Annotated in this window: 56 protein-coding genes and 2 tRNA genes (2 of these 58 running past the window's edge); 22 read left to right on the top strand and 36 right to left on the bottom strand. The window is 54.4% G+C overall.

Going from position 1 to position 55,659, the window contains the following annotated elements; all coding sequences use genetic code 11:
• Both modB and modA read right to left on the bottom strand, forming a co-directional pair.
• Positions 1 to 87, bottom strand: partial view of a molybdate ABC transporter permease subunit gene (modB, locus tag RUE5091_RS11490; protein ID WP_058282047.1) — the 5' end (the start) only. Its footprint begins 606 nt before the window's first position; 87 of the gene's 693 nt are visible here — the first part of the coding sequence; the start codon lies at positions 85 to 87; the stop codon falls past the left edge of the window.
• A gap of 3 nt (positions 88 to 90) precedes the next feature.
• Positions 91 to 870, bottom strand: coding sequence for a molybdate ABC transporter substrate-binding protein (gene modA, locus RUE5091_RS11485; protein ID WP_058282085.1), 780 nt, complete (start codon positions 868 to 870; stop codon positions 91 to 93).
• 219 nt (positions 871 to 1,089) lie between these two features.
• Here modA and RUE5091_RS11480 point away from each other — a divergent pair.
• Positions 1,090 to 1,165, top strand: a tRNA-Val gene (locus RUE5091_RS11480).
• A gap of 571 nt (positions 1,166 to 1,736) precedes the next feature.
• Here RUE5091_RS11480 and RUE5091_RS11475 read toward each other — a convergent pair.
• Positions 1,737 to 2,552 (bottom strand): enoyl-CoA hydratase/isomerase family protein, encoded by an 816-nt coding sequence (locus RUE5091_RS11475; RefSeq protein ID WP_058282046.1) that lies wholly within the window; start codon positions 2,550 to 2,552, stop codon positions 1,737 to 1,739.
• Positions 2,553 to 2,782: 230 nt separating this feature from the next.
• Here RUE5091_RS11475 and RUE5091_RS11470 point away from each other — a divergent pair, with 230 nt between their 5' ends.
• Positions 2,783 to 3,424 (top strand): TetR/AcrR family transcriptional regulator, encoded by a 642-nt coding sequence (locus RUE5091_RS11470; protein WP_058282084.1) that lies wholly within the window; start codon positions 2,783 to 2,785, stop codon positions 3,422 to 3,424.
• 360 nt (positions 3,425 to 3,784) lie between these two features.
• Here the strand turns inward: RUE5091_RS11470 and RUE5091_RS11465 are convergent, their stop codons facing one another.
• The 4 genes from RUE5091_RS11465 to RUE5091_RS11450 all read right to left on the bottom strand — a co-directional run bounded on the left by RUE5091_RS11465 (position 3,785) and on the right by RUE5091_RS11450 (position 9,296).
• Positions 3,785 to 5,668, bottom strand: a complete 1,884-nt coding sequence (locus tag RUE5091_RS11465) for an amidohydrolase family protein (RefSeq protein ID WP_058282045.1) — start codon at positions 5,666 to 5,668, stop codon at positions 3,785 to 3,787.
• A 69-nt stretch (positions 5,669 to 5,737) separates the two neighbouring features.
• Positions 5,738 to 6,916 carry a carbohydrate porin gene (locus RUE5091_RS11460; protein WP_058282044.1) on the bottom strand — a complete coding sequence of 393 codons (1,179 nt, stop codon included), beginning with the start codon at positions 6,914 to 6,916 and terminating at the stop codon, positions 5,738 to 5,740.
• Positions 6,913 to 7,662, bottom strand: coding sequence for a DUF3299 domain-containing protein (locus RUE5091_RS11455; RefSeq protein ID WP_082643629.1), 750 nt, complete (start codon positions 7,660 to 7,662; stop codon positions 6,913 to 6,915). The genes RUE5091_RS11460 and RUE5091_RS11455 overlap by 4 nt, the downstream gene beginning before the upstream one ends.
• Positions 7,663 to 7,736: 74 nt before the next feature.
• A complete protein-coding gene (locus RUE5091_RS11450; protein ID WP_207383731.1) occupies positions 7,737 to 9,296 on the bottom strand; it encodes a metal-dependent hydrolase family protein in 1,560 nt (519 codons plus the stop codon).
• Here RUE5091_RS11450 and RUE5091_RS11445 point away from each other — a divergent pair.
• Both RUE5091_RS11445 and RUE5091_RS11440 read left to right on the top strand, forming a co-directional pair.
• On the top strand, positions 9,286 to 10,290 hold the full coding sequence (locus tag RUE5091_RS11445; protein WP_131726304.1) for an AraC family transcriptional regulator: 1,005 nt from the start codon (positions 9,286 to 9,288) through the stop codon (positions 10,288 to 10,290). The two genes, RUE5091_RS11450 and RUE5091_RS11445, sit on opposite strands and share 11 nt — an antisense overlap.
• 539 nt (positions 10,291 to 10,829) lie before the next feature.
• Positions 10,830 to 11,828, top strand: coding sequence for a LacI family DNA-binding transcriptional regulator (locus tag RUE5091_RS11440; RefSeq protein WP_058282042.1), 999 nt, complete (start codon positions 10,830 to 10,832; stop codon positions 11,826 to 11,828).
• Here the strand turns inward: RUE5091_RS11440 and RUE5091_RS11435 are convergent, their stop codons facing one another.
• Both RUE5091_RS11435 and RUE5091_RS11430 read right to left on the bottom strand, forming a co-directional pair.
• On the bottom strand, positions 11,829 to 12,962 hold the full coding sequence (locus tag RUE5091_RS11435; RefSeq protein WP_058282041.1) for a Gfo/Idh/MocA family protein: 1,134 nt from the start codon (positions 12,960 to 12,962) through the stop codon (positions 11,829 to 11,831).
• Positions 12,963 to 12,999: 37 nt separating this feature from the next.
• Positions 13,000 to 14,103, bottom strand: a complete 1,104-nt coding sequence (locus RUE5091_RS11430; RefSeq protein ID WP_058282040.1) for a Gfo/Idh/MocA family protein — start codon at positions 14,101 to 14,103, stop codon at positions 13,000 to 13,002.
• Positions 14,104 to 14,214: 111 nt separating this feature from the next.
• Here RUE5091_RS11430 and iolC point away from each other — a divergent pair, with 111 nt between their 5' ends.
• The 4 genes from iolC to RUE5091_RS11410 all read left to right on the top strand — a co-directional run bounded on the left by iolC (position 14,215) and on the right by RUE5091_RS11410 (position 17,764).
• Positions 14,215 to 15,195 (top strand): 5-dehydro-2-deoxygluconokinase, encoded by a 981-nt coding sequence (gene iolC / locus RUE5091_RS11425; protein WP_112297168.1) that lies wholly within the window; start codon positions 14,215 to 14,217, stop codon positions 15,193 to 15,195.
• A 9-nt stretch (positions 15,196 to 15,204) separates the two neighbouring features.
• Positions 15,205 to 16,041, top strand: a complete 837-nt coding sequence (locus RUE5091_RS11420) for a 5-deoxy-glucuronate isomerase (protein ID WP_058282039.1) — start codon at positions 15,205 to 15,207, stop codon at positions 16,039 to 16,041.
• Complete coding sequence (locus tag RUE5091_RS11415; RefSeq protein ID WP_058282038.1) at positions 16,038 to 16,877, top strand: class II fructose-bisphosphate aldolase; 840 nt, start codon at positions 16,038 to 16,040, stop codon at positions 16,875 to 16,877. Before RUE5091_RS11420 ends, RUE5091_RS11415 begins: the two co-directional genes overlap by 4 nt.
• A gap of 74 nt (positions 16,878 to 16,951) precedes the next feature.
• Positions 16,952 to 17,764, top strand: a complete 813-nt coding sequence (locus tag RUE5091_RS11410) for a hypothetical protein (RefSeq protein ID WP_131726303.1) — start codon at positions 16,952 to 16,954, stop codon at positions 17,762 to 17,764.
• Positions 17,765 to 17,794: 30 nt separating this feature from the next.
• On the opposite strand, the gene iolB is transcribed toward RUE5091_RS11410, so the two are convergent.
• From iolB to RUE5091_RS11365, 9 genes are all read right to left on the bottom strand, one after another.
• Positions 17,795 to 18,601 (bottom strand): 5-deoxy-glucuronate isomerase, encoded by an 807-nt coding sequence (iolB, locus tag RUE5091_RS11405; protein WP_058282036.1) that lies wholly within the window; start codon positions 18,599 to 18,601, stop codon positions 17,795 to 17,797.
• Positions 18,602 to 18,647: 46 nt separating this feature from the next.
• Positions 18,648 to 19,829 carry a phytanoyl-CoA dioxygenase family protein gene (locus RUE5091_RS11400; protein WP_058282035.1) on the bottom strand — a complete coding sequence of 394 codons (1,182 nt, stop codon included), beginning with the start codon at positions 19,827 to 19,829 and terminating at the stop codon, positions 18,648 to 18,650.
• A gap of 49 nt (positions 19,830 to 19,878) precedes the next feature.
• Positions 19,879 to 20,778 carry a myo-inosose-2 dehydratase gene (iolE, locus tag RUE5091_RS11395; RefSeq protein ID WP_058282034.1) on the bottom strand — a complete coding sequence of 300 codons (900 nt, stop codon included), beginning with the start codon at positions 20,776 to 20,778 and terminating at the stop codon, positions 19,879 to 19,881.
• Complete coding sequence (gene iolD / locus RUE5091_RS11390) at positions 20,775 to 22,607, bottom strand: 3D-(3,5/4)-trihydroxycyclohexane-1,2-dione acylhydrolase (decyclizing) (protein WP_058282081.1); 1,833 nt, start codon at positions 22,605 to 22,607, stop codon at positions 20,775 to 20,777. The genes iolE and iolD overlap by 4 nt, the downstream gene beginning before the upstream one ends.
• Positions 22,608 to 22,696: 89 nt before the next feature.
• On the bottom strand, positions 22,697 to 23,515 hold the full coding sequence (locus RUE5091_RS11385) for an ATP-binding cassette domain-containing protein (RefSeq protein ID WP_058282033.1): 819 nt from the start codon (positions 23,513 to 23,515) through the stop codon (positions 22,697 to 22,699).
• 1 nt (position 23,516) lies between these two features.
• Complete coding sequence (locus RUE5091_RS11380) at positions 23,517 to 24,641, bottom strand: ABC transporter permease (protein WP_058282032.1); 1,125 nt, start codon at positions 24,639 to 24,641, stop codon at positions 23,517 to 23,519.
• 81 nt (positions 24,642 to 24,722) lie between these two features.
• Complete coding sequence (locus tag RUE5091_RS11375) at positions 24,723 to 25,664, bottom strand: sugar ABC transporter substrate-binding protein (protein ID WP_058282031.1); 942 nt, start codon at positions 25,662 to 25,664, stop codon at positions 24,723 to 24,725.
• Positions 25,665 to 25,789: 125 nt separating this feature from the next.
• A complete protein-coding gene (gene iolG / locus RUE5091_RS11370) occupies positions 25,790 to 26,803 on the bottom strand; it encodes an inositol 2-dehydrogenase (RefSeq protein WP_058282080.1) in 1,014 nt (337 codons plus the stop codon).
• 137 nt (positions 26,804 to 26,940) lie between these two features.
• Positions 26,941 to 27,033: transfer RNA gene (locus tag RUE5091_RS11365), tRNA-Arg, on the bottom strand.
• Between the two features lie 562 nt (positions 27,034 to 27,595).
• Between RUE5091_RS11365 and RUE5091_RS11360 the strand changes: the two genes are divergently transcribed.
• From RUE5091_RS11360 to RUE5091_RS11350, 3 genes are all read left to right on the top strand, one after another.
• A complete protein-coding gene (locus RUE5091_RS11360) occupies positions 27,596 to 28,441 on the top strand; it encodes a hypothetical protein (protein ID WP_058282030.1) in 846 nt (281 codons plus the stop codon).
• Positions 28,442 to 29,144: 703 nt separating this feature from the next.
• A complete protein-coding gene (locus tag RUE5091_RS11355; protein ID WP_058282029.1) occupies positions 29,145 to 30,530 on the top strand; it encodes a VPA1269 family protein in 1,386 nt (461 codons plus the stop codon).
• A 102-nt stretch (positions 30,531 to 30,632) separates the two neighbouring features.
• Complete coding sequence (locus RUE5091_RS11350) at positions 30,633 to 32,051, top strand: argonaute/piwi family protein (protein WP_058282028.1); 1,419 nt, start codon at positions 30,633 to 30,635, stop codon at positions 32,049 to 32,051.
• Positions 32,052 to 32,641: 590 nt separating this feature from the next.
• Here RUE5091_RS11350 and RUE5091_RS11345 read toward each other — a convergent pair.
• Positions 32,642 to 33,067, bottom strand: a complete 426-nt coding sequence (locus tag RUE5091_RS11345) for a hypothetical protein (RefSeq protein ID WP_058282027.1) — start codon at positions 33,065 to 33,067, stop codon at positions 32,642 to 32,644.
• Between the two features lie 181 nt (positions 33,068 to 33,248).
• Here RUE5091_RS11345 and RUE5091_RS11340 point away from each other — a divergent pair, with 181 nt between their 5' ends.
• Positions 33,249 to 34,940 (top strand): winged helix-turn-helix domain-containing tetratricopeptide repeat protein, encoded by a 1,692-nt coding sequence (locus RUE5091_RS11340; RefSeq protein ID WP_058282026.1) that lies wholly within the window; start codon positions 33,249 to 33,251, stop codon positions 34,938 to 34,940.
• Between the two features lie 298 nt (positions 34,941 to 35,238).
• A complete protein-coding gene (locus tag RUE5091_RS11335; protein ID WP_058282025.1) occupies positions 35,239 to 35,877 on the top strand; it encodes a class I SAM-dependent DNA methyltransferase in 639 nt (212 codons plus the stop codon).
• A 111-nt stretch (positions 35,878 to 35,988) separates the two neighbouring features.
• Here RUE5091_RS11335 and RUE5091_RS22640 read toward each other — a convergent pair whose 3' ends face one another.
• Positions 35,989 to 36,393, bottom strand: a complete 405-nt coding sequence (locus RUE5091_RS22640; protein WP_082643627.1) for a GFA family protein — start codon at positions 36,391 to 36,393, stop codon at positions 35,989 to 35,991.
• A 207-nt stretch (positions 36,394 to 36,600) separates the two neighbouring features.
• On the opposite strand from RUE5091_RS22640, the gene RUE5091_RS11330 reads away from it, so the two are divergent.
• A complete protein-coding gene (locus tag RUE5091_RS11330; RefSeq protein ID WP_165590772.1) occupies positions 36,601 to 37,395 on the top strand; it encodes a methyltransferase domain-containing protein in 795 nt (264 codons plus the stop codon).
• Positions 37,396 to 37,555: 160 nt separating this feature from the next.
• Here the strand turns inward: RUE5091_RS11330 and RUE5091_RS11325 are convergent, their stop codons facing one another.
• Together RUE5091_RS11325 and RUE5091_RS11320 are read right to left on the bottom strand one after the other, a co-directional pair.
• Positions 37,556 to 38,371 (bottom strand): methyltransferase domain-containing protein, encoded by an 816-nt coding sequence (locus RUE5091_RS11325; RefSeq protein WP_058282023.1) that lies wholly within the window; start codon positions 38,369 to 38,371, stop codon positions 37,556 to 37,558.
• Between the two features lie 132 nt (positions 38,372 to 38,503).
• Positions 38,504 to 39,517, bottom strand: a complete 1,014-nt coding sequence (locus RUE5091_RS11320; RefSeq protein ID WP_058282022.1) for a GlxA family transcriptional regulator — start codon at positions 39,515 to 39,517, stop codon at positions 38,504 to 38,506.
• A 599-nt stretch (positions 39,518 to 40,116) separates the two neighbouring features.
• On the opposite strand from RUE5091_RS11320, the gene RUE5091_RS11315 reads away from it, so the two are divergent.
• The gene (locus tag RUE5091_RS11315) at positions 40,117 to 40,914 is read left to right on the top strand and encodes an alpha/beta fold hydrolase (RefSeq protein ID WP_165590771.1); all 798 of its coding nucleotides are present in this window, start codon (positions 40,117 to 40,119) and stop codon (positions 40,912 to 40,914) included.
• A 147-nt stretch (positions 40,915 to 41,061) separates the two neighbouring features.
• Complete coding sequence (locus RUE5091_RS11310) at positions 41,062 to 41,553, top strand: ester cyclase (protein ID WP_165590770.1); 492 nt, start codon at positions 41,062 to 41,064, stop codon at positions 41,551 to 41,553.
• A gap of 112 nt (positions 41,554 to 41,665) precedes the next feature.
• On the opposite strand, the gene RUE5091_RS11305 is transcribed toward RUE5091_RS11310, so the two are convergent.
• A complete protein-coding gene (locus tag RUE5091_RS11305) occupies positions 41,666 to 42,592 on the bottom strand; it encodes a DMT family transporter (RefSeq protein ID WP_058282019.1) in 927 nt (308 codons plus the stop codon).
• Between the two features lie 125 nt (positions 42,593 to 42,717).
• On the opposite strand from RUE5091_RS11305, the gene RUE5091_RS23755 reads away from it, so the two are divergent.
• Together RUE5091_RS23755 and RUE5091_RS11300 are read left to right on the top strand one after the other, a co-directional pair.
• On the top strand, positions 42,718 to 42,843 hold the full coding sequence (locus RUE5091_RS23755) for a hypothetical protein (protein ID WP_279385379.1): 126 nt from the start codon (positions 42,718 to 42,720) through the stop codon (positions 42,841 to 42,843).
• 50 nt (positions 42,844 to 42,893) lie between these two features.
• Positions 42,894 to 43,937: an IS110 family RNA-guided transposase gene (locus RUE5091_RS11300; protein ID WP_058282018.1), complete on the top strand. Its 1,044-nt coding sequence runs from the start codon at positions 42,894 to 42,896 to the stop codon at positions 43,935 to 43,937.
• Positions 43,938 to 44,255: 318 nt separating this feature from the next.
• Here the strand turns inward: RUE5091_RS11300 and RUE5091_RS11295 are convergent, their stop codons facing one another.
• From RUE5091_RS11295 to RUE5091_RS11285, 3 genes are read right to left on the bottom strand one after another with little or no spacing between them, the layout of a single operon-like run.
• On the bottom strand, positions 44,256 to 45,167 hold the full coding sequence (locus RUE5091_RS11295; RefSeq protein WP_058282017.1) for a PhzF family phenazine biosynthesis protein: 912 nt from the start codon (positions 45,165 to 45,167) through the stop codon (positions 44,256 to 44,258).
• A gap of 55 nt (positions 45,168 to 45,222) precedes the next feature.
• Positions 45,223 to 46,203 (bottom strand): alpha/beta fold hydrolase, encoded by a 981-nt coding sequence (locus tag RUE5091_RS11290; protein WP_058282016.1) that lies wholly within the window; start codon positions 46,201 to 46,203, stop codon positions 45,223 to 45,225.
• Positions 46,204 to 46,263: 60 nt separating this feature from the next.
• Complete coding sequence (locus tag RUE5091_RS11285) at positions 46,264 to 46,890, bottom strand: pyridoxamine 5'-phosphate oxidase family protein (RefSeq protein WP_058282079.1); 627 nt, start codon at positions 46,888 to 46,890, stop codon at positions 46,264 to 46,266.
• A gap of 118 nt (positions 46,891 to 47,008) precedes the next feature.
• Between RUE5091_RS11285 and RUE5091_RS11280 the strand changes: the two genes are divergently transcribed.
• Complete coding sequence (locus RUE5091_RS11280; protein WP_058282015.1) at positions 47,009 to 47,926, top strand: LysR family transcriptional regulator; 918 nt, start codon at positions 47,009 to 47,011, stop codon at positions 47,924 to 47,926.
• A gap of 30 nt (positions 47,927 to 47,956) precedes the next feature.
• Here RUE5091_RS11280 and RUE5091_RS11275 read toward each other — a convergent pair whose 3' ends face one another.
• From RUE5091_RS11275 to RUE5091_RS11260, 4 genes are all read right to left on the bottom strand, one after another.
• Positions 47,957 to 48,526, bottom strand: a complete 570-nt coding sequence (locus RUE5091_RS11275) for a carboxymuconolactone decarboxylase family protein (protein ID WP_058282014.1) — start codon at positions 48,524 to 48,526, stop codon at positions 47,957 to 47,959.
• 137 nt (positions 48,527 to 48,663) lie between these two features.
• On the bottom strand, positions 48,664 to 49,149 hold the full coding sequence (locus RUE5091_RS11270; RefSeq protein WP_058282013.1) for a YHS domain-containing (seleno)protein: 486 nt from the start codon (positions 49,147 to 49,149) through the stop codon (positions 48,664 to 48,666).
• 48 nt (positions 49,150 to 49,197) lie between these two features.
• Positions 49,198 to 50,064: a cysteine hydrolase family protein gene (locus RUE5091_RS11265; RefSeq protein ID WP_058282012.1), complete on the bottom strand. Its 867-nt coding sequence runs from the start codon at positions 50,062 to 50,064 to the stop codon at positions 49,198 to 49,200.
• 161 nt (positions 50,065 to 50,225) lie between these two features.
• Positions 50,226 to 51,236, bottom strand: coding sequence for an AraC family transcriptional regulator (locus RUE5091_RS11260; protein ID WP_058282011.1), 1,011 nt, complete (start codon positions 51,234 to 51,236; stop codon positions 50,226 to 50,228).
• 194 nt (positions 51,237 to 51,430) lie between these two features.
• On the opposite strand from RUE5091_RS11260, the gene RUE5091_RS11255 reads away from it, so the two are divergent.
• From RUE5091_RS11255 to RUE5091_RS11245, 3 genes are all read left to right on the top strand, one after another.
• The gene (locus RUE5091_RS11255) at positions 51,431 to 52,303 is read left to right on the top strand and encodes a bile acid:sodium symporter family protein (protein WP_058282010.1); all 873 of its coding nucleotides are present in this window, start codon (positions 51,431 to 51,433) and stop codon (positions 52,301 to 52,303) included.
• 477 nt (positions 52,304 to 52,780) lie between these two features.
• Complete coding sequence (locus RUE5091_RS11250) at positions 52,781 to 53,353, top strand: carboxymuconolactone decarboxylase family protein (RefSeq protein WP_058282009.1); 573 nt, start codon at positions 52,781 to 52,783, stop codon at positions 53,351 to 53,353.
• A 221-nt stretch (positions 53,354 to 53,574) separates the two neighbouring features.
• Complete coding sequence (locus RUE5091_RS11245; RefSeq protein WP_082643624.1) at positions 53,575 to 53,808, top strand: methyltransferase domain-containing protein; 234 nt, start codon at positions 53,575 to 53,577, stop codon at positions 53,806 to 53,808.
• Positions 53,809 to 53,878: 70 nt separating this feature from the next.
• On the opposite strand, the gene RUE5091_RS11240 is transcribed toward RUE5091_RS11245, so the two are convergent.
• The 6 genes in view from RUE5091_RS11240 to RUE5091_RS11225 are tightly spaced (at most 4 nt apart) and all read right to left on the bottom strand, a layout consistent with a single transcriptional unit that may run on beyond the window.
• A complete protein-coding gene (locus RUE5091_RS11240) occupies positions 53,879 to 54,475 on the bottom strand; it encodes a hypothetical protein (protein ID WP_058282007.1) in 597 nt (198 codons plus the stop codon).
• 4 nt (positions 54,476 to 54,479) lie between these two features.
• A complete protein-coding gene (locus tag RUE5091_RS11235) occupies positions 54,480 to 54,668 on the bottom strand; it encodes a hypothetical protein (protein WP_058282006.1) in 189 nt (62 codons plus the stop codon).
• 2 nt (positions 54,669 to 54,670) lie between these two features.
• On the bottom strand, positions 54,671 to 54,982 hold the full coding sequence (locus RUE5091_RS11230) for a hypothetical protein (protein ID WP_058282005.1): 312 nt from the start codon (positions 54,980 to 54,982) through the stop codon (positions 54,671 to 54,673).
• Positions 54,979 to 55,134: a hypothetical protein gene (locus tag RUE5091_RS23270; protein ID WP_165590769.1), complete on the bottom strand. Its 156-nt coding sequence runs from the start codon at positions 55,132 to 55,134 to the stop codon at positions 54,979 to 54,981. The genes RUE5091_RS11230 and RUE5091_RS23270 overlap by 4 nt, the downstream gene beginning before the upstream one ends.
• Complete coding sequence (locus RUE5091_RS23265) at positions 55,127 to 55,291, bottom strand: hypothetical protein (RefSeq protein WP_165590768.1); 165 nt, start codon at positions 55,289 to 55,291, stop codon at positions 55,127 to 55,129. The genes RUE5091_RS23270 and RUE5091_RS23265 overlap by 8 nt, the downstream gene beginning before the upstream one ends.
• Positions 55,284 to 55,659, bottom strand: the end of a protein-coding gene (locus RUE5091_RS11225) for a hypothetical protein (protein WP_058282004.1). Its footprint extends 683 nt past the window's final position; only the last 376 of its 1,059 coding nucleotides appear in the window; the start codon falls outside the window, past its right edge — the gene reads right to left on this strand; its stop codon occupies positions 55,284 to 55,286. Before RUE5091_RS11225 ends, RUE5091_RS23265 begins: the two co-directional genes overlap by 8 nt.

Below are 55,659 nucleotides of genomic sequence, written 5' to 3'. Positions count from 1 at the left end.
AAAGGGCAATGTCACCAGCGTCGCCCAGAAGGAAACGCGCAACGACAGCTTCAGCGCTTCAATTTCTGCAGGCCCCAACCATCCCATGCGTCAGCTGCCCGGCAGGGCAAAGCCCTGTTCTGTAAAGATGAATTGGGCCGCATCCGATTGTAGGTGATTCAGAAACGCCTGCGCCTCAGGCGGAGCAGAGGTGGTCACGGCAGCGGGGTAGATGATCGGCGGGTGAAGTTCAGACGGAAACGAGGCCACAACCTGCACCCGGTCTTCAACCTTCGCATCTGATCGGTAAACGATCCCTAGCGGTGCCGCCCCCGCCGCCACCAACGCAAGCGCTGCGCGCACATTGTCAGTCTGAGCGATCCGGGTTTGCACACCCTCCCACAGCCCCAGATTCTGCAAGGCCTCCTTGCCGTAAATACCCGCCGGAACCGCATCGACCAGCGCCATGGCCAGATGCCCGCTACCCAGCATTTCTATCAAATCGGTGTCTGGACGCATCTGTCCGATTTGTGCCTGATCTACTCCGCCGACCAGAACCAGCCCATTGCTCAGCAAATCCACCCGCGAAGCGACGTCGATCAGACCCTGATCCTGCAGAACATCCATCCAGTCCACATTGGCCGAGATGAACACACTCGCAGGCGCGCCCAGCTGAATCTGCCGCGCTAACACAGAAGAGGCCGCGTACGACACTGTTACCTGATGCCCGGATTGTTGCTCGAAAGACGGAGCGATCTCATCCAGCGCCGTTTTCAGGCTGGCCGCGGCGAACACCAACACCTCAGCCGCACCGGCCCGGATCGGTGCCAGCGCTACAGTACCCAGCAGCAGGGCCGCGATTGCACACCGGCGGGCAAGGGAAAGGATCATATGCTCTCCCGTCTGGAAGGTTGCAGTCCCTTCGGGGATATCTGAGCCAACAGGGGGCACGCAAGCGTCTTTCCCAAACGCCAAAACCTTAGCCAGCGGAAAATGAACAAGATTACCAGGGCATACGATCCGCAAGGGGCGATTATCCGACATTGAGGCAAAGAAATTGTGCAAGACCCTCTTGCACCCGCGCGCAGCCTTGGCTACATGCAGCGTCACGGGTGATTAGCTCAGTTGGTAGAGCGCTTCGTTTACACCGAAGATGTCGGGAGTTCGAGTCTCTCATCACCCACCATCCTTTCCCCACAATGTATCAAGGTCTTACGCGACTAGCGCCTTTTGCTGTGCTGCGCATAAAACTGTGTCCGCTGCACTTAGACAGAAAAGATGTCTCCAACACAGGAGATATGGGCCATGGCAACAATCGTAAAACGGCCTAGCGGAAAGTGGCAGGCGACGGTTCGGAAGGACGGGCAATCCCGATCCAAGTCCTTTCTAAAGCGTGCAGATGCGACGAAGTGGGCTTGTGAGACGGAGTTGAGCGCCGACAGGGGATTGCTAACCCCAGACCTCAGTGTGAACGCATCCGAGATGACACTTGGTGAAGTGCTGCGAAAATACCGAGATAACATCACGAGCGAGAAACGGTGCGCGGACGCATGTTCAGATTGAATTTCTTTGCTGGAGGCCTTGTGCCTGAAGAAAATTTCAATCTTCGCCGTCCCTACTAAGTTCGGCTCCGATAAGGGTACTGATAGCTGTGAGATTGCGCTAACCTAGAAACTTCGAGAAACAGCGCAAATTAGATCATGGATGGATGGTCCATCCATGATCTATTTGCACCTGATCTGCGGTCGATAGCTACCTTAGGAGCCGGATAGTTCAGCGGCAGTATCAGCAAAAACTCCCTCGAAATCTGTTGCTTCACGCTCTGTTTGACCGCCGTGCTTCAAAAAGGCTGCGATTATCGCCTGGGTTTTGCCTTCTCTGGCCCGTTCCAGGAAGTGGCGAAGCTCTAGCCCTGCGCCCGCGGCTTCATCCCTGACGGAAACTGCAACAATCTCCTTGTACATAACGATGTCTCGCAGTTCCAAATTCCGGATTGCACCAAGAACTGTTTCAAGGAAAGTATCCATCTCTGCCTTGGGCACAAATTTAGTGATGACATTCACCGCCTCTGCTTCTTTGGACGTAAGGTCTGCACCTGTTAGCAGAGCCTGGAGTGCTTTATTTTTCCCCATCCGCCGAGCAAATTGCACTGCACCTTGCCCGCCCGTCGGAATGTTGACGCCGATCTCCGGTTGGGCAAAGGCTGCGTTCTCTGTGCCGTAAGCGAAGTCGCAAGCCATGATGAACTCGTTTCCGCCTCCGCGAGCGATCCCGTCTGCAACAGCAACCGACACTTGCTTCATGGCTTTGATGTTGTTGATCATATGGCTAAATTCAATGATCCCCGCCTGACCGCCAGGAGTGCCGTTGATCGTGTTCAGATCAAGATGAGCAACAAAGAAATGCGGGTTTGCCGACTTGAAGACTACCGCCTTTGTGTCTCGGTCATCTTTAAGCGACAAGATGAATGCGTTCATTTCATTGATGACGTCTACCGTCCAGATATTGGCTGGCGGGTTGTCGATGACCACCGACGCCACACCGCTTTGCGTTTTGATATGCAGCTTGCTCATTTGGAGGCTCCTGAGTGTTCTTCCATAGACTTGTTAAGTTGCCGGCTTCCGCCGCGGCTTCACGGTTGGCGGATCCGGCGGGGTTACACATAGGGGTAATTATACAGTTGTAAAGACTTTTGCTTTACGAATGGGATATATTGATATTCGAAAGTAGAAGGAATATCTGCATAAGCAACTGAAAAGCCGTATCAACTGCGCGAATCTGCTAAACATGGAGTTTTTTTGTGGTGGCATCCCGAGATCGTTTAGCCGATGTAAGTGAGCGAGCGCGCGCGAAGGTCGGCAAGTTCGCCAATCGCCAGGCGGAACTCGCTGACGCCGCTCTGACAACTCTTGCTGAGTTGGGTTATGCTCGGACTTCTTTGCGCGATATTGCGGAAAACACCGAGTTCTCGCATGGTGTGCTGCGTTATTACTTCAGCGACAAGAATGACCTGATCATCCAGTGCATCCGGCAGTACAAATCAGTGTGTGTGCGCCGCTACGACATGGCCACGGAGCAAGCTGAAACACCGCAAGGCCTTGTTGACGCATTTACTGAGAAGCTCACCGAAACTCTATTGAAGGAAACCAAACTACATCGTCTTTGGTACGATCTACGTTCACAGGCACTTTTTGACGATGTTCTTCAGAACGACGTGCAGCAAATCGACCGTGAGTTAGAGGACATGATTTGGCGGATTGTTGAGCGATATGCGTTTCTGAAAAACGGTTCCCCAATCCTCTCATCCCGAGCGATTTACGCTGCTATCGACGGCCTCTTCCAAGAGGCATTAGCGCGTGTTGTTTCCGGTGATGCAAACGGTGTTGCCGAGCTGGAGAAGGAGGTGCGTAAATTGTTACCGGTGATTGTGAGGGCAGGCGAATAAGGCACCACAACTGCAATCTGCCTTAAATGTGACAGTCCAGAGTTATCTGCAAAAACCGTTTGCCGTTCGAAGTTCAATGACGCCCAAGATGCTTCCAACAATACGTGCGCTTTAGGCGCTACCGGAATGATCCGACCAGGTAGATAAGGCGGCGGAAAGGCATGCTGCATTGGCGGGGAAGACCGGCTCGACGATGCCTGCTTTGGCCGTCAACTACTGGTCTCAGCCCAAACCAGACATTGACGACCTAGCTTTGCAATTCCGTAAAGCGGACAAAGCTGCCGTAAGCTGACTGGTTGCTGATGACCGGTCTCAGCCTAAAGCAGACTTTCGTTTTTCGCTGCTCCGATACTCTGCGAATTAGTTTGCTCTGCGTTGTTCCGACTGATTAGGTCTAGATCCTCCCGTTTTTGACATCATAGCCTTCGCATAGTCGCGTTTTGCTTGCGCAGGGTCCTCGAAGCGAGCATGCACGACGCAAAAGAAAAGGGCACCGTCATCTAGACCGTTACGAGGGGTGAACCAATCAAATGGGTCGGTCGGCTCTACCGAAGCAAACTGATTAGTCGGTGTCGTGACAGGTGCGATATTGGCTTCACTATTTGTGATTTCATCGAGCAGTGTTGGACGGGCCGTGCCGGTATCCGGTGTGAGAATACCCATGATCTGCTCGCGACCAGCCGGAACGAAACGCCCGCTCTCTTCGACTGGAAACCGGATCGGCTGTCCGGCAAAAATACCCCGCTGAACTTCACTGTTCTTAACAACAAGTGTTCCGTTAACGAGCACGTACGGAATGCCTTCTGACGGAAGACCTTGCTGACCGAGAGTATAGTTCGCCTTTTCGGCCACAGTCTCCGGATCAAAAATCGTGATGTCCGCGACCATGCCTTCTTGCATACGCCCACGCACCTGCATTGCACGCAGGCCCGTGTCACCTAAACGCTTAGCATGGATGTAGCTTAGCTGAGTAAGTGTGAGCATAAGCGGCACATTCGCTTCACGGGCCAGTCTCAGGACAAGCGCGTGGCTGCCTGCTGACCGAGGATGCCCTGCATAGTCTTCGTAGGGGGCATCCCAACTCATCAAATTGCCCTCGATGTCTAGCCCGGCCATACCGTCGCCCGAGATGCCATAGCCTGCGATGGTGATCCAATCATTCAACCATTGCTCCCTTGGCGGGCTAAATACAATTGCCGTCCGTCCCGGTTCATTCTCAGCGAAGCTCAAAAACTCGTCTTTTGTTACGAAGCGATCGAGCTGGGGATCAAAGATGGTATCTTCGTATTTGTACCCCATCGAACCTTCCCAATTTTCGGGGGCGATGATCGAGGCTCCGTAGTTTCCCGATCCGGCAGTCCAAGGATAGTAGCTGGACCAGACGTTGTAGCCTTGGTCGCGGGCCATCTGGAGCTTTTCCTGATTTTCCCACCACCCATAATCATTGTCGTGATGAATGTGCAGCGGGGCGCCAAGCACCATCGCATTGACCAAGATTTCATTTACACCCGTCTGTGTTTCTGTCGGCGTCGAAGCACTGGGATGAAATCGGTGATGGACGGAGGTCAATCTACCGTAACGCGCCGCAGCCCGCTGCGCTTCGAACATCTCATAGGTTGTAATACCTTCGCGGGCGTAGCCGATGGTCGATCCCACGCCGAGTGCTCCTAGACGTAGTCCCTCATCAAGCTGCGCAGTGATTTCGTTCATCTGCTCACGGTTGCTTGGAACAGAGGACCACCCCTCGACGCCGTCTTCCACGGATTGCGCCCTGAGTGCGAAGAAGTTCCGGAAGTCTATGTCCCCACCTTCAAGCACGAGGCCGTCATGAACCCGCATCCGTGCGAATTCTTGTCCAACGACCGTGCCATAGTTTGCCTGCGTCACGCCTTCGCGAGCACCATACCATTCTTCGATGTTCGCTGCCCCAACCTCAAAGTCCATTTGGGTCGTAACGCCATCACGAAGATTTACTTTGATACCCCACGGGTCCAGCCCATGCTGCTCGAGATCGATAAACCCGGGAGCTACAACGTGCCCTGTCGCGTCGATGGACTCGCTACCGCTAATTTCTTCGTCGGTAATCGCAGTGATCCAGCCGTTGCTTATCCCCACGTTAGCAATCTGATCGAACCCGGTTTCCGGGTCCATTACCCGACCTTTGAGAATGACGACGTCGTAAGTTTGCGCGAAACACAAAGTCGAACAAACAGACAACGTGCCTGCCAGAAACAAGGTACGCATGGATAGATCCTCCCTTTGATCGACAAAACTGAATGTTTCTTTGTTTTCGGCGTCTGCTTTCGACCCACATTAGAAAACGATCCGGGTTCTTAGGCCGAACAGCGTAATGCTATCCTGAGTGGGGTTCAGCAGCGGGTCAGAAATGAACTGCAGTGATGGCGTGATCTGCAGTCCAGGTGAAATTGAAAACCGGTAGAATGCTTCCAGAGTGAATTGATCACCGTCAATGCCTCTTGCTTCAGCCCAATTCAGGCCCAAACCGGCCAGATCGGTATTGCGACCATAGTAACCCAGACCCGCAGAAACCGACCGGTCAAAAAGCGCTGCTGTCCCTTTTGAGGCCCCTGCCCGGAAGAATGGCATCCATTTATTGCCAAAAAACCAAGCCGCTGAGAACGCGGCCCCATAATCTTCGGGGCGACTGCCATCGTCTGCTGCATCTGCATGCCAAAAGGTCAGGTGGATATTGTCGAAGTAAATGCGATCAAAGCCGGAGGTATAACCAAGTTCGAGTGACTTGAAGAGATTGCCATCGCTAAACACATCAAAGTTTGGATCAGACGGGTCGGCGTTTGCGTCTGAGACGCTTGCAACAGCGTAGAAGTTTTCGCTCAGCTTTACCCCACCGGCAATGCCAAGGCCTTGATTGGGTGTGTTAATAGTCGGATTGGTATTAAAAGACAGGTTTTGGAAACCACTGTAAGGGCTGACCAACCCATAAATGTCCAAAAAGTCTGTTACATCAATCTGCCCGACTTGCAGCGTCCACGAACCGTTCTCGGCCCTTTGGGTCCAGAAAAGATTGGTCAGCAGCAGACCATTGTCATTGAAGGCCGTTCCCGTGATTGAAAGGGCTCCGCCATCCAGACCGAGAAACTGCGGAGCAACGTCCGTGTAACTGTGCCGGTCTTCGATCTTGAATGTCAGGGAACCCCGTTCAGTTGCCTGCCAACTACCGTAGAAGCGCGCAATTCCGCTGGCCGCTTCGCCTGTTCCCAGATCAGCATTCGTGGATTGGCCCAATGCCAAGTAATCAATGTTGTACCGAAAACCACTCTCAGCCAGTCGGTCTTTCCACTGAAACCAACCCGGCGCGATGTTGCGTGGAAATTCGGAACGATATTGTGGGTCAGTTAGACCATCTCCAGGTTCTAGATCAGCTTCGACCGAAGAGGGCCCGGACAGACCTTGAGCCGACGCTGCGCCAGCGAAAGCAATGCTCAATGCGGCAACTAGAAACCTTATCATTCAGACGCCTTTGCCCCGCCGGTTTTGCGATTTCCCGCTGCCCGGATGCGATCAGCAGCACGCTGCTTCCATTCCAGCCTGTCTGCCTCGGTTTCCAAAGTTTCGACACGTTCCGTCTCTAGCTGGAAAGTCGCATTCATAGGCATGAGACCGTCCACAACCATCATATTCTGAACAGAAGGATCGATAGTCAGCATACCGGTCAGCCGAACGGGTTCGTGGAAATAGCTGGGCGCCCAGTCCCCATTCAACCGCACACGGATCATCTGGTTGGGTGGAGGTGGAGGCATGTGACTGCACATCCCTCGTTCTGGCACCAAATATGCCACAGGCCGACCGTCCGGATCACTCGGAGCAGGAATGGCAAAGCCCGCGAGTGTGATTGTTTGACCGTCGAATTGCGGATTTCCGTTCGTCCCGGCCTTTCTTCGACGTTCCGTTACGACCGCTCGCTGGTCGAGTAGCCAGTCGACATCAACACCATCTGTAGCCAAGCTGTCCTCCGTCTCGGCCAGAAGCGCTTGCCATTTTTGTCTCTCTTCTTCGCTGCCACTACCCTGCTGTAGCCTGCCGCGTAGTCTTACGGCGTAGAGGACATCGTCGAACTGTTCAGGTTTGAGATCGCGATAGGGGTCTTCAAAGACCTGCACGGATGGATCTGGCAAATCAGCCCAATCGAGATTGGCTCCAGCATCAACCGTTCCAGCAACCCATATCGACGCTATAGCCGCAATCAATAATCTCATCGTTCCATCCTGAATAAATGAAATAGACGCGCTAAAGCTCTGATGACACGCACGTCCATCGTTACATTAGTCTGCTATCGCGACAAATAGGCGTTTCGATTCGGATTGATTGGCCGGAATTCGGGTGCATTTTCGGTCGGCAGCCAGTTCTTATAAACGAGACCATCCTTCATAACGAAGTCGACGTTATCTCGCAGAACCGCGTCAAGATCTTCCAGCGGATTGCCATTCACCAGGATGATGTCAGCGTAAGCGCCTTCTTGGATTACGCCCAGCGGACCGTCCTTATACTTGCTCATCTCACCACTCCAGCTAAGAACTTCGGCTGCATTCGAAGTGGCCGTTTGCAACGTAAGCAGGTTGTTGTTGGCGATTTTGTTGAACCAAATTAGGTTTTCTGCCTGACGGCCAACATCGGGACCAAACATGTCGCCGCCTGTGACGATAAGCACATTATGCTTCAACGCCCATTCAAACATTTGCTTCGCGCCTGCATTCACAGCACGCGCTTTGTTTTTCTGATCAGCAGAAAAGAAGGTGATACTTTCTGGGTCTGCGAAAGCCTCCAACGACATGACCGCTTGAGCCGACAAAGCAACACCCTCATTCGCCATTCGAATTATGGTTTCCTCGGATACAAGAAAGTTGTGTTCGATTGTCCGTACTCCGGCATCGATGGCCCGATTGACTGAGCGGTCATGATACGCATGAACAGTCACATAGCTACCGTAGTCTCGTGCAACTTCGACGATAGCTTCCATTTCCTCAACGGACATTTGCGTCATATGAAGCGGGTCGAACTCACTCGCGACACCGCCCCCGGCCATTACCTTGATCTGAGTAGCACCACCTCGGAAATTGTGCCGCGCCGCGCGCCGCGCCTCGGTCACACCATCCGCGATGTAAGACCAACCGTGTTTTTCGAGGTCATCCACAGTGCCCGGCATGTCATTGAAGAAGCCGATGTCACCATGTCCACCTGTTTGACTGATCACGCCGCCACTAGGGTAGATGCGAGGGCCGGGGATAACACCATTGTTTACACCCTTAGCGATGCCAAGCACATTGCATCCAGTGTCGCGCGTCGTTGTAAAACCCTGATCAAGGTAGTCGATTAAGACAAGAGACGTATAGGCACCCGCAAGCATCTGGTCGTAGTCGGTGCGAGCCCAAGGAATACCGTCGCGCAGGCAAAGGTGCGAATGCATGTCGATCAAGCCAGGCATCAAGGTGCGGCCTTCTCCATCAACCACAAAAGCATCGGGAGCTTCGATTGGGTCCGCAGAAACGGCCTTTATCAGATTGCCTACAATCAGCACCGAACCGTTTTCGACGAGTTCTCCGTCCACGCCGTTGAAGATGTTCACGTTACTAAAGAGAACCTGCCGAGGCGTCTGTTCCTGAGCCTGCGAAAGCGTCGTAAAAGAAAAGGAAGCCGCTACAAAAGCTGCTGCGACAATCGATATTTGCAAGCCGGGCATAAGTACTCCCTTCATATTCATGTTTTTCAAACTGTAATCCGGAAGTTCTTGGCTCGGTTGCCACTTTTCAATTAGGATGTTCGAATGTGATTGTAAAAATGGCCACTGAACAAAACTACTAATCCTCACAAGGGTGACGAGCTTGCCTTTCAACTCCACCTCCCGAGAGCATAGCGAGGGCTTTATTCGCCTCTCCTTAGCTGCTCCGTTTCTGCAATACCTCACCGAACGTAAGATCAATCCGCAACCAGCATTAGATCAGGTCGGCTTGAAAGCCGAACTGTTGACCAATCCATCCGTGTTCGTTCACTCAGAGTTGGTCTACGGCTTGGTAAATGCCTTCTCAGAAGTGTCAGGGGATCGATACCTTGGACTGAATGTAGGGGAGACGTTTGACCTGCAAGAGTGGCCTCCGTTCGCTCAAGCCCTGCGAACCACAAAGACGCTGTTGGAGTTTTTTACCCGCTTTGTTGGGCTCGTACCTCAGGAGTCCAATTCTGTGCGGCACAGCCTTATCATTGAAGCGGACAAAGCGACTTACCGTATCGAGAGGCAACAGGAACCAACTGTTCCGCCCATTCAGGTGACAGGTTTTGGGGCCGCAATCTATGTACGCCTATTGCAGACCGTCGTCGGAGATTCCTGGGACTCTTCGCGCGTGCGGTGGAAAAGTAGATACATCAATGGTTTGCCTGTAGACTACAAAGGGATCGAGGTTGGCCTTGGGGCTGATCCAGGAATGCAAATTAGTTTTCCTGTGGAATGGTTGTTCTTGCGCCATGTCTCTGAGGTCTCTGCCAACCCCACAGCCTCGCCTCGACAAGATGAAGAAGTAACTGTGGTGGCTGCTTTGCGATCTGTCTTGCGCGACAAATTGGATGAAACCGATCTAAGGCCAGAGGTGGTGGCTGGATTGCTGGGAATACAGCAGGAGAGGCTTCTGAAAGCGCTTCAGCAACAAGGCACAACGCTACCCCGCGAGATTAAACGGTTGCGTGTCGATGTCGCCAAGGAGCATCTCAGAGATGATAAGATGACAATTGCGGAGATCGGTCTGATGCTTGGCTATTCTGACAAGTCCCATTTCACTCGCTTTTTCCGAGGTCAAACCGGAATGACACCAACCAAGTTCCGCCTTGGTGCGTAATTAAGTTGCAAATACTTAGACTGGTTATCCACTACTTAACAAGCGCGGGCCGACAAGAATTTGCACCACATTTTTTGGCGCCCCTATCTAAGGATCGCAGTGGGACAATTGCCCCCATAGCCCCTGCGGCGGTGCATGCAGCGCTGCGCCTCCGCTGCAGCAATTCTCTGTTTTAGTTTGATCAGCAATAAACCCGATTACAGAAAGCTGTCATGTGCTATTGAACCGTCGGGAAGATTGTGCAACCTTCAAGCCACTGACAACACTAGACATCTCTCCAAGATAGTGCTGGTTGCGGCAGTGGAAAACAGCACCTTGTTGCACGGGCGGATTAGGATAGAGCGCTTCGTTTACACCGAAGATGTCGGGAGTTCGAGTCTCTCATCACCCACCATTCTCTTTTCATCTCCACAACTGCTACAAGCTTGGTGTAATTTGGCACAGTGGCTTGCAACCGATTGCAAAATGTAGCTGATGAAGAATAATATCCTACCCATGAAATTGTTGATCCGCTTCCCTCTGACCTGTGGGTGCCAGTTATGAGTGTCACCCTGAAAGACGTTGCAGCCCTGGCAGGTGTATCACGCTCGGCCGTGTCGCGGACCTTTACCGAAGGTGCCTCGGTTTCGGCAAAAACCCGCTGCAAGGTCGAAAAGGCCGCGAAAGAGCTGGGCTACAGCCCCAATGCGCTGGCCTCATCCCTGACCACCGGGCGGACCAAGCTGATCGGGCTGATTTCCAACAACTTTCACAACCCGGTATTCCTTGAGGTCTTTGACCAGTTTACCCGCGCCTTGCAGGAACGCGGGTTGCGGCCCCTGATTGTCAACCTGACGGATGAGACCGAACCGGCCAATTCGGTCCGGATGCTGCGGCAGTATTCCGTGGACGCTGCCATCGTCGCCTCATCGACCCTGCCGCCCAGTTTTGCCAAGGCGTTCCACGATGCAGGTGTGCCGGTGGTACATACGTTTGGCCGCTCGGCCACGTCGCCCGAGGTGCACGTGGTCGGCATCGACAACGTGGAATGCGGGCGGATGGCAGCGCGGGAGTTGCTGGCGCGCGGGTATCGGCGCATTGGGTATTTGGGGGGACCGAAAGATGCGACCTCGGCCATGGACCGGTATCGAGGCTTTATGGAAGAGGTCGAAAAACACCCCGAGCTTGAAGTATCCCACTCTTTTGCGGGCGCCTACTCGTTCGAGGCCGGGCGCGCCGAGATGCTGCGGCTGCTGGAGGGTTCTCCCGCCGACGGCTATTTTTGCGGTGACGACATCCTGTCGGTCGGCGCGCTATCGGCCCTGCGCGACCATGGGCTGAAACCGGGCGAGGATATCGGTATCATTGGCCTGAACGACATGGAAATGTCGCGTTGGGAAAACATTGACCTGACCACTATTCACCAGCCGATCAAGCAGATCATCACCTCATCCGTCGATCTGGTCGAAGAGATGCTGAAGGACCCCAAACGCTATCCCGAAGCGCGAATTTTTCCCTGCCGTGTGATCGAGCGGGGCACGCTGAGGCCCCGCCCCTGACTATCGAAACATCGGTGGGCGCGCATCTTTCCACGCGCCGTCTTCTTTGCCGGATGCGACTGCCGCGTGTACGGCGGCAATCGACCGGACCCCGTCGGATGCTCCGGGCAGGCCGTCACGCGTTTCTCCGCGGATTGCATCCGCCAAATCGCAGTAGATATTGGCAACGGCCAGGGGGAACCCTTCGGGGTGCGCAATCGCCACGCGGGACAGGCGCTGCACCTCATCATGCAGGCCGCCTTCGCCTTTTTCGATGATCTGAGTACGTCCGCCAACCGGTGTGTAAATCAATTGGTTGGGCTGCTCTGACGCCCAACGCACGCCGCCGGTTTCGCCAAATACTTGAATGTCGAACCCGTGCTGCCTCCCGATCGCCACAGATGAGGTCCACAGGCGACCAACCGTACCGCCTTCCATCCGGAAATTGACCATCGCGTCGTCCTCAAGTTCCCGGCTGGAAATGGTCGAGGCCATATCGGCGGACAGGGATTTAACCTCATCATCACAGATGAAACTGGCCATATGCAGCGCGTGGATACCGCAATCAGCGAATTGACCAGACACCCCCGCCATCGCCGGATCATACCGCCATCGGACGCGCGGATTGTCGGCATCGGTGGCATCACCGTGGTGACCGTGGCTGAAATTTGTCACCACCAGCCGCACCTTGCCAATGTCACCGGCGCGCACCATCGCGCGGGCTTGCCGCACCATCGGGTAGGCGGAATAGCAATAGTTCACCGCACAGATTTTACCCGAGGCCTCAGCCACGCGAACAATCTCCTCCCCCTCCTCCACGGTCATGGTCATCGGCTTTTCACAGAGCACGTTGAAACCAGCCTCAAGAAACGCCTTGGCGATCTCAAAATGGGTCGAGTTCGGCGTGGCAATTGTCACCAGATCAATCCGGTCATCGCGCCCTTTTTCACCCGCCAGCATTTCCTGCCAATTGCCATAGGCGCGGTCCGCAGCAACACCCAGCCGTTGCGCATATTCCCGACCCACATCGGGGCGGTGATCCAGCGCGCCCGCGACGAGTTCGAACATCCCGTCCGCCAGCGCCCCCAAACGGTGCGCAGGCCCAATCTGGCTGCCTTCGCCACCACCGATCATGCCCCATCTCAGCTTTGCCATGGTTCTTGTCTCTCTTTAGGTATTTACGGTTGCGCGATCAGAAATCGTGAATGTCTTGCCATTGCCGGCGCTTGGACGAAGCCAACGCTGCAGCCAACACCCGGTTGACCTCATGTCCGTCACGGAATGTGGGCCAGATCGGTTGGCCGGTATGGATGGCCTCAAGGAAATCCTTGGCCTCGATGATAATCTGGTCCTGATACCCGGTACCGTGGCCCGGGCCCTGACAAAACGGCTCGTAATCCGGATGTGCCGGGCCGGTCAGGATTTTAGTGAAACCGCGATGCGCCTCGGGGCCTTCGCGGCGATAGAACCACAGAGCGTTCTGGTCTTCCTGATCGAAACGCAACGCGCCCTTAGTGCCCGAAATCTCATACGCATAGCCCATCTTGCGCCCAGTTGAGATGCGGCTCACATAGATATTGCCCATGGCGCCATTTTCGAACCGGCACATGATCTGGGCATGGTCGTCATTGGTGACTTTGCCACCGGGCCGGGTTTCGTGGACGGTTTCAACCTCGGCCATCACCTCGGCAATCGGTCCCATCAAGGCCAACGCCCCGTTGACCATATGCGGTGCAAGATCGCCAATGGTGCCGTTAGCCATACCCGTCGTGCGCCACGTGGCCGGAGCGTCGGGGTCAGCATAAAAATCCTCGGTATGCTCACCCCGGAACCAAGTGACGTCACCCAATTCGCCGTCGGCAATCAGTTTCCGCGCGAATTGAGTAGCAGGCGTGCGAACATAGTTGAACCCGACCATGTTTGTGACACCCGATACCTCGGCCGCCGCAACCATGACCTCTCCATCCGCCATCGACGCGCCCAGGGGTTTTTCGCATAGCACCGGCTTACCCAGGGCAAACGCCGCCTCAGCAATTTGACGGTGGGTTTCCTGCGGCGAGGCGATGACTACGGCCTCGACCGCCGGGTCATTGACCAGCATCTGCCAATCCTCTGTCGCGCGTTTGAACCCATAGGCCGCCCGATAGCGTTCGGCGCTTTCAGGGCTTGAGGCGCAGATCATTTCCAGGCGCGGGCGCAACGCGGTGTTGAATACCGCACCCACCGCTGACATCGCAACGGAATGAGCCTTGCCCATATAGCCGCCACCCACAATTCCAATTCCAATTTCAGGCATCTGCCACGGCTCCGAACATATTATTTGCAACCGGTTGCAAAATGAGTATCGTGTGAATCGATTCAGCGCAAGGTCCAAACTTTGCCGACCCCATTTACCGGAGGACATGACGTGAGCGCTTTGATAGACGGTATCAAAGGAAACCGCTTTGCCGTTTTCGGGCGCGCGGGTATGGACCTGTTCGCAAACCCTATCGGCGTCAAAAGCGAGGATGCCGATACGTTCCACGCCGATCTTGGCGGCTCGTCCGCCAATATTTGCGCCGGTCTGGTCAAGCTGGGCAGTCAGGCGTCGTTGGTCACATCGGTCTCGGACGATGCCATCGCGCGGTTTTGCCTGAAGCGGTTGCAGCACTACGGGGTGGATACGTCCTATATCCGCGTGGTGGGTGGCGAATACCGCATGTCCATGGCGATCTACGAAAGCACGACTGACGATTTCCAGAACGTGATCTATCGCAACGGCGCGGTCGATTTTCAGGTGACGGAAGAGGATGTAAACAAGGTCGATTACAGCGCTTTCTCAGCCGTTCTTTCCGCCGGAACCGTGTTTGCTTCAGAACCGTCGCGCAGTGCCACGTTCCGGGCTTTTGACAATGCGCGCAAGGCAGGCTTGCCAGTGATTTTCGACATCGACTACCGCCCGTATAGCTGGCCTTCGCCCGAGGTTGCTGCCGATGTGCTGTCGCGCGCGGGTGAGGCGAGCGACCTGATCGTTGGCAATGACGAAGAGTTCGGGTTCATGGCGGGCAGTATCGACAAGGGGTTTGCCAAGGCCCGGGAACTTGCCGAAGAACCAGGTCGTGTGGTCATTTACAAAATGGGTGAAAAGGGTGCCGTAACCCTGGCAGACGGGCAGGAGATTCCCACAGGAATCTACCCTGTCGATGCGATTAAACCCGTTGGTGCCGGTGACAGTTTCATGGCCGGCCTTCTAGCCTCGATCGCGGCAGGGCATTCACTGAAAGATGCCGTGATGCGCGGCTCGGCCTGCGCGTCCATCGTGGTATCGCAACCTGGTTGCGCCCCCGCCATGCCCACAACACCCGAGCTAGACACATTCCTGGCCGCCCATCCCGGCCCGACCACATAGGAGACTCCCATGCATATCGCGCCCTATGACAATCAGAACAAACCCATCGTCGATGCCGATGACCCGACGGTGCCGCTGAACTATTTCAACATCGTCAAACTGAAAAAGGGTGAGGCGTTCGAATATCAGGTGCCGGGGTATGAAACCTGCATCGCCCCTGCCACCGGCAGCGTGGATATCGACGTCGAAGGCGTACAGTTCCCCAAGCTTGGCAATCGGGGTGAAGATGTATGGGATGGCGAGCCCGAGGGCGTCTATGTCCCCGTCGGCGCCAAGGCTCAAATGGTTTGCGTCTCGGATGAGGCCGAAGTGTTCATTGCAGGGGCCAAATACGACAAGGTGTTGGAACCGTTCGATGTGCGCGAACATGACCTTGTACAATATGGCAGCGACGACACCAAAACCCATCGCAAGATCAAGCACATCCTCGGCCAGAAACAGCACGACAAGGTGGGTCGCCTGCTGGTCAGTGAGCTGTTCACCGTGGGTCAGGGTGGCTGGTCCGGCTTCCCCAGTCACAAGCACGACACCAACCGGCTGCCGGACGAGTCACGCCATGACGAGACCTATAACTTTCGCTTCAAGCCCAACTGGGGTTCCGGCCTGCAGATGTTGCAGCGCGAAGACAACGAACCCGGCGATGCCTATCACATCGTCGACGGGTCCACGATCTGCATCGACAAGGGCTATCACCCCTGCTGCGTGCTGCCGGGGTACGAGATGTATTATTTCACCATCCTTGGTGGCCTCAGCCAGCGGTCGCTGGTGCAGTATTTCCAGCCAACCCATGCCTACCAGATCGAGACGATTCCGGGCATCAAAGACATGATTGCAAAGTTCAAATGACCCTTGTCACTCTGAAAGACGTCCTGTGCCCCGCATATGAGCAAGGTTATGCCGTGGGCGGCCTGGTCACGTTAGGTTGGGAAGACATGCGCGCCTATGTGGCCGCGGCCGAGGCGGAAAACGCGCCGGTGATCCTGCAAGCGGGCCCCAGCTGTCGCGAACACACGCCGCTGCCCGTTTTGGGCAAGATGTTCCGGCATCTGGCCGAGAGCGCCTCGGTCCCCGTCGTCGCGCATCTGGACCACGGCTATACGTATGAGGACTGCAAAATCGCGCTGGACAGCGGGTTTACATCGCTGATGTTCGACGGGTCGCGCAAGCCACTGCGGCAGAATATCGACGAGACCGCCGCGATTGCCGAAATGGCCCACGCGGCGGGGATTTCATGCGAAGGTGAGATCGGCTTTGTCGGCTATTCCGGCGGCGAAGGGTCAAACGGCACCGACCCGGCCGAGGCCGCGCAGTTCGCACGTGAAAGCGGTGTGGATGCGATGGCGATTTCTGTCGGTAATGTCCATCTGCAGCAGAACAAGGAAGGCGGCCTAGACGAAGACCGCATCCACCAGATCGACGCCGTGACCGACGTGCCGTTGGTCATTCATGGTGGTTCCGGTGTGCCGGTTGAACAGCGCATGCGCCTGGCCCGCGAGACCTCGATCTGCAAATTCAATATCGGGACCGAGCTGCGCATGGCCTTTGGCGCCGCCCTGCGCGAAGCCGTAAACAGCGACCCCGACAGGTTCGACCGGGTTACCATCCTGAAAGAAACTCACGACCCCGTAGAGGCTGCCGCCCGCGCGGTTATCCGGGCTTTTGGCGCACCGCCGCAAAGATAGAGAGTCTACGTCTAATACGTTGCATAAAATGGGGATTTCATACTTTTGGCACATTCACGGAATAGCCGGAGGATATGGAAACAAGCGCCGCACGCGAGACTAACAGGCTATTGCGTGGAGTTTCGACCGGCCATGTCGAAACCGTCAGGGACGCATGGCGAGCGCTTTTAGCGGATAAGAGCGCGTCCATTCCCGAGGTGCAGAGCAAACTCTCGTCCTCGGCCTGGCTGGACAATCCTCCCGGCCCGTTGCCAAAGTACTTTGGTATTCTGCTCGCGCTTATGAGTGAAATGGATCAAGACGCGTTTCGGCAGGAAATCACTCGGCTGGGAAACGACAAACTGCATCCGGTGCATCGCAGAACGCTCGACCTGATGGCAAAACGGCTGGAAGACGCGCCATCCACCTATTTGGCCAACAACATCCCGGTATTCATTGCCGATGACGTCGCCGACCCACCGCGCGTCATTCGGAACCTGCAGCGATGGAGCAGCACCAAGGACCTGACACTGGACAACGTGACCCGCGTTGACGTGATCGCCGAGCGTCCCGAACTTGACTATCTGGGACAGTACAACCTGTTTTTCTCGGGAATCATCCTGACTTGGCCGACGACCCAACCCAAAGGTTTCGAACTGTGGTTAGCGAACGCGGAACGCGAGTTTACATTCTATCACGAAGTCGGGCACCACGTGCACAAACACATCGAAGGTGGGCAGGTGGCCGAACAGGAAAAAGAAGCCGATGACTACGCGCGTTCGATGTTTCGCAATTCGAGACCTTTTCTAACAGGGATCGGTCGAGTGGTTTTATGGCCGTTCAAACCGTTGCTCAGAAACTTGTTGCGGTATCTAAATCATCGAATGGCCCGGGCTACAAATCTTTGAGCCTTGGGCGAATTAACCTCATGTTCTGTTTCATCCATCCCGCTCCATGATCCACTCAACCTCTGGAGCCGCAACAAAGCGCCACTTCCGCAACGGTCCTGCCATGACGTTCAGATAGTACATCTCAAACCCATAGGGTGCGCCGCACGGGTGATGGCCGCGCGGGACGGTCACAACATCGCCATCGGACACGGCCATCGTCTCATCCAATTGGCCATCATCGGTATAGACGCGCTGAATGCCAAATCCGTTGGCCGGGTTCAGGCGGTGGTAATAAGTCTCTTCAAGATAGGTGATCCGCGGGTAGTCATCTTCGTCATGGCGGTGGCTTGGATAGGATGACCAGTGCCCATTCGGCGTGAAAACTTCTGTCACCAGCAGGCTGTTGGCATAATCCTCGGCTTCCATCGCAATATTGTTGATATAGCGCGTGTTCACCCCCTTGCCGCGTTCGGTCAGGACTATGCCATCAGGCCCGATCCTCCGCGCTGCATGCCCACCCTTGCCCGGAGCGGAACAGACAGCAATGACGCAATCGGTTTCGGCAATGGCCTCCCACTCGGTTCCATTTGGCAAATACAGGCAGTGCGGCGGGGCCTTCTCAAAGACGTTCATCCGGTCGCCCAGAACGCCCCAGTCCTGCCCGGCACCGGTGATCTGTGCCTTGCCCTCAACCATGACCAGAATGATCTCACGATCGCCGGTGGCCTCGGCCGCCTTTTCACCTGCGCGCAGGTGATAGAGACCGAACCCAACGTACCGCCAACCCGCACTGGCCGGGGTGATGTCGTGGACCTTGCCGTGGGTCCCGACGGGTTTCTTGAGCAGGTCTGCCATCGTGTCATCTCCTTGGTGGGTGGACCCGTGGCTCACCCAATATATTTCAGGCAGCTTGCCTGGTTTGCAGAGCTGAAAGAGCCGCAACCAGCTGCGCCTCGGACCAACGCTCGGACACCGCTTGCCGCAAGATATCCGCCTGACTTTCAGGTGCGTTTCCACCAATCGGAGGGTCCGTGTCCAGATTGGTCGGGAAGGGATAGCCCTCGGCGATGGCAGCGATGGCAGCGTCCAGCTCGGCCCCGGTCAGGTCACCACGTTGGGTTAAGGCGATGAGCGAGGGGAAAACCGCCTGCGACATGGCGCGACGATCCAACGCCTCCATCGCGCGCCCAAAGGCCGATGAGATTTGCAGAAGGTTCGCCATTCTGTGAATGTCAGCGCTGCTGTTTTCACCCGCCGCATGGAACAGCGCGGGGTTGAAAAACACCGCATCGCCTTTTGCAAGCGGCAGTTGAACATAGGTATCCTCGAAATATCCCCGATGGGCCGCATCGTGAAACGCCAAATACCCTGCAGGATAGAGTTGCGAGAACGGCAACAGCTTAGTCGGCCCGCTTTCCAATGGCATGTCGCAGTGGGCAATCGCCCCCTGCAAAGTCAGCGCCGCGGTCACAAGATGGGCATGCGCCGGGTATCGGGCCGCACAGTCGGCGTTTTGAAAGCCCAGGTGGTAATCCCGATGCGCTTGCTGCGCCTTACCGCCCGGGCGCACCTGATTGATTTGCGCCGTAACTTGGTAGTACGGGCCCAGCCAGGCCTCGCACGCCGCCGCAACCGCGGTATTGCCGAAATACAGCGCAAAGCCTTCGGGGTCGCGCAAGCATTGCTTTTGCAACGCGTTCCAGATCCGGTCATTGGCACCCGAAGCGGCAAAGTGATCACCCTCACCCGCCCCGCTTTGGCGTTCTTCATCAATGATCTGACGGAAGATTTCGGTCGCACGGTCGATTGCCGAAGTATCCGCATACGCCCCCTTGAGGGCAATCACGCCTGCGGATTTGTCCAACACCCAGGCCCATTCTGCCAACAACGCCCGGCGTGTATCGGGCTGGTCCAATACCGGGCGCAGCGCCTGCATGTCATAGATCGGAATATTCTTTTCAACCGACGCGGCGTGGGGCACCGCATCAGCCGAGAGGCTTTGTGAGGTCAGCACCTTAAACTCATCCAGATCACAGGATTCCCGGTCGAAATAGCCGACATATCCGAGGTCTCGATTTACCATGAATTTCTCCTTTCTCATGGCTTTAGATGTTGCCCCTTGGGGCCGTGTATTACGCGGCAATCTCCAATCCTGCCTGACCGCACACATCGACAATGTGGTCGTAGCCCATCTTGGAATATTCATAAGGTGGGGCCTTGGCCGGGTCCTGTTCCGCCTCGACCACAATCCAGCCGTCATAATCCATCGCTTTCAGCGCGTGTGCGACCGCCTGGAAATCAATGCAGCCATCGCTGGGCACGGTGAAGGCCCCGGCGATGACGGCATCCAGAAAGCTGCGATTGTTCTCGCGCGTATCCTGCACCATCGACGGGCGGATATCCTTGAAATGCACATGATGCACCCGGTCACCCCAACGGTTCAGGGTCGCCATCACATCGCCGCCGCCAAACAGCAGGTGGCCGGTGTCAAAGCACAGCTTCACCTCGGGGCCTGCCCCCTCCATCAGCCAGTTCACCTCATCTTCGGTTTCGATGATCGTGCCCATGTGATGGTGATAGGCCATCGTCATGCCCTGATCGCCCATCCACTTGGCCAGATCGGTGATCTTAGCCGCATAGGCCATAACCTCATCTTTCGCCAGTTTGGGGCGGTGGTTGACCGGCGTTCCAATCTGCCCCTGCACGGTGTTCGAACACTCGGCGTAAACGATGCACGGACTGTTCAGGGCCACGAATTGCTCGACCTGCGCGCGCACAGCGTCGCGTTCAGTTGCAAAGTCATTGACCAGCGACGCGCCCGAGCACCAGCCACCGCACAGCGCAATGTCGTTGCCGTCGAGATAGGCGCGCAAACCTTCGGTATCGCTGGGCATTCGCTGGCCCCGTTCGACGCCTGTATAGCCGATCTCACGCGCCTCTTTCAGCGCCTGCTCCATGGTGAAGGCCGCAGTAATGTCCGGCAGGTCATCATTCTGCCAGGCGATCGGAGAGATTCCGATTTTCACGTTCATTTCGTGTTTCTTTCCTTGATAGCAACCTCGTAGGCCGCCCGTTTTTCATTCACTTCGGGGCGGATGCTGACCTCGGGAACGGCCACTTCCCACCATGTTCCGCCATATTCGGTCGAGGGGTACGGATCAGTGTCGATAACCACCACATACGGCCCTTTGATGTCGTCGCGGTTGGCCAGCGCATCCTCAAGCTCGTCAATCGAGCTGACCTTGACTGAGGTTGCCCCCATCGCTGCTGCGTGGGCGGCAAAGTCGATGGCAGATGGCGTTTCATGCACCGCATGATCCAGCAGGTTGTTAAATTCGGCCCCGCCTGTTCCCATCTGCAACCGGTTAATACAGCCAAACCCGCGATTATCGGTGATGACGACGGTGAAGGAAATTCCCATCATCGCGGCCGAGGCCATTTCCGAATTGGCCATCATATAGGTGCCGTCGCCGGTAAAGCAGATCACGTCCCGCTCGGGCTGGGCCATCTTGATCCCCATGGCACCGGCGATTTCATAGCCCATACAGCTGAACCCGTATTCCATGTGATAGGACCCGGGGCGCGGTGCTTTCCACAGCTTGTGCAACTCACCCGGCATGGTGCCCGCCGCACACATCACAACGGTGTCGTTGTGCGAGGCGCGTTGAACCGCACCCACCACCTGCATGTCGGTCGGCAGAGCGTTGCCGTCCCCCGGCGCATCGGTCAGCTTATCGACCTTGCCAAACCATTCAGCCTTCAGCGTGTCGGCCACCGGATCGACGCGGTATCCTTGCAAGGCCGTGCCCAGCTCTTGCAGCCCGACTTGCGCGTCGGATTGCAGTGGCATGGCGCCGTGTTTTTCGGCGTCATAGGCAGCTGTGTTCAGGCAAATCGTCTCACGTTCGGGATTCGAGAACAGGCCCCATGAACCTGTGGTGAAATCCTGCAACCGCGTGCCGACTGCCAGAACCATATCGGCGGCGGCACAAACGTCATTGGCGGGCTCACCGCCAGTGACACCAACCGGCCCTAGATTCAAAGGGTGATCCCAGGCCAAGGCCGATTTACCAGCCTGCGTCTCGGCAACGGGAACGTTGTGCGTCTCAGCAAAGCTTTGCAGTGCATCGGTCGCGCCCGAGTAATGCACCCCACCCCCGGCAACGATAACCGGACGCTTCGCTGCCTTGATGGCCGCGACGGCACGGGCCAGTTCGCCTTCATCCGGGCGGATACGGCGCTGATACCAGACCCGCGGCTCAAAAAAGCTTTCGGGATAGTCATAAGCTTCGGCCTGCACGTCCTGACAAAAGGCCAATGTTGCCGGTCCGCAATCGGCCGGGTCCGTCATGGTGCGGAAGGCGCGCGGCAGTGCGGTCAGCAGATGTTCGGGGCGCGAGATACGGTCATAATAGCGGCTGACCGGGCGGAAACAGTCATTGGCGCTGACGGTGCCGTCGCCAAAGCTTTCGATCTGTTGCAATACCGGATCGGGTCCACGCGTGGCGAATACATCACCAGGGACGATCAAAACCGGCAGGCGGTTCACATGCGCCAGCGCGGCGGCTGTCACCATATTGGTCGCGCCCGGCCCAATTGACGAGGTCACCGCCATCGCCCGGGTACGCCGCATCTGCTTGGCATAGGCAATCGCGCAATGCGCCATGGTCTGCTCGTTATGGCCGCGATAGGTGGGAAGGGTGTCTTTGACAGCGTGCAACGCCTCACCCAGACCTGCCACATTGCCGTGGCCGAAAATGGCCCAGACACCAGCGATGAACGGCTCTCCGGCCTCGTTCATCTGCGCACCCAGATAGCGCACCAAAGCTTGCGCTGCGGTCAGTCGGACTGTTTTGTCCATTGTGATCCCTTTCAACACAAGGCCGAATTGGCCAAGCCTGCAATTTTTTGTTTGATGTTGGGCCATGGGCCCAAATGGGGAGAACGGCGTTAAACCGTTCCGCCCAGAGACCCTTCCAGTTGGGCCAGTTCCTGTCCACCTGCCATTAGGTCCTGCAACTCTTCCGGCGTGATTTCTCCGCGCCTCGCGGTGCCCAGAGTCTTGCCCCGGTTCAGCACGGTAAATCGGTCGCCCACCGCCAGCGCGTGGCGCACGTTGTGGCTGATGAATACAACACCCACCCCCTGACTGCGCACCTTGTCGATGGTCGCCAACACGTTCGAGGTCTGACGCACACCAAGGGCCGAGGTCGGTTCGTCCAAGATCAGAATCTTGGCGCCGAAGTGAACCGCACGGGCGATGGCCACTGTCTGACGTTCACCGCCCGACAGGGTGCCCACCGCCTGATCGGGGCCACGCAGGTTGATGCCCATTTTGCGCATCTCTTCCATAGTGATTTCATCTGCCAGTTTCTTGTCGAAGAAACTGATCCCCCCGACCTTGCGGGTCGGTTCATTCCCCATGAAGAAGTTCCGGCTGACGCTCATCAGTGGGATCATCGCCAGATGCTGGTGCACGGTCGCGATCCCAGCTGAAATCGCATCACGCGGGTCTTCGAAATGCATTGGCCTGTCTTCAAAGAAGATCTCGCCAGCAGTTGGCTTGTGCACGCCTGACATGGTCTTGATGAACGTCGACTTACCCGCACCGTTGTCGCCCAGCAGACAGTGGCATTCGCCGGAACAAAGATCAAAGCTGACACCGGCCAGCGCGATAACCGAGCCGAAATGTTTTTGAATGTCGACCATCCGAATGATCGGTTTCTTCGCCTGCGCGTCGCCGTGATGGAATTTTGTATCTTCGGTCATCTCAGCGTTCTCCTGTGATGATGCGGCGGATGTAAGTGTTCAGGATCACAGCACCCAGCAGTATGACGCCCAGGAACACCCGGAACAGCGAGCTTTCAACACCCGCAAAGAACAGACCCTGCTGCACCACGCCGAAGATCAAAGCACCTAACGCTGCGCCAAGGACCGAGCCGTATCCACCGGTCAGCAACGCGCCGCCGATGACCACGGCGATGATCGCCTCGAACTCTTTCAGCAATCCGCGATCCGCACCGGCCGAGCCGAATTCCATCACCTGACAGGTGGCAAAAACCGTGGCGCAAAAGGCCGTGAACATGAACATCAGCACCTTAACGCGGTTCACCGGCACACCCGAATTCCGGGCCGCTTCGGCGTCACCGCCGGCGGCAAAAATCCAGTTGCCGAACTTGGTCTTGGTCAACAGAACATGGCCAAAGATGATCAACCCGATTGCCCAGATCAGCAGCATGGGAATCCCATCTACGACCGGCTGGCCTTCACGCGAGCCACGTGAGAAAGTTTCAATCAATCCATTGTCGCCCAGCCAGACAAAAAGGCCTTGAAACACCTTGCCGCCAAAGATGGACGCCAGCCAGTCACCCTCGGCCACATCCTTGATTCCGCCGATGATGGTTTTGCGTTCAATTGTCTGCGGCAGATAAATCGTAAAGCCGCGCAAAATGAACAGAAATGCCAGCGTGACGATAAAACTGGGTAGACCCGTGCGCACTACGATGTACCCATTCAGCGCGCCGATAGTGACACATAGGGCAAATGTCACCAGGATCGCCATCCAGACAGGCCAGCTAAGCGTGACCGAAAAGATTGCGATCATCATTCCTGCAAAGCCAATCATCGAACCGACAGACAGGTCAAATTCACCCGCGATCATCAGCAGGCAGGCCCCCACGGCGATGATCATGAATTGCGCCGAGACAATGGACCAGTTCATGATGCCCTGGCTGTTGAACATGCCGCTATCAAAGGCAAAAAGCAGGAAAAAGGTGAATACGGCAACTGTCCCGACCATGCCGCCCAATTCGGGGCGGATCAGGGCGCGACGCAGTGGCGAGATCTCTTTGATCCGTTCGTCACCGCCTGCCGTGGATTGAACTGTCTCAGACATTGTGGTCCTCCCTCGCGCGGGCTTTCCAATTATTGGAAGTGGCGGCGGGCGCATTCCTTTAGCGCCCGACGCAGTGTAAAATCAGCGGTATTCGCCCGCGAACTCTTCGATTTTTGTCAGGCCGTCTGCTGTCACGAAGCCCGGGCCCGAGTTGATGTTATTGCCCGGCAGGACGCCATAGCGGTGGTAGTTGGTCATCACAACAACCGGCAGATAGGCCTGCAGGAATGGCTGCTGGTCGATGCCCCACTGGATGGTGCCGTCCTTGATGCCTTTGACGATTTCACCGCCAAGATCGAACGTGCCGAAATAAATGTCGCCGGCCATGCCGTTTTCCTGCAACGCCAGAATGGTCGGGTCCGCCGATGTCGGGCCAAGCGTCAGAACAGCGTCGGTGTCAGGATTGGCCGACAGATAGGCCAGAACCCGGTTCTTGATTTCAGCAGGGTCCTGGCCCGCGTCAATCATCTGTTCTCCCAGTTCAACACCCAGACCGTCGGCAAACCCCTGGCACCGCTCTTGGCTTGAGGGTTGAACGATATAGTGGTTCACGCAAAGGAAAGACCCGATCCCGTCTGCCTTGGCCCGCTGACCAGCGGCGAGGCCCGCGTCATATTCAGGCTGCCCCACATACATCAATGCACCAACCTCGCGTGCCTTTTCGGGCGTGCCGGTGTTCATGATGATCACATCAATGCCGGAATCCACTGCAGCCTTGATCGGACCTTCCAGAATGTCAGGATCGGCCAGCGTGGTAATGATACCATGAGGACCGGATGCCGCCGCCTGATCAATAATCCGCGCCATGTCGGCCAGGTCGCCCGTCGGCGGGTTGCGGTATTCAACTTCGACGTTCATCTGCTCGCCCGCCAGGGCGATGCCATTCTTGATCGTGTTCCACCAACTGTCGCTGTCAGGGGCGTGGCTGACCAGAATGTATTTTTCACCCTCGGCCGCAGCGCCGGTTGCTGTAATCAACGCCAAAGCGCTGGCAGCCAATGCGCCTTTTACGAATTTATTCATTTGGTTTCCTCCCATAAAAACTGTTTGTCTTTATTGCCGGGGCATCAGCCCCAGTCATTCGGACGGGCCGAATCTCCTCCGCTCCGGGAATCTGGCGGAGCTTTCCCCAGTTTCCGGATATCCGCTCATTTTGCAACCGGTTTCAAAACGTCAGTCATTGCGACCGGTTTTCCTGTCTGCGCGGAACGGGTCGCGGCCTCGGCCATGGCCAGAGCGGCAACGCCGTCTTTCAGAGTCACGGGCATTGCGGAGCCGGACTGCACGGCCTGCACAAACGCATCCCATTCCGCCCGGTAGGCGGGCATGTACCGTTCAAGGAAAAAGTAGGTCGGCTTTGCCCCGGTGACACCGTCGGCCGTCGACTTGACCACCGCATTTTCCAGAATGTTATGGACCTGCAACAGCCCACCTGACCCCAGCACCTCGATCCGCTGGTCATAGCCATAGGCGGCCCGCCGCGAATTTTTGATCACTGCGATCTGACCGTTTTCATAAGTCATTGTAACAACGGCGGTATCCACGTCACCTGCCCGCCCGATATCAGGGTCAACAATCGAGGTTCCCACAGCCAAAATCTGTTCCGGCAACTGCCCCATCAGATAGTTCGCCATATCGAAATCATGGATCATCATATCCCGAAACAGACCACCCGAGACCTTGATGTAGCTGACGGGCGGAGGCGCTGGGTCGAAAGACGTGATCGACAACATCTCGGGCGTTCCGATTTCCCCCCGGTCAGCTGCTGATTTCAAGGTTGAAAAGCTGGGGTCAAACCGGCGGTTGAATCCCACCATCACCGGTTGGCCAGTTTCCGCCGCGACGGATTGGCAGGCAAGCGCCCGCTCAAGGTTGAGATCAACGGGTTTTTCACACAAAACCGCCTTGCCAGCACGTGTAGCGGCCTCAATCAGGCCGGAATGAGTATCGGTTGGCGTTGCGATTAGGACTGCGTCAATCGACGGATCTGCGATGATCTCCATCGAGTCTCGCGCTGTAGCCCCTTGTTCGGCGGCAAGGCTTTCAGCCGCATCGGGAATCGCGTCAGAAACGGCGCAAAGCTGGCTTTGCGAATGCGCAGCGATGGCCTGCGCATGCACGCGGCCAATGCGTCCGGCACCAAGCAATCCGATCCTGAGCATGCATGTCTCCCGATTCTTTATTTTGGAGACACAATGATTTTCTTTGCAACCGGTTGCAAGAATTATTTTGATGACACGAGATGGCACAGCGAAATCGCGCGTTTCCAGCACAGGTTCGATGACTGCTTTAAGATGATTGGCGATCCCTGAAGGACTCGAACCCTCAACCTGCTGATTAGAAGTCAGCTGCTCAATTAACCCCCGAAAAGAAGTCACCACTTCCCACCATCAATATCTTTTTTTTGCTTTGAGCCCGAACTTTCGCAACAACTTTTTTTTGAATTCACCCCCAACACCAACTTACCAAATTCAGTTCTTCCTCTCAGAAACAAGGAACTGATTACGTAAGATTGAATTGTAGGCCTGCTGAGCGGAGCCCCGCGTAGCTCAAGCGAGGCAGGCCGGAAGCGACCTGATTGCCAAAGAAGTCCAGCTCTCATGCTTTTTGCATTTCATCAAAGGTCAAAGTCGTTTCCAGCGCACTTAGGTCCGCACCCTCAAGATTCTTCTTTGTTCACTGCTCATAAGAAGTGCCAAGGCGGGACAATGAGTGCACCCGTGACTGTTTCTCGAACGAATCACTGAATTTTGGCGACCATGTTTGTTTTGGTTAGCAATTGCATCCGCAAGGATAGACCTTTCCAACTATTCTTTGAATTCGTCAAATCGGCGGGATTTTTCGGAATCTATCCTTGATTATCCTTGTAAAAACAATGTGTTGACAGAAATTCTGGGCCATGCTCGACTTACATTCCAATTGAACAGGTAAATCTAACCATCAGAGCAAGTGACTTGAAAAACATTGACCAAAACTCGGGCAGGCACCACGCGGTTCTAATTCACAGGACGGAAAATAAGTCTCATCCGATCACACCGGTTCTTTGGCTGTTTAATGACAAGCGCCCGAAGGTGTTCCATCTGCTTTTCGATTACTTTGTGGACAATCAAAGCAAGAGCCTCGGTTGGAAACGGCGAGCTGCCCGGGCAATAGGTCTTTTTTTCGACTTTTGTTCCGTCTACGAATTCGACAATGCTAATAGCATACGAAATGTGCATTCAGCCACATGCAAAGCGTTTATCCGGGCGATCCAAAGAGGGACCATCCCGCACAATGGTGTCGACCCGACCGGCCTATGCTGGGTGCCAATGTCACCCAATGTCGTTTGTGAACTGGCTAGGCACTTGGAGCAGTTTATCGAAGGAGTCTTGGGCAACTTAGAAAGCCTAGGAAGTGACCATCCTCTCAAGCCACTAGCAAGGACCTTTTCTTCCAAACCTCGGAACGAAGGCGAGTTTGTATGTTTTCTGGTTAGCGCAAAAAGACGACACGAAAAGTGCTTTCTAAGACATCTAAAAGACGATGCGAAGGAAGCAGAAAGGCTGCGCAAATCATCGCGAGAATCGCTGGGGTTGGACAAGCTCGCTTCAGGGCGAAGGTCAGTGAAACACATGGATCCCCAGCTAATCGTCAACATGCTGGAATTCGGGTTTGTCAAGAACGAAACTGCCGACAGTCTCTTCGACCGTGAAGACGTCACGGCAAAGATGATCTTTCTACTACTAATGGGTGCAGGCCTAAGGTTGTCCGAGCCTTTGCAACTTTGGTTCAACGACGTGGTTTATTTTACTTTTGATTGAGAAGAGCGTTGCGTTCCTATGCTTCGTCATCCTGACCAAGCACAAACCTTCCTTGTTGGTGAGACAGGAACCAGGCGCCAGTACCTGGATAGGTTAGGACTATCGCCTCGTAAAGAAGCGCCGGAAAAGTCACTTCGAGTATATTGGAAAGATCTGGACTTAGATTCAGGCACGAACCAGACTGAAGCCTTCTTTGTCCATAGGTCACTCGAATATCTATTTTCTTCTTACTACAACGCTTACCTGGACTACCGCCATGAACTTGTTTGCATGCGGGTCGCGAGAGGCGAATGCCAACACCCTTTTTTGTTTGTCGCCAGAGGCGAAGATCGCTCTTCGGAAAAATCATGTATTGGAAACCCCTATTCGTACTCAGCATTCAACGGAGCGTGGGAACGCGCCCTAAGACGGATTGAGGCAAGATTCGGTGAACTCATTCCAAGAGGGAAAAAGTTCGGTACGACTCCCCACGCACTAAGACATGCATATGCTCAAACTCTTTAAAACGCTGGGGTTGTTCCACCGGCGATTAAGAAGGCAATGCACCACCGTCATATCGAAAGCCAGCGAGTCTACACCGAGCCAGAGTGGGAAATGGTGAATGCAGCTCTCAACAAAGCCAAAACGGAGCTTCATACACACGATCCGGGCCACAACTGAGACGGCTAGTATCCAATCGCTAAGTGAAGGAGCATTTCAATAAATGGCAGCAATCGAAGTCAATGGATGTCTCATAAATAGTTCCATCAGCAATTTTCATCACAGGCAAAATAGAAGTACCAATGGCCTAACTGTTGGCAAGATTGTCGAGTTGACAAAACAATTCGAATCTACGGCAGAACCGTCCCTAGTCGCAGAACTCCTAAGTACAACTCAAAACGGAGGTATCCTATTTCCACTCAGGTTCGCTTTCGATTTCACACGCGGAAACCCACATGCGTTTAGGGTTTTCGCACAAAACATCGACGTATTTCCCGATGGTTTTGAATCGGTTATCGCCTATTTATTTGAAACCAACCTCTCAGAAGGCACTCGTCCGTATGTGCGCCGCATTCTGTACGCTTTGTACTTTTCGACTACTGTATCGTCCGTTTCTGACATCTCAGAGGAGGTTTGGACGACATTCGTTCTTCAGTTCAAAAACTCAGACACCCAATGGAAGCCTTCTCTCGATTTCAATGCTCAGCACAAGCGAGCGTTCTCCAAACTTGCTGAATACTTGAATGCCAGCTTCCCAACAAAACTTGGCTACGACAAACCTGTTAAAGTAAAACGCCTTGCGACGGCTGGGCGTATTACAGGCAAGTCAGTAGAAATAATAAAGAACCCCCCGGCGAACCTAATAAAATGGGTCGAAATTCTAACTGAATACCGCTCTGGTCCAAGGCTGGCCAAGACAACCAAGTACAGCAACGGCCCGTTTTTGAACTTTGCTTCTTGGTTGGATCTGTACCCAGAGGACGTGCGAAGCGATCCAAAGGTGTTTTTATCCTCCCATCGCGCCTCTCCTAGTTGGGTCGATCATGTAGTCGACTGTGGCGGTGGAACCCTTAAGGGCAAAATGGTCCCGATAGTTAACTACATTGCGGACATGGTGGACTGGTTCATCGAAGAAAATATGGTCCTGGTTGAAGGGGAAGACAGGACAAGTTACGGTCACCCATTGTTGACGAACTTGGAAAGAAAGCAGTTTGAAAATAAAGCGAAGGCAGTTTCTGTCGGCAAACCTACGCAAACTACATCCGCTTTCTTACCAAGGCGTCTCGTCAAATTAGTTCAAAAAATTTTAACAGAAGACAACTGGGCATGGCCCAAATCATTACAAGCGGATTACTTCACGATCAACGTGGATGGCAGCGCTAGGCAGGTTTGGAACCCCGTCGTCGCCTATCTAATCTATACCATGACTGAACTGCCTTGGCGGAAGATACAAGTAAAGTGCCTAGACTCCGGTGAAGGGGATGCACTTCGGTATAGCCTTGAGTCCGATATTTGGGTGCAGAACCGTTCAGCGGGCGCAGATTATTGTCAACGACACATTCAACACGCTCTTGACCGCGTGGGCGGAGCTACTCCTCGGTCCACATGAGCGCGGCTCGGACATTGAAGTCAAAGCCTTCGATGATGGAAGCGAGCGCGAGAATCCCCGTTTCGTTTTGGGAACCCGCACGGCTTTTTCAAGGAGGTTGGCATGATCGTTGACCATCAAGGTGAAATCTGTGGGTATTCACAGCTTCCCGAGCCTGATCTGGTTTTTAATGGCGGGCGAACCCACAAGCACCCCTTAGTCGGCCTGATTGATCATGGTCCTTACGGGCTCAAATTCGGAACGCTACCGACTGTGCGTTTCGCACTTGTTGCTCCCGAAAGGGAATTCGGGAAGCTTCGCGGGTTGGTCAATGAGCTTCAATCGGTGGCTGATCCCGTTGAGGCAAAGAACTACTATCCCCGCTATCCCGGCTTCGAGGTACTCTTTAGAACTCCGATTGCGCCACTAGATGAGACGCTCACGTTAAAATTTCCGAAGGAACTGGATGAATTTGCAAAGGCGCGCTCAAAGCATGAACTGGCGCAGGGGCTTTTCAGGTGCATTGCCCGCCTATCTCCACTTCGCGCCAATTTTGATGTTGCCTTGGTCATGTTGCCCGATGAGTGGGCGTCTTGTTTTGAAGGCGAGAACTTTGATTTCCACGACTATCTAAAAGCTTATTGTGCACCTTCTGATATCCCCATCCAAATCGTGCGGCAAGCAAGCTTCAATCGACGGTGCCGTGCAAACGTCATGTGGGGCCTGAGCGTTGCGCTGTACGCCAAGTCAGGCGGGATACCCTGGAAACTCACAGGCCTTGCACCAGATGAAGCATTTATCGGTATCAGCTATGCCATGAAGACCGATGAGAAAACCGGCACTCAGTACAGCACATGTTGCAGCCAGGTCTTTGATCCGGACGGAACGGGCTTTAAATTTGTGGCGTATGACACAAAGGATTTTACGCAGGACAGCCAGAGCAACCCTTACCTGTCTTACTATGAAATGCAGTCGGTCCTATCTCGTAGCCTGGCAATCTACCAGGGTGGTCATCTGGGATCACCACCAAAAAAAGTGACCATTCACAAGAACACATCCTTCACCGAAGAAGAAATCCTCGGAGCATTTGACAGCTTTCGCGCCGGTACAGAGATTGAACTCGTCCAAATCGTCAAGGGCAGTGACTGGAAAGGTGTTCGATTCACCGATCAAAGGTCGCCTTCACCACACAAATACCCGGTTCAGCGCGGCAGTTATCTGCCGCTAAGCGGAAATGAGGCGTTGCTCTGGACGCAAGGCAGCGTGCAGGGAGTCCATGTCCAGAACTCGCGCTACAACGTCTACAAAGAAGGCTCGCTCAAACCGACGCCATCGCCTGTCTTGCTACGCCGTTTCTCCGGCGAAGGTGGTTGGCACGACACATGCGCGGGCATCCTTGGTTTAACGAAGATGGATTGGAACAACAACACGCTATACAAGAAGTTGCCGGTCACGCTGGTCTATTCCAAGGCCTTCGCGGACATCCTTCAACAAAACCCACAGATGGTTGACCGCATCTACGACTTTCGCTGCTTCATGTGATCAGACTGCAAGTAGACCTCAACCATCAGGGCTTGCCGCTTTGCTATAGAACATACATAATCTCAGATGCTTACGGGCAGACTGTCGTGAACCGAGCCCGCTTGCGGTCTCGGCCCTGCGGCTACCATCCCTTGCGCGTCTTCGGACAACCGTAAACGGCTGGCATTTTTTAGGGGGGGCTTTGAAGCCCCATCCCCCGTCAAGACCAAGCCCTTCATTGCAACTTCGGGCAATAGTCATAGGCCGTGGCTTGGCTGCGCCCGCACCATCTTCCATGCTTTGCGCTTCGGAAGACCGCTCTAGTCCGCATAGCAGTCGCTCACACCGAGTGCGGCGACTGTCTACTTCGGAGTCCACTTTGACCGATGCTGTGCGATACCCCAATAACAGCAATGCGCAGAAAGCTGACTTTGCAAAGTCTAGCTATTTTGCCGGAAGCAACCACAGCTGTAGTGTCAAGAGATTGGGAGCTGCGATCCCGCAGCTGACGTCCAATTTAGAATGTTTGACAGTGTCGGTGATGGAAGAGTGTTGTTCATCCAATTCACCCGCACAACTTTCCGACAGCTGTGCGAGTGAGATAATGGAGATCAGATAATGTTGCCGCTGACTTCTTCGATAATTCGCCCGCGCAGGCTTCCGTCGAGTTCGAATTTGTGCATCACACCGTCAATCAGAACGACATGCACACACCGCAGGCGCATCGGTGCGTCGCCGTAGACACCAACGCATACGTGGTCGGCGAGATCAAAGGCATAAAAACCATCTAGCAAGGTTCCGTCTTCCAGCTTCAGCTTGGTGCCGTTGCTGCCATCATAGTACACCAGCGCCTTGGCACCGGTATTTGCGTTTTCAAACGTGACAGTCTTGTCAGCCAGACGAATGCTCACCTCTTCGGCGGTCAAACGATGGGCACCGTTCGCGAGCGCATTTTCCAGCTGGGTTTCTGCAAGTGCCGGGGCGGAAAGTGCTGTCAAGGCAAGTAGTGCTGCAAAGGTATTGATACGAGTTTTCATTTGATGTGCCTCCAAATTGTGCTGAACGGCTGCCGCTGCTTGTTGCGCGACGGCGCATCAGGCGCGGAGGTCCGGGCTTGCAAGTCAAAGATTGCTCCACGGCGCGGACTTGTGCTTAAGGGACACATGAGGAATTCTAAGGGTGATCTGAGTTGTCATAAGGCAATACAGGAGACTGCTAATGCGGTATCGGTTCGACCGTTTCACGTTTGACCCCTCACGTGGGCTCTTTCGGGACGATGAAGCCATCCCTCTCGAACCCCGCGCGCTGGATTTGCTGCACTATTTTCTGAATGAGAACGAGAGGATCATCTCGCGCGAGGAACTCTGTGACGCCCTTTGGGATGGAAAGATCGTATCGGATGCAGCCATCAGCACGCAGATTAGATCCATACGCAAAGCATTGCACGATGACAGGGAACAGCAGCGATTCATCAAGACTTACCCGCGCAGAGGTTTCAGTTTTGTCGCCCCCGTCAAGGTCGATGAAGCGCCACAAACTCTGGAGGATCGGATTGCAATCTCTCGCGCTGAACGGCCTGCGTCAGGCGACAACCGAGCGGGTCGAACTGCGATCCCAGCAGGGCTTGGGCGATATACCGCGATAGCGGCGGCAATCGCACTCGCGATTGTTGCCTATGTCTTTTGGCAGGACTCTTCCTCCGAAGTGGCGGGCGTTGCAAAACCGCCCGGCCCGTCAATCGCCGTCCTCCCCTTCGACAATCTTTCAGGCGATGAAAGCAAAACCTATCTTGCCGATGCTTTCACCGAAGACCTTATCACTGATCTGTCCAGAATTCGGGACGCGTTCGTCATCTCGCGCAGCACATCCTTTACTTATCGCGACAAGAACGTAGGCGCGTCTCAGGTGGCGGCAGACCTCGGAGTTCGCTATGTGCTGGAGGGCAGCGTCCGGTTGGAGGGCGACCGCGTCAGGGTCAATGCCCAGTTGATTGATGGCGAAAACGACAGCCATCTCTGGTCAGAGCGATATGACCGGCCTGTCGCCGATCTATTCGAACTTCAAGGCAACGTAACCGGTCAGATCGCGTCGGTGTTGCGGGCTGAACTTCGGAAAGCCGACCTGGACCGTCAGGATCCGGAACTGATGGACAATGCCTGGGACTATGCGCTGCGTGGAAACGTACTGCTCTACAATCATCAAAGTGTAACGGACTATCAAGAAGCTTACGCGCTATTGACCAAAGCGACCGAACTTGATCCCGGAATTGCATCAGCCTGGGGCGGTCTTGCTTTTGTTCATCTTGTCGGGAGCCTAGCAAACGTGCCGGGCGTCAGCCGTGCGGATTCTGCGCAGCTGTCACTGGAGACAGCTCTAAAGGCGACGCAGGCGGATCCAATGAATGCTGAACCCTATTGGCTGGTGGGTGCGGGTTACGCGCGAATGGGTCAGCCCGAATTGGGAATGCCGGCGTGCCGTACGGCTATGGACTTAAATCCGAACTTGGACTGCGGCTATGTTTGTGCAGGCTTGGTACACATGGCGAGTGATGAACCGGAGAAAGCCATCCCGTACTTCGAGTATGCGCTGGAACTCAATCCAAGATTCCGCCCTTTCACAAAGGAGAAATACCTTGGTCTTGCGCACATCCAGAGCAATCAAAACGATTTGGCAATTGCAGCCCTTGAACGTGCGCTCGCAACTGCACCGCAAGACTCGTTCGCTAATCTTGCGATGGCTTCTGCGCTGGCGTTGGACGGCAGGGTCGAAGCCGCCAGCGAATTGCTTGATCGATATTTCAGCGGAACAGGTGCCTCAAGACCCTCAGTCGAGTCTCTGCGTTCAAGTCTAGGTTGGATGGGCGCGGGAACCGAGGATATGCTGCGCGGACTTAGTGAGGCGGGTCTTTAGCTGTCAATTATGTCGTTTTGTTGCGTGAACGGCCCTTGTCCGCTTCTCGGTATCTTCAAAGCTCGCCGGTGAATGCTAGGTTTGCTGGCGCGTGTTGCAGACATTAGCGGTAGCGAGCCCTATGCAGAAATTAGATATAGGCTGCTAGCTGACCGCCACCTGAAGTTTGTTCCCCCTGAGTCAGTCTATGTAGTTACGCGTGAATGGACATTGGAATAGTCGATACCTACGATCATGATATGGCTACGTTGTCCTCCATGACGTCGCCCGACTACCACGCTAAGAAAAGGTCGCCTCGATGACTGACAATGATAGCCCTAGTCTGGATGCTGCCTACAACTTAAAGACTACTGAAGCCAATCTGAAATTATATAGTGACTGGGCATCGACTTACGATGAAGAATTCGCCGGTCGCAGTGGCTACAGGTTCGCAAAAATCATTGCGGAAGCTTACTTGGAGGCTGGAGGTATGTGGCCAGCACTGGACGTGGGGTGCGGAACTGGGCTTGTTGCGGATTACCTGCCGACCAGTTCCGTGATCGACGGCATTGATATTTCCCCCGAGATGCTGGAGCAGGCAAATGCAAAGGGGCGTTATGGGGAACTCTTTGAAGCCGATCTGACTAAGCCAATCCCGCTGCGTGACAATTCGTACATTGGCGTTCTGAGCGCTGGTACATTTACTCACGGGCATGTGGGCTCAGAGGCGCTTTCCGAATTGATGCGCGTTGCACGTCCGGGGGCAGTGTTTGCGATCAGCGGCAATCCTACATTCTACCAGCCAGCCGGGTTTAAACAGGCGTTTGAACGCATGACTGCGGGCAACCTCATTTCCGAACCAATAATACGTGAGGAACCAATTTACGAGGCTGGTGCGAAACCTCCAGAGGGGCATGAGAACGATGTCGGCCTTGTAATCGTGTTTAATAAGCTATGACCTTGGGTGATTCCCGCGATACTCAACCTCATAGGTCGGTTTCTAGTTAAAACTGGGCCCCAAACAATCTTAGGGTCAGGTGGGCTTAGAGCCAATGCGGACAAGCAGCCATCAGGTATTCCCGCCGTCTAAAACAAAACCATCGTGGCGCGGCAGGTCATCATCGAAATGAGCCCAGGGCAGTTCGCTTTCCGAACAGACATGAAATGTTGGCTCAAGCAATTCTGGATGATCCAACGTTCCGGCTGTGACAGTCACTCTAATATTACCGCGATGGAATGAGAGCGGGCTCGCGCAATTTTTACAGAAGCCTCGTAAAACATCTTCGGATGACCGGTAAAATGTCGGCTTTCCTTTAACCCATTCAAATTCACCCGGTAAAAAACAAGCACCGGTGAACGCCGGTGAACCAGTCCATCTTTGGCAATTCTTGCAGTGACAATGCCCGGCCCAAATCGGATCTGACGCGGCTTTATATCGAATGGCTCCGCAAAGGCATCCTCCGGTCCAAATCATGATATTCCCCTAATCCTGCTAGATGCCTTATCATAGGGCAGGAGTTCCGCAAAAAGCGAACGGCTGTTTTGTTGCGCGACTTGTGATCTCACTCTATTCGAACGTTCGCAGTGAATGGCTCCAATGACCCTTAAGCAGGCTATGCTGTCGTGGGCTGGTGCGTCGTGTTAATGTTATTCCCAAACTATGGTGAACGGTTGGGCAGTGGTGGACGAACCATTTTACAAAGCGCACTGGCGCGACATTGAGCCCGAACGCATGTCGGCCTACAAGGACGGCTTCCAGTGGGACGACGCAGCGGCGGCGCTCTACGCTGCTGCTAAGATTTCGAAGGGTCAGACAGTTGCAGACTTTGGCTGCGGTCCGGGAAAAGTAGCAGTGGAGATTGCCAAACGCGTGGGCGAAGACGGGCATGTCCACGCCATCGACATAAACTCCGAGTTCCTTGCAATAGCGAACCAGAATGCAGTCAAAGCTGGTGTCGCTGATCGCGTAACAACACATCAAAGCGAAGGTGTTTCCCTTCCGCTCAACAGCGACTCTCTGGACCGGATTACCGCCCGCAACGCCATCATGTATGTCGACAACCCCATTGAGACGCTTAGGGAGTTTCGCCGCGTGCTTCGGCCGGGAGGTTTGGCGCATGCGATTGAAGGGGATTGGTATATGATGGTTGCTGAGCCCGTCGAGCATGACCTGTGGCTGGCTTTTGTAAAGGCGGCGTCGCATGCCTGTCGCAACTCAGACATGGGAAGGCGTTTGTACGGCGCATTCAGCGCAGCGGGTCTCGAAGACATCCAGATTTCGATCTTTGCGAATGCAGACGTTGAAGGGCGACTGTTGGGGATGGTGCGCAACATGGCAAGATACGCCCTCGAAAGCGGCAACTTGGGCGCATCTGAAATCGACCAGGTCGTCGAGCAACTTGAGCAGGCCCTGTCAGATGGAAAATACATACTGGTGTCGCCGCAGTTCGTTGTGACAGGACGCGCGCCAACCTAAAGGCTCAATAGGCAAATCTCGTAGGCGTTCACCGCGACGAAGCGAGCGCCCACTTTGGGATCGTTCGGGATCTAAGCTGCGCTGCACACCAAGGTCGGAAGTGCCAGCCATGCGGATATCGCTCCGCTTCCACAATCAGTTGACTACGATGACGTGACTTTCAGGCCTTTCGCAAAACATAGGTCATGAAGTTGCACGACCCGAAAAACGTGCCCCTTTCGGAGGCATCAAGATGTGTCGCCGACCATCGCTGTGCGCTGTCCTGATCCAGATGTCCCGCCGCCACCATCGCCCCAGAGTAGCTATCCAGCATACTCTTAAAGAATTCGGCCTCACCTGCCTCGGCCAGAATTTCAGGCAGAAAGTCAACGACTTCCAGACCCGTGCCAGCGATGATTTCAGGAAACTGACGCATGACATGGGGGTTGGCCACCACCGTCTTCAACAGGCCTTGAAGCGCGATTTCGTTCAACGCGGGGTCGCCGGCACCAAAAGTGATCGAGGCGTAGTCGCCGTCAAACACTGCAATCCGCCCGCCAGGCGAAGTGAGGCGGGCTGCTTCCTTAAGAACCTGGGACGGATCTACCACGTGACTGACGAGTGTATGGAGCACAACGAGATCAAATTTGTCAGCGGATTCTTTTGTTGCGTGACTGTCGGCCAATTCGAAAGAAAGCCGGTCTTGTAGCCCTTCGGCGGCGGCGTACTGGCGTGCAAATTCGATAAAATCGGCCGAAAAATCGCTCCCGGTCAAAGTGGCGCTTGAAGGTAGCCTAGCCGCAAGCGCTCGCGTGACGACGCCCGTGCCACAACCCATATCGAGCACATTGCGGCGCTGTTCCAGTTGCAGCCGGTCGAAATACCGCTCTCGCATTGCAACAAATGGAGGAAAGGTGCCTCGAAATTCAAGACGATCCGCGATTTTCTGCACGCTTTCACGATCCAATTGATCGAGTGCTTGGAAGATATCAGCCAATCTGTTTCCTTTCCGGTTGGAAATAACTACGGCAGCGACCGAGTTCTCCAATACACCTTAATCATAGAGCCACCAAATAACTGCTTCGAACCCTTAGGGTTCAATAGGAATTCCAATCTTGAACGCCGTCCGTCAGGAGTAGCTAGAAAATCGAGACTGGCCGAACATTTTGCGATGTTCGACAGGGGTCAATCCAGTCTTTCGCTTGAACAACCTCCTAAACGACGGCGTATCGGCATATCCGACTGCTTCTCCGACCTCCACCACGGAGCAGTCGGTAGTTTCAAGCAACTGACGGGCCTCTTCAATACGCAGCGCCAAAACGTAATCTTGCGGTGACTTACTCGTTGCTTTGCGAAAGCGTCGTGCAAACGTAGTTGGCGGCAACCCGGAACGTTTAGCCATTTCTGCGACTGGGTTGTCGATGGCGTAATTGTCGGAAATCCATAACTGAGCCCGTGAGATAATGGCGTCAGCATGAGGTGCCGTAGTGATCATTGAACTGAATGGTGACTGAAGTTCTCCGCGGTTGGCCATAAGCCAGACTTTTGCTGCCCGTACCGCCCTTTGCGTGCCGCCGTAATGCGCGATCAGGAACGTAGCGAGTTCCTGCCACCCGGTTGTCCCACCCGACGTTACAGGCCCGCGAGACGCATCAGCAAAGCAAAGGCCGCGGTCGATGCGAAGCCGCACATTTGGGTAAAACCTTCGAAAAAGGCCTTCCCAAGCCCAATGTGTGGTTGCTTCAACCCCATCCAGAATACCAATTTCCGCCAGATAGACCGCCCCTGTACAGGCTGACACAATACGCGTCTTGGCCAAGTCGCGCTTAGCAAGCCACGCTAAACAAGGATGTTGAGTGGGGTCGAGCCGGTCGTGCGGTGAAAGAGTCAGTCCAGGTACGACAACAATATCAGCGTCGTCTGCGTTCTTAAATGTCTGGTCTGGCGCGATCCACACGCCACTTCCGCAACGAAATCCCTCGGCGTCAGGGCCAACAAGGCTGACGTCAAATACCGGGGTAGGCTCCTCGCCGCTCACCAAATGTTCCCAGTCCCGCCCTGCGGCCACCAAAGTGTCATACAGGCCAAACACGCTGGAGGCGCTGGTTTCGGGGGTGGCAACGATCTGAACCGAAAATGGCATCGGCAAAATTCCCAAAGTGGTGAATTTACCCCTTTTTTAGCCTTTCCGCCACTCACGCCCAACGAAAAATGTCGCGCAGTCTTCAAGGGTACGTAGCTTGCTGGAGGTAATAGCGAGGATGAACGCAGTTTGGAGTATATTTTTTGACACTGACAAACCGACGTTTCCGAAAAGGTCTGCCTCAGGAGAACTCAGCCCAACAGACGACCAAGGAAGAGGAACCGGCAACTGCAAAGTCACGGATGAGATGTGGAAATCGGTGATCTATTTTGGACCAGGCTGTTCACTGGTGAGAGACCGTTAATCTGAGCAATTTCGATGTCCGCTTCGCCCGTAGCTCAAAGACTGAAAAGCTTGTTGGTGAATGTTTGGGTTGGGCTGCGAGCTGTCAATCATTCTCATCGCAGGGAACGGGAATTCTGAGTCACAATGCGGACTCAAGCTGGAGCGCGTGTTAGACTACCGCTGAAATCGGAAAATTGCCCGCCCGACTTTCATTGATTAGGCTGTTCAAAATGGAACCAAGTTCAAACGTAGTCGACTTAGCGGGTATGCCTGCTCCGAGGTCATTTGTAGTCAATGGAACGAGATTTCCTTTGGTGGCAGTTGGTCTCGGTGCGCCCATTTTGTTTGTGCACGGAGCATGGGCCGATCACCGGATTTGGTGTGGCTTTTGGCAGCCGGTATCTCAAAAAGCAAAATTCCTGGCCATCACCCAGCGTCATTTCGGGGATTGGAAATGGCCAGGCGATAAGCCATTCGCACGCCGAGTTCATACGGAAGATCTAATCGATATTTTGGACGCGCTGGAAGAGCCCGTTCATATTGTAGGTTGGTCGTATGCGGGGGGCATCTTGCTTCGCGCAGCTGCAACAAAACCTGAACGTGTCCTTTCACTTGCTATCTTTGAACCATCATTTGAATGTGAGCCACCAACAGAAAGTGGGCCGCTGAAGACTGCGCGCGAGGTCGCGTGGAACCGTCTAGAACCGGCATATGAGTTGGCAGAAAACGGTGATCTGGAGCGCGGGATGAGAGTTGGTCTTGAGGCCGTCTACAGCATGCAAGCAGGTGAATTTTTTGAGCTCCACCCGGATATTCAAAAAGTGCATTTGGAAAATCGCCATACGATGCTGCCCGATTTAAACGCGGAATCGGCCGAACCGCTTTCGTTTCAAGAGTTCACCAATATCAGTTGCCCGACCTTGATCTTGTACGGAGAAAAATCATTGGATCAGTATCGGCTGATGGCGGAGTACACGAACGAAAATATTGGTGGCGCAAAACTGGTGATGGTGCCGAGTGTGAGCCATGGCGCACCGGTACAAAGGCCGGACTTGTTGGCCAACGCGATATTGGAGTTCATTCTAGGAATAGCCGCGGCTCGCAGAAAATAACCTATTTCGGCGAGTTGGGTTTATGGCCGCTTTGTTGCGCTCTACGAAACTGCAAAGTCTAGTTGCGAATGTCCATTTTGGGCTGCCACCAGTCGCTCATCAATAGCTCAGAGAACCGAGAGCAAACCTTCGAATAAGCAGGAAGCATTGACTAAATCCACTTCAATCGGCCTCATTGTGTTGAACAGGCAAAAGGGGGTCGGTTTGGGAAACTTGGATACCGAAGCCAATAAAGCAGTTGTACAACGCTACATTGACGAAATTCAAAATGGTCACTCACTTGAGGTAATCGCTGACGTTTTTGCCGAAGACTTCATTGATCATACTGCAAGCGGGGGCGGTGCGTTCGTTGGCGGGATTGAGGGACTAAAGCAAGGATATGCTGTTTTCCTGGGGGCTTTCCCGGACTTACACGCAGATGTTGAGAAGCTGATTGCTGAAGGCGATACGGTTGTGGCTTATAAAACTCTTACAGCAACCCACGCAGGTGAATGGCTAGGGTTTCCAGCCAGCGGCAATCGCGTCGAATTCAAGATAATTAGTATCTACAAGGTCAAAGATGGCAGGCTGGCCGAGTTCTGGGGGTTGCAGGACGAGGAAGCACTAAGAAAACAACTTGTTGCCTGCAAAGAATACTGAGGTTTGCTTTGTCCGCATCTCGGAAATTGCAAAGTCCCGTGACGAAAGTCCGGTTTGGGCTGCCACCAGTCTATCAAACTGATTTTAGAAAATAGTAAATCTGAGCCCGGTACTACTGCTTCGGCGATTTCGCGAGAACGGCAGATACTGTGCGCGTCTTGCGGCTTCTAGTGATCGCGATTGCACCCAGAACTAACGCACATGCCAAGGCTTGAGGTAAAGTGATGGTTTCGCCAAAGGCTAGAAAGCCCACAGCAAACATAGTGGGTAACTCGATGCTTCCGATCACCGCAGTTTGAGAAGCGCCAATTACGGGCGAGCAGATCGTGTAGATAAGTTGGGGTACGAACGCAGTGACAAGTCCAATACCAACTATGAGAAGCCAATCGGATTGTTCCTCTGGGAGCAGCTCTCCAGCTTCAGCCCCAAGGATGAGCGGCGCGAGGCCCAGAACAGACCCCAGAGAAACTGACGCGATGCGTGCCAACGGCGCGATCCGTGCCAACCTGTGTACGAGAACGCAGATTCCGAAGCCAAACCCAAATGGGGCGGCAAGGGATAGCAGCAGAGTTGGTAGATGCTCCGCAGGCACTGATGCAGGCGAGCCAGCAATGACGGCTGCCAACACAATTAGACCAGCGGCCAACAATGCGCGCCTCGTTGGTGCATCGGCGAACACGGCCCAGGCAATGACCAGAGTGAATACTGGATAGGTCATGTAAAGCACACCCACTGTCGATGCGGGCAACTTCTCCAGCGCCGTTACATACCCGATCCACCCAAGCCCCATTACGGCTCCAGCTGAAAGGCCCCAAGTGATCTCTCGCCATTCTTTTCGGTGCAAAATGAAAACAGGAAGCAGAAGAACCGCCGCAACAATGTAGCGATAAAATGCGACTGCATAGGGTGCGACGCCCTGTTCGGTCAGGTTGCGGCTGAAATAGGGAACCAGTCCGAAACAGATTGAAGCAAAAAGAACACCAAAAACCGCAAATGCGTAAGGGATGGACGGTCGATTTCGCGCAGATGTCGTTGCCATAATCTGGAGCTATCACGCATTTTCTATTTCGTCTTTAGAGATTCGAAGAACGACAGCTTTGTCCGCATCTAAGAGAATGCAAAGGCATGTTGAGAATGTCTGCTTAGGGCTGCGACCCGCCAACCATGCAATCCGCAGAGAACGGCAATATTGAGCCCAAACCAACCGAAGCTGCTGAAAGCACCAATGTCAGTGACGCGCAGACAGCGGACATGGCGTATCTGCTGAGCATCCGGCTTCAAGGGCAGTGAGAACGGCTATTGTCGTATCTCGAAAACCTTGAGCTGAAGGAGAGACAGCCATGAAAAACTATGTTGGCTTAGACGTGTCCCTGACCAATTGCGCAGTGTGTGTTCTGCAAGAGGATGGCACGCGCGTTTTTGAGGGTGAGTGCTCGACTGACCCGGATGAGATCATCAAGACGATTTATCTAAATGCTGACTGCGTTGAACGGATCGTGCATGAGTCTGGGCCGCTGTCCATTTGGCTCTCACGCGAGCTTGATCGCCGTGGCGTGCCGGTGGTGTGTATTGACGCCCGTGCGGCACACAAAGCTCTGTCGGCTCGTATGAACAAGTCAGATCGCTCGGATGCGGAGGCGCTAGCTCAGTTGGCGCGAACCGGCTGGTATCGCGAGGTACATATCAAAAGTGAGAACAGCGACCGGCTGCGCCTGCTCTTGTCAGCCCGCGAACGTCTGGTTCGCATCCGCATGGATATCGAAGGTCAGGCGCGCGGCATTTTGAAAACCTTCGGCATCCGTCTTGGCGTTGTGCGTAAAGGACGGAGCCGACGCGACTTCCGCGATCAACTGAGCGAGATTGTTTCCGGTGATCCGATCCTCGAGGTCGTATTCGCATCGATGATCAAGGTGCATGAAACAGTCTGCCATAAGACCACCGACCTTGATGCCGAGATCCAAAAATATGCAAAGGATTGCCCACTGGCACGGCGCCTGACAAGCGTGCCTGGGGTTGGGCCTATCGTAGCCCTGAGCTTTATTGCCACCATTGACGACGCAACACGTTTCCGGCGTGCGGTGGATGTCGGTGCGTATCTAGGATTGACGCCGAGACGCTACCAATCAGGCGAAACCGATTGGTCCGGTCGTATTTCTAAACGCGGTGACCAAAGCATGCGCAAGCTGCTTTATGAGGCTGCGAACATACTCATCCAACGGGTCGCAAAGTTCAGCCCGTTGAAGGGTTGGGCAATGCGGCTTGTGCAACGCAAAGGGCTCAAAAAAGCGACGGTCGCGACTGCGCGCAAGATGGCGGTCATCCTGACCCGGCTTTGGCGAGATGGGACCGAGTTTGCCTGGACAAAGGAGGCTTTGCCCGCATGATTTGAAACACAGAGTTCCGCAAACTGCGGAAACTGGTCCTATCGGGACGGAGACCGGATGACCTCGTGATGCAAAGTCGATGCGCCTTAAAAGGCGACTTCGCAGCGGACTTTTGGAAGGCATCCCGTCACCAACGCCATTGTGGGGCGGCTCGTTCGACCCCGGAGAGAACCATGAGCCCGATGCGACCTAAATCCGCCCTTGAAATCGAAACCGCAGATAGAGAACTTTGCAAAATTCAGCGGACGGCCCAATTCGGACGTCGCCCGATGGGCGTCGTTGCTGCGTTGCAGCCCGCCATTCGCCGCGAGCGCCACGCTAGAAAACAATTCGACGCGAGCACATGACTTTGCCGAAACCACCTGCCATGAGGCCAGAGATTGTTCCATTATCGATTTCCAGATCGATTTTTATCAGGCTCGGACTCGCCGGGTTCATAAACACCCCTTGTTCGATTTGAAATGATCGTTGAGATGATCCGACAAAGTCGTGCAATACACACGCTAAAGGCCCCGCAGCCATCCCCGTCGCGGCTTCTTCTTCAATCGCATATCTGGGCGCAAACATGCGGGTTGTCGCGTTTCGGTTGGTCGCTGATGGGTCTGTTGTAAAGACGTAATAGCCGATCAGATCCAGTTGTTCGCTGATTTGTGTGATTTTGGCGAAATCTGGTTTCACCTTGGCAAGACCTTCGGCATAAGCGAGGCCGATAACAATGAAACTGTTGCCGGTATTGACCAAAACCGGTGGGATCTCCTGATCAAGTTGATGTCTGCTGATCCCAAGGGAGTTCAGTACTTCGTCGATGCTTACACCCTTTTCCGCCCATTCCTCTGGTATCGCGTATTTTGGGGCCAGTTGTTCCATATAGGCGGCACCTTCTTTCATGAGTATGCGCCTCGGCCCATCAACCGTCTCCTTCGAGGTGTTGGGATTGGGAATCCGGCCTAGCGCATCAAGGCGCGAGAAGGCGGCGATTGTTGCGTGACCGCAATGAGCAATGCGCCGGTTTGGTGTGAAGAAATCAAGTTTGAAGCCTTCAGTCTCAGACCGAGAGACAAAGGCCGTTTCGGACAATCCAACCCTTGCCGCAACGGCTTGCATATCCTGTTCGCTCAATTCATCAGCGTCCAGGACGACGCCTGCGGGATTTCCTCCGGCGCCACCGTCGACAAAGCCGTGTACGATTTCCACTGTTACCTCTACGGCAGTATTTGTTTGCGTATTCATTGACTTACTCCATGCGTGAGGTCGCACCTTTGAGCGCGGTGCGGCCAGTTCCACGTCAGTTGCTAGCGGTGGTGATGCGGTTCAGAAAGGCGGTCATCTGCGCTGCAATCTCGGGCCCATACTCTTCGAGTGCAAAGTGTCCCGTATCGAGCAGATGAAACTCGAGATCATTCAGATCGCGTTGATAGGGATAGGCGCCTTCGACCGGAAAGATGTGATCATTTTTGCCCCACATCAGCAGCGTCGGGGGTTGATGTTCGCGAAACAGCGCTTGCCATTTTGGGTACTCGGCAACGTTGGTGCCGTAATCCAGAAAGAGTTCAAGTTGCACCTCTTGATTGCCATCGCGGTCAAGCAGGTATTGGACGTGCCAATAGTTATCCGGGCTGATCAACTCGGGTTTTTGAACTCCGTGGGTGAACTGCCATTTGGTGGCATCTAGAGTGAGGAATCCACGAAGCTGGTCGCCATTCTCTTGCGATGGCTCGGCCCAATAGGCTTTGATGGGATCCCAGAACTCGCGCAGCCCTTCTTCATAAGCATTCCCGTTTTGAATGATAAAGCCAGTGACCCGTTCGGGTTGTTCCGCAAACATACGGAAACCAACCGGGGCACCGTAATCCATCAGATAGACCGCGTATTGATCGATACCTTTCCGGTCGAGCAGCGCCGTCATCATTCCAGAGATATTTGCGAAAGAATACTCGAAGTTTTCGGCCATCGGCATGTCCGACCCGCCAAATCCGGGGAAATCGGGCGCGATCACGTGGTAGTTCTTGGCCAGTTCCGGGATAAGGTTACGGAACATATGCGAGGAAGTCGGAAAGCCATGAAGCAGCAGGACGGTGGGCCTGCTCGGATCTCCGGCCTCACGATAAGCGATACTGACTTCGTCGATTTGTTCGGTGCGGAAATAGACGGCCCGCGTGGCCTCAATTCCGGTCCCTGCTGCGATTGCAGGAGCTAGTGCAATTGGTGCAGCGATTGAAAGCGCGAGAATGCTGGCGCTCAGGATGGATTTCAAATTGCGCGACATGGGTGTTTCCTTTCATTGGGTTACGGGGGGCGCGTCTGAACACGCCAGGATTGACACGGGTCAGTTTTGCTGTCCGAGCGACGCTTCGAGCCTTGCGTTTCGTGCTTTCAGCGCTGCCAGCTCAGTGCGAAACGGGGCCAGATAATCTTCAAACTCTTCAAAGGTCAGGCGTTGGGGGATGTGCTGCGGGCAGTTCCAGTCCATCGCTTCAAGCTTGATCACAACCGCCCGCTCCGGGTCAGCGCGATAGTCCGGCGCTCTCAGGCGCTGCATCAAGGCCGGATCGTCCTCGGCACCAATGATCATCGCCCGACCCCAGATCTTGAGACGCTTCTGATTGGGGTAGTCCATCAGGATCAGCGAGATGCGGTCATTGCCCAGCAGATTCCCAGTGCTGAGATACTGCCGGTTGCCGCGGAAATCGGCATAGGCAAGTGTCCGTTCATCCAACACTTTCAGAAAACCCGTTGGACCGCCGCGGAATTGCACATAAGGCCAGCCGGTTTCTGAGACCGTGGCCTGATAGAAGCCGTCCCTTTGCGCGATGAAGCTGGCCTCAATCGGGCTGATCAGGTCCTCGTGACGGGTGCCTTCCAGAAACTTCGCGTAGCCGTTCGCTGAACCATTTTTGGCCTGCGTTTCGCGCACGGAAGGCGTGAAGCTGATCTCTGCAAAGGGTCGTGCCATTGAATTCTCCATCTCGGTCTGGGCGATGCCCTGGGACTGAGGTGAAGTTAATCAGAGCTTCTATGTTGCGGAATTCAGATACTTGGCAATATATTATTCCAAAAAGTGGAATAATGCTGTGGACCGATTTCACGCGCTAAACGTCTTTGTGAAGGTGGCCGAGTTGAAAGGTTTTGCCGCGGCGGCCCGCCACCTCAACATGTCACCGCCAACAGTGACCCGAATGGTTTCCATGCTTGAGGACAGCCTGGGGATCCGTCTTTTTGTGCGCACCACGCGCTCGGTGATGCTGACTGATAGTGGACAAAGGTTTATTGAGGATGCCAGACGTATTTTGGCTGATCTTGAAGAGGCCGAGCGCGCCGCTTTCGGTTCCTATGCCGAACCCACCGGGGAACTAAGTGTCACCGCATCGGTCTTGTTTGGTCGTATGTTCATCACTCCGCTTCTGGGCGAATTTCTGGATCTTTATCCGAAGCTATCGGCACGCACGCTTTATGTGGACCGCGTAGTAAATCTGATTGATGAGGGTCTCGACGTTGGTATCAGAATTGGCAACCTCGCTGATTCCAGTTTGATGGCCGTTAGGTGCGGTGCGGTAAATCAGATACTATTTGCGTCGCCATCTTACCTTGAATCGCATGGCAAACCTGAAACTCCGGATGATTTGTCCTGCCACGCGATCATTAATTCTACTGCCCTGAATGCATCCGCCCAATGGCATTTTCAAAGCGGTAGAAAGAGCATAACCAAACGAGTGAACCCACGCATCAGCATGAATACTAATGACGCCGTGATTGAGTTGGCGTTGCAAGGTCATGGGATCGGACGGCTTTTGTCGTATCAGGTGGCACCCTACATTGCAGATGGGCGGCTCAAGACTGTCATGAAGTCATATGAGCCACCCGAGGTTCCCATCCATCTTGTGCATCAAGAGGGTCGAACAGTGTCTGCGAAGGTACGCGCTTTTGTTGATTTTGCGGTCGAACGTCTCAAATCGGATTCCCTTATTGGCCAGAACCAAACTCAGGCCTAAGCGCAAGACCAACAATTAGGCAAAATCGCGCTATTCAGCCGCCGCCGCGGATGAGGCGGTCCATGCATTTGGGACAAACGCATCATCCAAAGCCGTTTCCGCCACATGGTTCGTATAGTTCGACAGGATTTTCAACGCTGTGCCAAGGATGACTTCCAGCATGGTCTGGCGGGTATAGCCAGCCGTCAGAAACGCCTCGACCTGTGCGTCGCTGGGCCAGCCTCGGCTTTCGTTGATCACGATGACGAATTTGCGCAGTGCTTCCAATTTGGGGTCGGCGATAGGGCTGCCATCGCGTAGTGCTGCGATGACGTCCTCGGGGACTCCTGCCATCTGCGAAAGCGTGGTATGGGCGGCCATGCAGTACTTGCACCCGTTTAACCGGTTGTTAGTCATCAGTATTATCTGGCGCTCAGTCTCTGACAGGCTGGTCTTCCCGAAGATGCTGGAAAGTGTTGTGTAGCCTTCCAGAATTGCGGGAGCTTCGGCCATGGCGGCATAAAGGTTGGGGACAAAGCCATACCCTTTCAGCGATGCTTCCAGAATTGGTTTCGCCGCATCTGGGGCGGAGGCGATTGTATAGGTCTCAAAATCAGTCATGTCTGGTTTCCTTTGGGAAGAGTTTTCGACGCACGCGAATTGTCATTGCGGACAGGGCGTCTTGGAGAAATGCCGGCCTTTTGGGGAGGGGAGAGGCAGCGGTGGCTCCGACCGGCAAAAGCCACCAAATTCCTCGATCAAAGGCTGCCGACAGGCGTGTGGTGGATGTCTGTCCACTTGGCATGGGCGCCTTGGATCACGGTCTCTTTGTCCTCAAGGTACTTCTTGAAGATGTCCTCATTCACAAAGAGATAGAGCTTGTTGTCCACGATATCGGCATACCGAACATCGCCATCAAGCTTCTTGCCTACATAGACGCCAAAGGCGCAGAACCCGCCGAATTGAGGCAGATGTGCCGCCGGATCCGCTTCGAATGTAGCTTGCGCCGCTTGCGACGCAAAATAGTAGTCCACACCATCATGGGTCGACGTGTAAGTGGCGTTGCCCATCTCAGGATTATCGGCTTCAAACATCGACACAGGATCGACGCCATGCATGCCGAGGGGCTGCCCGGTCAAGGTAAGACTGTTCGAAACGTTGTATTCATCGTCAGCCAATGCCGCCGCCGCCAGGGCGAGAGTCAACGCTGTTGTAAGTGCGGTAAATGTAAAGATGCGTGTCATGATATGTCCTTTCAGGATGTCAGGATCAAATTTGAAGATCGATTTGGGTCAGGCCGATTGGCCAATGCGCTCAACCGCGTCGTCGGTCCACCAGACGCCGTTGGCGACCATTCGGAAGTTGATTATGGCGGCGAGATACCCGTCACCTTCAGGCACCTTGGCCCCGGCTGTGGCATCGCGAACGACAGCGACTTCGTAGCCCAGCTCCAGCAGCTCGTAGAGATGCGCCTGCGTACACAGGTTCGCCGACATCCCCGCGAGGATCACCTTGTCGATCTTGCGTTTACGCAATTGCAGGTTCAGGTCATTCTGAGCAGGGCTGTAAACCTTGTGTGGCGAGCAAATGATGGTTTCGCCATCCTCGATGTACTTCTTGTATTGCGGCATCCAGTCGGCACCTGAGCCCTCGAAGTTGTCCAAATTGAGCGGTCCCAGGCGGTCAAACATGCCGATGCTGTGCATCGTGGCTTCCAGAGTGCCCTCGAACTCCCACTTGTGGTCATGCGGGTAGTAATAGTGGGGCGAGATGAAGACCGGCATCCCCGCAGCCTTGGCGGCAATGAAAAGCCGTTCGATATTGTCGACCGTGCCCTGTTCGGTCACGCTTTCGCCAACGACACCCCACGTCACACCGTCCTCTGACAAAAAATCAATCTGGGGGTCGGTCACCACAAGCGCAGTACGCCCCGGCTCAATGGTCATGTCGATTTGGGGAAGGCCTGGATTTTCCGGGTCAGCATAGTAGGCGCGTGCTTCGTCGGTCGCGGCAAGGGCCTGCCCGCCAGCCACTATTGTTGTACCTGCCGCGGCCGCACCGGCGGCTTGTTGCAAGAGTCGCCGGCGCGCCATATCAACGCGTTCGGGCGTGACGTCGCAAGCGCAGCTTGCTCCATGTTTGTGGTCATGATTGCTCATTGAAAATTTCCTTTGTCTGAGAGGGGCAAATGGGTTTGCTTTACTCGGGAGCGCCCCAGGTGGATCTGACAAAGAAGAAGTTAGGCGCCACATCGATTGAGGTATCGGCCCGCCCTGCCAAGGTTTTGGCCGAACCTGCCATGTGGTCTTGAGGTGTGTGCCTAGTCGGAGGTCGCCTGCTGCCTGAATCGTGCCGGAGCCTGGCCAACCCAGCGCTTGAAGGCGCGGCTGAACGTGCTCTGTTCCGAAAACCCGGTCATAAAGGCGATCTCGGCTATGGAAGCCTTACCGTCACGGAGCAGGTCACGAGCGAGTGCAACTTGTGCCTGACCAAGAACGTCGCGATAGGTCAGCCCTTCTTCGGCCAACCTGCGGTAAAGAGTGCGCTCGCTCATTCCCATCTCTTGGGCGACATGCGCCGCCTGCGGTGCGCCGTCACTTAGGGCTGGCGTAAGCCGGTGGACAATTGCTTGGCTCAGTGAGGTGTCGTCATCGCGAGAGTTGAACTCCTCATCCAGGTGCTTCGTCATGAAATCTGACAAGCCCGGATCGCCAAGACGATTTTCGCTTTCCAGCATAGCAGGGCGCATAGCAATGGCGTTGTGGGCGCTCCCAAATCGAACCGGGCACCCGAAATATTCGGCGTAATGTTCTGGCTCTTGTCTGCATGCATGCTGAAACGTGACATATGCGAGCGACAACCCATCACCCACAAACCGATGCATGTTCCTCGCAAAGGCCGCAAGCGCGCATTCGTTGCGCAGCTCCAAGGCGGCGCGATGTGGTGTTTGTCCTTCAAAAATCCAAAGAACCGGGTCGCCGGTTTCATCAAGTTTGTAAACTGCGGTGTCCGTGACGAGACGAAAATAGCGCTCGATCCGTTGCAATGATTGCCGCAAGGTCGGAGCTGTCTTAACGGCCAAGCCAAGTACGCCGAGATCATCGGTCGCAATCGCGTTTGCATAGGCCTCAACCAACGCGGCCTCGTCCGCTTGTTGCGCACGAATCCAATCTATCAAATCGAAATACGCATCATCCGCCAATTGGCCGTCTTGAGCTTCTGGTAAACGCAGCACGACAGCGCCATTCGAAATCAGGGCGCCATCGTCGTTCAGCGTCATCCCGGCGGCGTTGGCCATCGCGCGGGCGAATGCGTAAGTTACACTTGCCATACAGTGAGATTAGCACTGGAAAGCTCTTTCACACCAGATCGTCCAACCCTGTGATAGGTATAATAAATAAAGACAGCCTCGATCTTCGGGCGCTTGAGGATAAATGCGCCAAACTGATAAAACTCGTCATCAGGTTTTCTGAACGGTATCGTCCGAAAGCGTGCGGTAGCAAGCAGTCATAGAGGTCATGATAGATGGGCGAAATTTTTATATCTGTGCTGCTGCCGCTCGCAGTTGTTGTCATCATGTTCTGCCTTGGCCTCGGACTCACGGCGGCCGACTTTCAACGCATCGGACGACGTCCACGTGCCTTTTGCGTCGGGGCTCTCAACCAGATCATTTTGCTGCCTTGCATCGCTTTGATGGTGATCTTTATCTTTGGGATTTCCGCCGAGACAGCCGTTGGCATTATGATTTTAGCGGCCTGTCCGGGCGGGGCGATCAGTAACATCGTAACCAAGCTTTCGAATTGGGATGTTGCTTTGTCCGTTACTCTTACAGCAGTCTTCAGTCTGACTTGTGTCGTTACCGTACCGCTTATCCTGGGGTTTTCGATGCAGATGTTCATGGGGGCAACTGCGCCCGCTATCGACATCTCTTCGACGGCTTTAGCAATGTTTTTTTTAACAGCTTCTCCAATCCTAGTCGGGGTGACCGCGCGGTCATTGGCGCCGCGGATTGTAGCCGCTGTCGAACCAGTCTTTGGCAAGGTCTCTATGCTACTTTTTGCACTGGTCATTGGAGGCGCGATCATTTCAAACTGGGTGGTGGTCGCGGATAACTTCCTTAGGCTTGGACCCGCACTTTTGGTTGTAGGTGCGTCACTCACGTTTATTGGCATCATGAGTTCAGGGATGCTCGGATGCACAGACATCGAGGCGAAGACGATTTCAATTGAGACCGGCGTTCAAAACGGAGCTTTGGGGATCGCAATTGCCACCTTGCTGTTGCCTAACACCAATGGGTTAAGCGAATATGCCATCCCATCCGCAATTTATAGCGTGGTCTGGATCGTAACAATGTTGCCTGTGTTCGCTTTCCTTGCGCGAAGAAGCCCAATTTTATGATCCTGACGCCTATTTGCCAGCTCTGGTTATGGGCTGGGCCACGTCCCTTAGTTTCCATGTCGGAGCGCCATCTGGTCAAAGAGCGATCAAGGAGCTCCCAAGCCCTCTGTGGAAAGGCCGCTTTGGCGATTTTCCTTGTTGAAGGGAAAAACTGTTGCTGCCAGTGCGGTGGATCCTGCGTCAGCGAAGGTGTAGACTCCAAGGTCAGTTTTGTCCGCAAGGCGGAAGTCACCACGCTTGGATGTGAAGCCCCGGTTTTGAGCTCAATCCATACTTTGAAGACTTGCGAGACGGCTCAAATGAAATTGCCTTTAACCAAACGACGAACTTGCTGGGGTCTCGTTAGGCAAATCTGCCGTTCTTAGTGTTCCAACGGAAATTCTGTGCGGAACCCGGAATTGCGTTAAGGTTGCGTAAACAACGTTGGTTCCTCATTTTGAGACGAAGTGATCCAAAGCAAGATTGAAAGAGAATTGAATGAAACGCCTGTTTCCATCTCTGCCGGAGAACGCGACGCTGGGAAGTGTCTATCAAGCCTTTCCAGACAAGCTTTCTCCACTCTGCGCGTACGAAAGCTTGGTGATGAGGGGCGAGAGCGACCTCTCGGTTGCTGAACGTGAATTGATTGCAGCCTATGTCTCTGGCTTGAATGCTTGTGCGTATTGCCATGGGGCGCACATCGTTTTCGCCAAAGCCTACGGCATTGAGGTCGAGACAATCGAGGCACTGATGGAAGACCGCGATACGGCGCCAGTCGAAGATCGTCTCAAACCATTGCTGGCATACATTGAAAAGCTCACTGTCTCGCCATCCCGAATGACAGAAGCCGACGCAAAAGCAGTCTACGCGGCAGGCTGGTCAGAGAGCGCGCTGTTCGATGCTATCCAGGTCTGCGGTGTCTTCAATCTCGTGAACCGCTTCATAGAAGGAACAGGTGTTCAAAGCCCTGGCACTGATCCAAGAGATGCGGACGAAGCCACTTTAAACCGCTACCGAAGTGACAGCTTCTATACCGATTTCGGACGAGAGAACGGCCTCGACATCCCTTGAATTGATGTTGCTCGAACTTTCGAACGACGACAAAAAGCTGGCCCTATATCGCGGCAGAAGCGGCCTTTTCTCCCGAGGTTAACCAATTCGTCGATACCAGTCGGCACCTTCAGTTATTTTGGTAGATCCATGTTCAAACCTCGATGATCCGCCCTGCTTTTCCTAGATAACCCATTTTCGATAAGGTTTTGGGGACATGTGGTCTTTGTAAGGGGAGCGAGTTGCTTAAATTTGACGCTGAAACAACGAGATTGCTTGAAATCGCCTATCAGGGAGCTGAATTGACACGGCGAAGACAGGCTTCATTTGATGCGCTGCGCCCGGCTCCTGGTGAAACTATTTTGGATGTCGGTTGTGGCAACGGGATGTTAACAGCGGAGTTGGCCCGCGCAGTCGGCTCGGATGGCTATGTCATCGGGATCGACCCAAGCGCTGACATGACGGGAGGCGCTTAGAAGAAGCGCGCACTACTACAACGACAGTCTTCATAGACTTCTTTTGGGTAAGGGCGGCAGGTAAGCTGTTCTAGCGGTCTGGGTCTGTATCGAGTTTGCCCCAGAAATCATCAACCAGATCTGAGAAGCCATCATTCGAGGCCTCTTTGGGCACTAGACCAGCTCTTCGCCGGCGTTCGACCTCGGCCGCTAGTTCTTCCTCAGTAGCTGTTTCAACCACATCACATCGAAGAGCTTCAATCTCGTCCGCTGTCCACGACTCAAATTTGTTAGTGTAGAAGCCCAGAGAATATGGCTCGTCATCAGAAATCTGTTGGATCACAGCATTCCAATCGTCATTCTGGCTCGATTCCTTTTCGATCCTCTCGTCTGGTTCGCGAATGGACTCACGGATCAACGGCAGCAGCTTTGCCTGAGCGCTTTCTTCACCAGCACCAGTCCCTGCAAGCCAAAGGTCTGCGATCTTGCGAACAAGCGACCAAACAGTTTGATTTCGTGGGTGGTCTTCGATTCTACCGCCAAGGCCTCGTTCTTCAACACCGAGCTGTTCAGATGCCCTCTCATTCATGCGGATATCGTAATCAGACACGTCAGCCAGATCTGAAGCGTTCTCAGCAATGGCTCGAGCGACCTCGTTTTCGCCGACATAGACAACCACCTTCAACATCCCGCTACCCCTTCCTTAGCCGGTTCATCACTCGGTCCAGGTGGTTGTAGTCCAGATCTCGCATGATCCTTTGCACTTGCTCTAGATCGACTTCGCGATCTTTTCCAGCAGTGCGGACGATGTGTATGACGTAGATCGCCAACGCGACAATGATCACGGCGGATAAGATCAAGCTGAAATGCTCTAGCTCCATCACTAAGACTTATTCCTGGGGTCTTCGATCCCGAGGTCGTCAAAAACGTTGCCACTGCCTTCAGTGATTTCGACATCATCGTCGTCAGTCACTAAATTCCAGTTGTTCTCTTTGACCCACTCGTCCCGCCACTTTGGCGCATCCGGCGGACGTTTTGCAAAATCGGCGATTTGCTCGAAAATCAATTTGCGCAATGCTAGCCAGACTTCCGGCCCCTCTTTACGACGGGATTGAAGTTCCGCAATCAAGTCATCCAGAGGAACATCCTGTAACGGGCGCCCGAAGATCTCTTCTTCTGAAAAATCATCTGTCATCGCTCAACATCCTCGACACTGATCGTCAAGACAAAGATCTTGTTTGGTTTTACAGTGATCTCTTTTCCTTCAATCTCTCGAAGTTGGCCGTTCACCGAAGTCTCGCAGATTACGAAAATTGGGATTTCCTCTTCTGTAGTCTCGTCACTCATCTGGCTTACCCTTCGGATCAGGCACCTTTCGCGACCGGATCTCATCCGCAGAGATCGGCTTGGTTAGTTTTGCTCGACCGGCCGCAATTTCAGCCTCCCGAAGCCTAAGCAAACGCAAGGTTTGTTCATCCAGCTCAACGTCGTCATCATCACCCATCAGACTTCTCCCGAGTACAGTAACAGTGAGAACAGAGCACTTGTGATTTGTCAGTTGTCCGAACGATATCGCCTACGTGGCCGCACTCTTCACAAGTCACACCGCATCGAAATTCCATCCAGTCAGCGTACTCCTGAATGAGATCGTGGTATCGACTGAAACCGATGGAAATCTTGCCATCCTGGCCTTTCTTAATATCCGAGATGTGAATAGTTCCAGGGTCCAGTGCCTTGAAATCCTGACTGAAGGAAAGCTTGTGGAGTGCTAGCGAAATCATCATGAGCCAGCCTGGGCCGACCGCAGGAACAAGAGATGCGCAATCTGCGGAAACGAGGTCCGGATAGTTTGCCGCAATGTCCAGCTCCAGA

Source organism: Ruegeria denitrificans, assembly GCF_001458295.1.
Taxonomy (GTDB): Bacteria; Pseudomonadota; Alphaproteobacteria; order Rhodobacterales; family Rhodobacteraceae; genus Ruegeria; species Ruegeria denitrificans.
The sequence above is the reverse complement of the archived record's forward strand: the minus strand, read 5'-3'. Positions and strand labels throughout refer to the sequence as shown.

What these genes read in the sequence shown, in the direction of transcription:
- modA (WP_058282085.1), bottom strand. Translation starts at nt 870, where the DNA reads ATGATCCTTTCCCTTGCCCGCCGGTGTGCAATCGCGGCCCTGCTGCTG.
- RUE5091_RS11475 (WP_058282046.1), bottom strand. Translation starts at nt 2,552, where the DNA reads ATGAGCAAGCTGCATATCAAAACGCAAAGCGGTGTGGCGTCGGTGGTC.
- RUE5091_RS11465 (WP_058282045.1), bottom strand. Translation starts at nt 5,668, where the DNA reads ATGCGTACCTTGTTTCTGGCAGGCACGTTGTCTGTTTGTTCGACTTTG.
- RUE5091_RS11460 (WP_058282044.1), bottom strand. Translation starts at nt 6,916, where the DNA reads ATGATAAGGTTTCTAGTTGCCGCATTGAGCATTGCTTTCGCTGGCGCA.
- RUE5091_RS11455 (WP_082643629.1), bottom strand. Translation starts at nt 7,662, where the DNA reads ATGAGATTATTGATTGCGGCTATAGCGTCGATATGGGTTGCTGGAACG.
- RUE5091_RS11440 (WP_058282042.1), top strand. Translation starts at nt 10,830, where the DNA reads ATGAGTGTCACCCTGAAAGACGTTGCAGCCCTGGCAGGTGTATCACGC.
- RUE5091_RS11435 (WP_058282041.1), bottom strand. Translation starts at nt 12,962, where the DNA reads ATGGCAAAGCTGAGATGGGGCATGATCGGTGGTGGCGAAGGCAGCCAG.
- RUE5091_RS11430 (WP_058282040.1), bottom strand. Translation starts at nt 14,103, where the DNA reads ATGCCTGAAATTGGAATTGGAATTGTGGGTGGCGGCTATATGGGCAAG.
- RUE5091_RS11420 (WP_058282039.1), top strand. Translation starts at nt 15,205, where the DNA reads ATGCATATCGCGCCCTATGACAATCAGAACAAACCCATCGTCGATGCC.
- RUE5091_RS11415 (WP_058282038.1), top strand. Translation starts at nt 16,038, where the DNA reads ATGACCCTTGTCACTCTGAAAGACGTCCTGTGCCCCGCATATGAGCAA.
- RUE5091_RS11410 (WP_131726303.1), top strand. Translation starts at nt 16,952, where the DNA reads ATGGAAACAAGCGCCGCACGCGAGACTAACAGGCTATTGCGTGGAGTT.
- iolB (WP_058282036.1), bottom strand. Translation starts at nt 18,601, where the DNA reads ATGGCAGACCTGCTCAAGAAACCCGTCGGGACCCACGGCAAGGTCCAC.
- RUE5091_RS11400 (WP_058282035.1), bottom strand. Translation starts at nt 19,829, where the DNA reads ATGGTAAATCGAGACCTCGGATATGTCGGCTATTTCGACCGGGAATCC.
- iolE (WP_058282034.1), bottom strand. Translation starts at nt 20,778, where the DNA reads ATGAACGTGAAAATCGGAATCTCTCCGATCGCCTGGCAGAATGATGAC.
- iolD (WP_058282081.1), bottom strand. Translation starts at nt 22,607, where the DNA reads ATGGACAAAACAGTCCGACTGACCGCAGCGCAAGCTTTGGTGCGCTAT.
- RUE5091_RS11385 (WP_058282033.1), bottom strand. Translation starts at nt 23,515, where the DNA reads ATGACCGAAGATACAAAATTCCATCACGGCGACGCGCAGGCGAAGAAA.
- RUE5091_RS11380 (WP_058282032.1), bottom strand. Translation starts at nt 24,641, where the DNA reads ATGTCTGAGACAGTTCAATCCACGGCAGGCGGTGACGAACGGATCAAA.
- RUE5091_RS11375 (WP_058282031.1), bottom strand. Translation starts at nt 25,664, where the DNA reads ATGAATAAATTCGTAAAAGGCGCATTGGCTGCCAGCGCTTTGGCGTTG.
- iolG (WP_058282080.1), bottom strand. Translation starts at nt 26,803, where the DNA reads ATGCTCAGGATCGGATTGCTTGGTGCCGGACGCATTGGCCGCGTGCAT.
- RUE5091_RS11355 (WP_058282029.1), top strand. Translation starts at nt 29,145, where the DNA reads ATGGCAGCAATCGAAGTCAATGGATGTCTCATAAATAGTTCCATCAGC.
- RUE5091_RS11350 (WP_058282028.1), top strand. Translation starts at nt 30,633, where the DNA reads ATGATCGTTGACCATCAAGGTGAAATCTGTGGGTATTCACAGCTTCCC.
- RUE5091_RS11345 (WP_058282027.1), bottom strand. Translation starts at nt 33,067, where the DNA reads ATGAAAACTCGTATCAATACCTTTGCAGCACTACTTGCCTTGACAGCA.
- RUE5091_RS11340 (WP_058282026.1), top strand. Translation starts at nt 33,249, where the DNA reads ATGCGGTATCGGTTCGACCGTTTCACGTTTGACCCCTCACGTGGGCTC.
- RUE5091_RS11335 (WP_058282025.1), top strand. Translation starts at nt 35,239, where the DNA reads ATGACTGACAATGATAGCCCTAGTCTGGATGCTGCCTACAACTTAAAG.
- RUE5091_RS22640 (WP_082643627.1), bottom strand. Translation starts at nt 36,393, where the DNA reads ATGATTTGGACCGGAGGATGCCTTTGCGGAGCCATTCGATATAAAGCC.
- RUE5091_RS11320 (WP_058282022.1), bottom strand. Translation starts at nt 39,517, where the DNA reads ATGCCATTTTCGGTTCAGATCGTTGCCACCCCCGAAACCAGCGCCTCC.
- RUE5091_RS11305 (WP_058282019.1), bottom strand. Translation starts at nt 42,592, where the DNA reads ATGGCAACGACATCTGCGCGAAATCGACCGTCCATCCCTTACGCATTT.
- RUE5091_RS23755 (WP_279385379.1), top strand. Translation starts at nt 42,718, where the DNA reads ATGCAATCCGCAGAGAACGGCAATATTGAGCCCAAACCAACCGAAGCT.
- RUE5091_RS11300 (WP_058282018.1), top strand. Translation starts at nt 42,894, where the DNA reads ATGAAAAACTATGTTGGCTTAGACGTGTCCCTGACCAATTGCGCAGTG.
- RUE5091_RS11295 (WP_058282017.1), bottom strand. Translation starts at nt 45,167, where the DNA reads ATGAATACGCAAACAAATACTGCCGTAGAGGTAACAGTGGAAATCGTA.
- RUE5091_RS11290 (WP_058282016.1), bottom strand. Translation starts at nt 46,203, where the DNA reads ATGTCGCGCAATTTGAAATCCATCCTGAGCGCCAGCATTCTCGCGCTT.
- RUE5091_RS11285 (WP_058282079.1), bottom strand. Translation starts at nt 46,890, where the DNA reads ATGGCACGACCCTTTGCAGAGATCAGCTTCACGCCTTCCGTGCGCGAA.
- RUE5091_RS11275 (WP_058282014.1), bottom strand. Translation starts at nt 48,526, where the DNA reads ATGACTGATTTTGAGACCTATACAATCGCCTCCGCCCCAGATGCGGCG.
- RUE5091_RS11270 (WP_058282013.1), bottom strand. Translation starts at nt 49,149, where the DNA reads ATGACACGCATCTTTACATTTACCGCACTTACAACAGCGTTGACTCTC.
- RUE5091_RS11265 (WP_058282012.1), bottom strand. Translation starts at nt 50,064, where the DNA reads ATGAGCAATCATGACCACAAACATGGAGCAAGCTGCGCTTGCGACGTC.
- RUE5091_RS11260 (WP_058282011.1), bottom strand. Translation starts at nt 51,236, where the DNA reads ATGGCAAGTGTAACTTACGCATTCGCCCGCGCGATGGCCAACGCCGCC.
- RUE5091_RS11255 (WP_058282010.1), top strand. Translation starts at nt 51,431, where the DNA reads ATGGGCGAAATTTTTATATCTGTGCTGCTGCCGCTCGCAGTTGTTGTC.
- RUE5091_RS11250 (WP_058282009.1), top strand. Translation starts at nt 52,781, where the DNA reads ATGAAACGCCTGTTTCCATCTCTGCCGGAGAACGCGACGCTGGGAAGT.
- RUE5091_RS11240 (WP_058282007.1), bottom strand. Translation starts at nt 54,475, where the DNA reads ATGTTGAAGGTGGTTGTCTATGTCGGCGAAAACGAGGTCGCTCGAGCC.
- RUE5091_RS11235 (WP_058282006.1), bottom strand. Translation starts at nt 54,668, where the DNA reads ATGGAGCTAGAGCATTTCAGCTTGATCTTATCCGCCGTGATCATTGTC.
- RUE5091_RS11230 (WP_058282005.1), bottom strand. Translation starts at nt 54,982, where the DNA reads ATGACAGATGATTTTTCAGAAGAAGAGATCTTCGGGCGCCCGTTACAG.
- RUE5091_RS23270 (WP_165590769.1), bottom strand. Translation starts at nt 55,134, where the DNA reads ATGAGTGACGAGACTACAGAAGAGGAAATCCCAATTTTCGTAATCTGC.
- RUE5091_RS23265 (WP_165590768.1), bottom strand. Translation starts at nt 55,291, where the DNA reads ATGGGTGATGATGACGACGTTGAGCTGGATGAACAAACCTTGCGTTTG.